At 41.0% G+C, this 57,671-nt stretch carries 46 protein-coding genes, 1 tRNA gene and 1 pseudogene (1 of these 48 only partly in view); 7 read left to right on the plus strand and 41 right to left on the minus strand.

What is annotated here, in order from left to right; all coding sequences use genetic code 11:
- Nucleotides 1-125: 125 nt before the first annotated feature.
- The 7 genes from argH to ACTQ1L_RS03170 all read right to left on the minus strand — a co-directional run bounded on the left by argH (nucleotide 126) and on the right by ACTQ1L_RS03170 (nucleotide 5,959).
- Nucleotides 126-1,520 carry an argininosuccinate lyase gene (gene argH, locus ACTQ1L_RS03140; RefSeq protein ID WP_441365408.1) on the minus strand — a complete coding sequence of 465 codons (1,395 nt, stop codon included), beginning with the start codon at nucleotides 1,518-1,520 and terminating at the stop codon, nucleotides 126-128.
- Nucleotides 1,521-1,671: 151 nt separating this feature from the next.
- Entirely contained in the window at nucleotides 1,672-2,316 is a 645-nt protein-coding gene (locus ACTQ1L_RS03145; protein ID WP_441365409.1) for an epoxyqueuosine reductase QueH, read from the minus strand.
- Nucleotides 2,317-2,477: 161 nt separating this feature from the next.
- Nucleotides 2,478-3,002 carry an HD domain-containing protein gene (locus tag ACTQ1L_RS03150; RefSeq protein WP_441365410.1) on the minus strand — a complete coding sequence of 175 codons (525 nt, stop codon included), beginning with the start codon at nucleotides 3,000-3,002 and terminating at the stop codon, nucleotides 2,478-2,480.
- A gap of 173 nt (nucleotides 3,003-3,175) precedes the next feature.
- The gene (locus tag ACTQ1L_RS03155; protein WP_441365411.1) at nucleotides 3,176-3,838 is read right to left on the minus strand and encodes a hypothetical protein; all 663 of its coding nucleotides are present in this window, start codon (nucleotides 3,836-3,838) and stop codon (nucleotides 3,176-3,178) included.
- 56 nt (nucleotides 3,839-3,894) lie between these two features.
- Nucleotides 3,895-4,632, minus strand: a complete 738-nt coding sequence (locus ACTQ1L_RS03160) for a hypothetical protein (RefSeq protein ID WP_441365412.1) — start codon at nucleotides 4,630-4,632, stop codon at nucleotides 3,895-3,897.
- Between the two features lie 16 nt (nucleotides 4,633-4,648).
- Nucleotides 4,649-5,557 (minus strand): ABC transporter ATP-binding protein, encoded by a 909-nt coding sequence (locus ACTQ1L_RS03165; protein ID WP_321110096.1) that lies wholly within the window; start codon nucleotides 5,555-5,557, stop codon nucleotides 4,649-4,651.
- Nucleotides 5,558-5,584: 27 nt separating this feature from the next.
- Nucleotides 5,585-5,959: a GntR family transcriptional regulator gene (locus ACTQ1L_RS03170; RefSeq protein WP_441365413.1), complete on the minus strand. Its 375-nt coding sequence runs from the start codon at nucleotides 5,957-5,959 to the stop codon at nucleotides 5,585-5,587.
- Between the two features lie 157 nt (nucleotides 5,960-6,116).
- Here ACTQ1L_RS03170 and ACTQ1L_RS03175 point away from each other — a divergent pair.
- The 6 genes from ACTQ1L_RS03175 (at nucleotide 6,117) to ACTQ1L_RS03200 (ending at nucleotide 11,943) form a co-directional block, all read left to right on the plus strand.
- Nucleotides 6,117-6,189, plus strand: a tRNA-Thr gene (locus tag ACTQ1L_RS03175).
- Nucleotides 6,190-6,444: 255 nt separating this feature from the next.
- Nucleotides 6,445-6,984 (plus strand): helix-turn-helix domain-containing protein, encoded by a 540-nt coding sequence (locus ACTQ1L_RS03180; RefSeq protein ID WP_321110097.1) that lies wholly within the window; start codon nucleotides 6,445-6,447, stop codon nucleotides 6,982-6,984.
- Nucleotides 6,985-7,111: 127 nt separating this feature from the next.
- Nucleotides 7,112-8,185 carry an ABC transporter ATP-binding protein gene (locus tag ACTQ1L_RS03185; RefSeq protein WP_441365414.1) on the plus strand — a complete coding sequence of 358 codons (1,074 nt, stop codon included), beginning with the start codon at nucleotides 7,112-7,114 and terminating at the stop codon, nucleotides 8,183-8,185.
- Nucleotides 8,178-9,002, plus strand: coding sequence for an ABC transporter permease (locus tag ACTQ1L_RS03190; protein WP_015569472.1), 825 nt, complete (start codon nucleotides 8,178-8,180; stop codon nucleotides 9,000-9,002). The genes ACTQ1L_RS03185 and ACTQ1L_RS03190 overlap by 8 nt, the downstream gene beginning before the upstream one ends.
- The gene (locus ACTQ1L_RS03195) at nucleotides 8,996-10,870 is read left to right on the plus strand and encodes an extracellular solute-binding protein (RefSeq protein ID WP_441365415.1); all 1,875 of its coding nucleotides are present in this window, start codon (nucleotides 8,996-8,998) and stop codon (nucleotides 10,868-10,870) included. Before ACTQ1L_RS03190 ends, ACTQ1L_RS03195 begins: the two co-directional genes overlap by 7 nt.
- A gap of 179 nt (nucleotides 10,871-11,049) precedes the next feature.
- A complete protein-coding gene (locus tag ACTQ1L_RS03200) occupies nucleotides 11,050-11,943 on the plus strand; it encodes a DUF5688 family protein (RefSeq protein WP_321110100.1) in 894 nt (297 codons plus the stop codon).
- Nucleotides 11,944-12,002: 59 nt separating this feature from the next.
- Here ACTQ1L_RS03200 and glgA read toward each other — a convergent pair whose 3' ends face one another.
- The 25 genes and pseudogenes from glgA to metF form a co-directional block, all read right to left on the minus strand.
- A complete protein-coding gene (gene glgA, locus ACTQ1L_RS03205; protein ID WP_441365416.1) occupies nucleotides 12,003-13,454 on the minus strand; it encodes a glycogen synthase GlgA in 1,452 nt (483 codons plus the stop codon).
- 192 nt (nucleotides 13,455-13,646) lie between these two features.
- A pseudogene (gene spo0A / locus ACTQ1L_RS03210) lies at nucleotides 13,647-13,994 on the minus strand (sporulation transcription factor Spo0A); the annotation flags it as partial.
- Between the two features lie 364 nt (nucleotides 13,995-14,358).
- Nucleotides 14,359-16,212: an ABC transporter ATP-binding protein gene (locus ACTQ1L_RS03215; RefSeq protein WP_441365417.1), complete on the minus strand. Its 1,854-nt coding sequence runs from the start codon at nucleotides 16,210-16,212 to the stop codon at nucleotides 14,359-14,361.
- Nucleotide 16,213: 1 nt separating this feature from the next.
- Complete coding sequence (locus tag ACTQ1L_RS03220) at nucleotides 16,214-18,499, minus strand: ABC transporter ATP-binding protein (RefSeq protein ID WP_441365418.1); 2,286 nt, start codon at nucleotides 18,497-18,499, stop codon at nucleotides 16,214-16,216.
- A 243-nt stretch (nucleotides 18,500-18,742) separates the two neighbouring features.
- The gene (locus ACTQ1L_RS03225; protein ID WP_321110104.1) at nucleotides 18,743-18,949 is read right to left on the minus strand and encodes a hypothetical protein; all 207 of its coding nucleotides are present in this window, start codon (nucleotides 18,947-18,949) and stop codon (nucleotides 18,743-18,745) included.
- Between the two features lie 197 nt (nucleotides 18,950-19,146).
- Nucleotides 19,147-20,307, minus strand: coding sequence for an RNA-guided endonuclease InsQ/TnpB family protein (locus ACTQ1L_RS03230; protein WP_441365419.1), 1,161 nt, complete (start codon nucleotides 20,305-20,307; stop codon nucleotides 19,147-19,149).
- Nucleotides 20,258-20,893: an IS607 family transposase gene (locus ACTQ1L_RS03235; protein ID WP_441365493.1), complete on the minus strand. Its 636-nt coding sequence runs from the start codon at nucleotides 20,891-20,893 to the stop codon at nucleotides 20,258-20,260. The genes ACTQ1L_RS03230 and ACTQ1L_RS03235 overlap by 50 nt, the downstream gene beginning before the upstream one ends.
- Before the next feature lie 333 nt (nucleotides 20,894-21,226).
- A complete protein-coding gene (locus ACTQ1L_RS03240; protein ID WP_441365420.1) occupies nucleotides 21,227-25,825 on the minus strand; it encodes a DUF5057 domain-containing protein in 4,599 nt (1,532 codons plus the stop codon).
- Between the two features lie 90 nt (nucleotides 25,826-25,915).
- The gene (locus ACTQ1L_RS03245; protein ID WP_441365421.1) at nucleotides 25,916-26,470 is read right to left on the minus strand and encodes a PulJ/GspJ family protein; all 555 of its coding nucleotides are present in this window, start codon (nucleotides 26,468-26,470) and stop codon (nucleotides 25,916-25,918) included.
- Nucleotides 26,471-26,505: 35 nt separating this feature from the next.
- On the minus strand, nucleotides 26,506-27,081 hold the full coding sequence (locus ACTQ1L_RS03250; RefSeq protein ID WP_441365422.1) for a pilus assembly FimT family protein: 576 nt from the start codon (nucleotides 27,079-27,081) through the stop codon (nucleotides 26,506-26,508).
- Between the two features lie 106 nt (nucleotides 27,082-27,187).
- Entirely contained in the window at nucleotides 27,188-29,509 is a 2,322-nt protein-coding gene (locus ACTQ1L_RS03255) for a hypothetical protein (RefSeq protein WP_441365423.1), read from the minus strand.
- 1 nt (nucleotide 29,510) lies between these two features.
- Complete coding sequence (locus ACTQ1L_RS03260) at nucleotides 29,511-30,920, minus strand: type IV pilus modification PilV family protein (protein ID WP_441365424.1); 1,410 nt, start codon at nucleotides 30,918-30,920, stop codon at nucleotides 29,511-29,513.
- 40 nt (nucleotides 30,921-30,960) lie between these two features.
- A complete protein-coding gene (gspM, locus tag ACTQ1L_RS03265; protein ID WP_441365425.1) occupies nucleotides 30,961-31,758 on the minus strand; it encodes a type II secretion system protein GspM in 798 nt (265 codons plus the stop codon).
- Between the two features lie 12 nt (nucleotides 31,759-31,770).
- Entirely contained in the window at nucleotides 31,771-33,639 is a 1,869-nt protein-coding gene (gene pilM, locus ACTQ1L_RS03270) for a pilus assembly protein PilM (RefSeq protein ID WP_441365426.1), read from the minus strand.
- A gap of 238 nt (nucleotides 33,640-33,877) precedes the next feature.
- The gene (locus ACTQ1L_RS03275; RefSeq protein WP_441365427.1) at nucleotides 33,878-34,639 is read right to left on the minus strand and encodes a prepilin peptidase; all 762 of its coding nucleotides are present in this window, start codon (nucleotides 34,637-34,639) and stop codon (nucleotides 33,878-33,880) included.
- A 22-nt stretch (nucleotides 34,640-34,661) separates the two neighbouring features.
- Nucleotides 34,662-35,087: a type II secretion system protein gene (locus tag ACTQ1L_RS03280; protein ID WP_441365428.1), complete on the minus strand. Its 426-nt coding sequence runs from the start codon at nucleotides 35,085-35,087 to the stop codon at nucleotides 34,662-34,664.
- A 190-nt stretch (nucleotides 35,088-35,277) separates the two neighbouring features.
- Complete coding sequence (locus tag ACTQ1L_RS03285; RefSeq protein ID WP_441365429.1) at nucleotides 35,278-36,270, minus strand: hypothetical protein; 993 nt, start codon at nucleotides 36,268-36,270, stop codon at nucleotides 35,278-35,280.
- Nucleotides 36,271-36,943: 673 nt separating this feature from the next.
- Nucleotides 36,944-37,894 carry an Rpn family recombination-promoting nuclease/putative transposase gene (locus ACTQ1L_RS03290; protein ID WP_441365430.1) on the minus strand — a complete coding sequence of 317 codons (951 nt, stop codon included), beginning with the start codon at nucleotides 37,892-37,894 and terminating at the stop codon, nucleotides 36,944-36,946.
- 272 nt (nucleotides 37,895-38,166) lie between these two features.
- Entirely contained in the window at nucleotides 38,167-38,451 is a 285-nt protein-coding gene (locus ACTQ1L_RS03295) for a hypothetical protein (protein ID WP_441365431.1), read from the minus strand.
- Nucleotides 38,452-38,764: 313 nt separating this feature from the next.
- Nucleotides 38,765-39,829, minus strand: coding sequence for a hypothetical protein (locus tag ACTQ1L_RS03300; protein WP_441365432.1), 1,065 nt, complete (start codon nucleotides 39,827-39,829; stop codon nucleotides 38,765-38,767).
- 477 nt (nucleotides 39,830-40,306) lie between these two features.
- On the minus strand, nucleotides 40,307-41,521 hold the full coding sequence (locus tag ACTQ1L_RS03305) for a type II secretion system F family protein (RefSeq protein WP_330023000.1): 1,215 nt from the start codon (nucleotides 41,519-41,521) through the stop codon (nucleotides 40,307-40,309).
- 74 nt (nucleotides 41,522-41,595) lie between these two features.
- Nucleotides 41,596-42,654 (minus strand): type IV pilus twitching motility protein PilT, encoded by a 1,059-nt coding sequence (locus tag ACTQ1L_RS03310; protein WP_441365433.1) that lies wholly within the window; start codon nucleotides 42,652-42,654, stop codon nucleotides 41,596-41,598.
- A 12-nt stretch (nucleotides 42,655-42,666) separates the two neighbouring features.
- Nucleotides 42,667-44,370 (minus strand): GspE/PulE family protein, encoded by a 1,704-nt coding sequence (locus ACTQ1L_RS03315; RefSeq protein WP_441365434.1) that lies wholly within the window; start codon nucleotides 44,368-44,370, stop codon nucleotides 42,667-42,669.
- A gap of 166 nt (nucleotides 44,371-44,536) precedes the next feature.
- On the minus strand, nucleotides 44,537-45,934 hold the full coding sequence (locus ACTQ1L_RS03320; protein WP_441365435.1) for a sodium-dependent transporter: 1,398 nt from the start codon (nucleotides 45,932-45,934) through the stop codon (nucleotides 44,537-44,539).
- Nucleotides 45,935-46,525: 591 nt separating this feature from the next.
- Nucleotides 46,526-47,392, minus strand: a complete 867-nt coding sequence (gene metF, locus ACTQ1L_RS03325) for a methylenetetrahydrofolate reductase [NAD(P)H] (RefSeq protein WP_012743035.1) — start codon at nucleotides 47,390-47,392, stop codon at nucleotides 46,526-46,528.
- Nucleotides 47,393-47,588: 196 nt separating this feature from the next.
- Between metF and ACTQ1L_RS03330 the strand changes: the two genes are divergently transcribed.
- Nucleotides 47,589-48,950 (plus strand): MATE family efflux transporter, encoded by a 1,362-nt coding sequence (locus ACTQ1L_RS03330; RefSeq protein ID WP_441365436.1) that lies wholly within the window; start codon nucleotides 47,589-47,591, stop codon nucleotides 48,948-48,950.
- On the opposite strand, the gene ACTQ1L_RS03335 is transcribed toward ACTQ1L_RS03330, so the two are convergent.
- The 9 genes from ACTQ1L_RS03335 to xseA form a co-directional block, all read right to left on the minus strand.
- Nucleotides 48,951-50,378: a SpoIVB peptidase S55 domain-containing protein gene (locus ACTQ1L_RS03335; protein WP_441365437.1), complete on the minus strand. Its 1,428-nt coding sequence runs from the start codon at nucleotides 50,376-50,378 to the stop codon at nucleotides 48,951-48,953.
- Between the two features lie 213 nt (nucleotides 50,379-50,591).
- Nucleotides 50,592-52,268, minus strand: a complete 1,677-nt coding sequence (gene recN / locus ACTQ1L_RS03340) for a DNA repair protein RecN (protein WP_441365438.1) — start codon at nucleotides 52,266-52,268, stop codon at nucleotides 50,592-50,594.
- Nucleotides 52,269-52,349: 81 nt separating this feature from the next.
- The gene (gene argR / locus ACTQ1L_RS03345) at nucleotides 52,350-52,799 is read right to left on the minus strand and encodes an arginine repressor (protein WP_321112367.1); all 450 of its coding nucleotides are present in this window, start codon (nucleotides 52,797-52,799) and stop codon (nucleotides 52,350-52,352) included.
- 58 nt (nucleotides 52,800-52,857) lie between these two features.
- Complete coding sequence (locus ACTQ1L_RS03350; RefSeq protein ID WP_441365439.1) at nucleotides 52,858-53,709, minus strand: NAD(+)/NADH kinase; 852 nt, start codon at nucleotides 53,707-53,709, stop codon at nucleotides 52,858-52,860.
- A 3-nt stretch (nucleotides 53,710-53,712) separates the two neighbouring features.
- Nucleotides 53,713-54,519, minus strand: a complete 807-nt coding sequence (locus ACTQ1L_RS03355; RefSeq protein ID WP_055061867.1) for a TlyA family RNA methyltransferase — start codon at nucleotides 54,517-54,519, stop codon at nucleotides 53,713-53,715.
- An 18-nt stretch (nucleotides 54,520-54,537) separates the two neighbouring features.
- Nucleotides 54,538-56,394: a 1-deoxy-D-xylulose-5-phosphate synthase gene (dxs, locus tag ACTQ1L_RS03360; RefSeq protein ID WP_441365440.1), complete on the minus strand. Its 1,857-nt coding sequence runs from the start codon at nucleotides 56,392-56,394 to the stop codon at nucleotides 54,538-54,540.
- A gap of 1 nt (nucleotide 56,395) precedes the next feature.
- Nucleotides 56,396-57,319 (minus strand): polyprenyl synthetase family protein, encoded by a 924-nt coding sequence (locus ACTQ1L_RS03365; protein ID WP_441365441.1) that lies wholly within the window; start codon nucleotides 57,317-57,319, stop codon nucleotides 56,396-56,398.
- Nucleotides 57,319-57,537 (minus strand): exodeoxyribonuclease VII small subunit, encoded by a 219-nt coding sequence (gene xseB / locus ACTQ1L_RS03370; RefSeq protein ID WP_012743046.1) that lies wholly within the window; start codon nucleotides 57,535-57,537, stop codon nucleotides 57,319-57,321. The genes ACTQ1L_RS03365 and xseB overlap by 1 nt, the downstream gene beginning before the upstream one ends.
- On the minus strand, nucleotides 57,521-57,671 hold the 3' portion of the coding sequence (gene xseA, locus ACTQ1L_RS03375; RefSeq protein ID WP_321112372.1) for an exodeoxyribonuclease VII large subunit. 1,070 nt of this gene lie beyond the right edge of the window; 151 of the gene's 1,221 nt are visible here — the last part of the coding sequence; its start codon lies beyond the right edge, outside the window — the gene reads right to left on this strand; it ends in the stop codon at nucleotides 57,521-57,523. Before xseA ends, xseB begins: the two co-directional genes overlap by 17 nt.

Here is a 57,671-nt window from a genome sequence, read left to right on the forward strand (position 1 = left end):
TCCGTCCGTCGCGTACAACTGTCTTTATAGGAAATATATTACTTGAAACTCTAATGAAAAACAAGGAAAAAACTATATTAAATTAATAATTTTTCTCCCTGTTTTTTATAAAATATGCACAAAAACTACACTTCATCCTGCCAATTTGACTTCATATACTCGTCGTAAACGGCAATTACCTTGTCCATTGATGTCTTTGATGGTGCTCCAACTGTACACCTTGTGCTGACACAGGTCTCCATTGAAATGGCATCAAATACATCCTCCTCAAATACCAGAGAGATAGCCTTGAGCTCGTCGATGCTCATATCGTCGATTGCAATGCCCTTGTCGATGCAGTAAAGCACTATTCTTCCTACAATGCCATGTGCATCCCTGAACGGTACACCCTTTTTAACGAGATAATCAGCTGCATCTGTGGCATTTGTAAAGCCATTGTTTGCACTCTTTCTCATCACGTCCTTGTTAAACTTCATTGTATCAATCATTCCTGTAAAAAGTGCGATACATCCCTTTGCAGTGTCGAATGCATCAAATGCCAGCTCCTTGTCCTCCTGCATATCCTTGTTGTACGCAAGCGGAATACCCTTCATGGTGGTGAGAAGCGACATGAGCGCACCGTATACACGGCCTGTCTTTCCTCTGACAAGCTCTGCTATATCAGGATTTTTCTTCTGTGGCATGATTGAGCTTCCTGTACTGTACGCATCGTCAATCTCAACAAACTGGTACTCATTTGAATTCCATATGATAATTTCCTCAGAAAAACGTGACAGATGCATCATGATAGTTGAAAGAGCCGATAAAAACTCAATCAGATAATCTCTGTCTGACACACCGTCCATACTGTTAAGTGTCGGTCCGTAAAAATCCAGAAGCTGTGCTGTATAGTCCCTATCAAGCGGATATGTAGTGCCTGCGAGTGCTCCTGAGCCAAGCGGACAATAGTTCATTCTCTTATATATATCGCACAGTCTTGATCTGTCTCTCTTAAACATCTCAAAATATGCGCCCATATGGTGAGCCAGAGTGATTGGCTGGGCCTTCTGCAGATGCGTAAAGCCCGGCATGATAGTCTGTGTGTTTTCCTTCATAATCTTAAGGATAACAGCTAAAAGCTCCTTAAGCTCATTATCAGTCTCCTTCACAGTCTTTCTGGTGAAAAGACGCATGTCGAGAGCTACCTGGTCGTTTCTGCTTCGGCCTGTGTGAAGCTTCTTTCCTGTGTCACCAAGCCTGTCTATGAGTGTAGCCTCAACGAAGCTGTGGATATCCTCATACTTTGAGCTGATTTCAAGCTCCCCTGACTCTACCTCCTTAAGTATCTGCTTTAGGCAAGCCACTATATCGTTGCTCTCTGCCTGTGAGATGATGCCCTGCTTTCCAAGCATCGTGACATGGGCGATGCTACCCTCTATATCCTCTTTATAAAACTTCTGATCAAATGAAATGGACGCATTGAAATTGTAAACGAGCTGATCTGTCTCCTTTGTGAAACGTCCTCCCCATAACTGTGCCATGAGATTCCTCCTTGATTGTTAAATGATGATTTATTTTCATGTATCACAATGTATTATATAAAAAATAAGATGTGATACCGCCGCCTGCTCTAAACAGCCGCTTTATTGTGCTAAATTATATAATAATTTTTGCTGTCACGCAACCACATTTTCACCCACGTGCTGCAATCTCTCTGTCACGCTGCTCCTTGGAAAATACACAGCCGCAGTAGTACTGCCTGTACATATCATACTGCTTTGATATCTCCGTTGACTTTTTATATCCCTCTTTCTTCTTAAAATCAGAGAAAAGATATCGCACTCCATATTGGCTCTCTAAGTCTTTTCCTATCTCATTGAGCTTTTCGACATTCTTCAACGGGCTGATGGAAAGTGTCGTAGTAAAAAAATCAAAGCCATGCTCCCTTGCATACTGTGCACTCTCCTCAAGACGCAGCCTGTAGCACTTAAAGCACCTCTCCCCGCCCTCAGGCACAGTCTCCATGCCGCGTGCCATATCGTAAAAGCGCTTGGTGTCGTACACACCCTCCACAAAATGAACCGGATTTTTCACCGGAAACTCATCTATAAATCGCTTCTGCTCCTGTGCTCTCATGTGATACTCCTCTGGCGGATAAATGTTTGGATTGTAATAAAATACCGTCACCTTAAAATACTCCGAGAGCGTCTGTATGCAGTATGTGCTGCACGGTCCACAGCAGCTATGAAGCAAAAGACGTGGAGTGCAGTTATTGTCCATGCAATTTTCTTTTATTAAATCTTCCATTAATTTTTGATAATTTATTTTGTTTGCCATATTATATTATTTCTTTCTCAAAATTCAAATTTTTTGACATATCCCAAAATATTATTTCAGGTAACTATTGTGCATATTTACTATTCTGATTAATTACTATTTCTGATATAAGCTGCATAATAAGAACAAGGGCCGGAAGTCTCCTCCCGGCCCGGCTCATACTAATCCTCTTCTTCATATCCGAACATTAGTCTAAAAATCTTTTTTCCTGTTTCAGTCTTGAATATGCGCTTGTATGCCTTGTTGATTGCACGGTTTCCCGCATCATCCTCATACAGATTTACGAGGAAATCAGCCTCAACGAGTATCTGATAATCAAGACCATCTATATTGTCATATGTGTGATGGTGACCTATGAGAAAACATATTCTTTCAACTATGTAATTCTCGAAGCCAAGCTGTGAAAGCATCTTCTGGGCGATTATCGGTCCCTCCTGCTCCTGAAGCTTCCCATCGCACCTGCCATACTTTTCCTCCGCCATACGTATGCCGATATCGTGTGTGTAAGCCGCTGCCTCAAGTATAAAAAGCGAGGCATCATCAAGCTCCTCTCCTATACCGATAAGCCTTGCATAGCTGTGCACCTTGGTGAAATGCTGGATTCTCTTTGGATCGCCATCATAGTAGGCAATCATATCCATAAACAAATCGTCTAACTGTTGTTTACTATAACTGTCACTATCCATTTAATATATTTTTCTCCTGATAATATGTTAATTAGTCTCATTGCCGGCTTTTGCACCGACAATGATAACATACTACAAAGCGATCATTTTTTCAATGTTTTTACACAAATATTTCTTATTTTTTGAAATCACTATGTTGCTGGTCACACTGTTATGTGGGAACAGTAACATCACTACTTTGCATCACGGAAAAATCCTCTGAATGCGAATTCTGACAAAGGCTTCTTGTAAAGCAGCTCTCCTATCAATATCTCAAACGCCCCACCTGCAAAAATAGCAATATAGCCTAGCAATGCCACCACCGGGAGTCCAAGCTTAAAAACAACATTAGAAACCGGCACAAACGCCACTCCTGAAAGCACAGTAAAAACGCCCATAAACAAAACCATGAATACGATAAAACCAAGTACAAAATACTTATAGCATATGCTTGTGTACAGATATACTGTCAACAGCACAACATCGATCGTAAAAAGTGTGAAGATAAGCTGTTTCTTATCTGCTACGGAATTCTGTATCAGAATGACTCTTTCTATTACCAAAAATGTAAAAACAACAAGATTGATTACCGTGCTTGACATCACCGGAATGTATATCTGCAGCTTCTTTTTCAGTGATGTGGACTGGATAAGCTCTGACACATCCATCGACATGATGAGCTGAAATGTGAACATCCCGCACATCATAAAGTATATACCACCTATGATGGAAGTTCCCTTGCTAATTATATCGGATGCAATTCCGATTATTGCAAAGAATACAAGCATGATCACATTCAACTTCAGTTTATAGCCATATCTCAATAATTTAAATCCTAATTTAATATCTTTCAGCATAATATTTCTCCTTTTCAAATATACTTTTTCAAATATACTTCCAATTTAAAGAGCCTCTACACATCAACATATGATCTGCGGATACGAACCACCATGTGATAGTATGTCGCTGCTATCACACAAACGAGTGCTACCGCAAGTAAAGGTGCAATAAACTTCAGTGTACCACCATAAATCAAAACAGCTATACTACCTGCAATTGCCGGTAAGATAACTATAAGCGCAAGCAGATAAATATACATTCCCATATCCATGTATCTGAATATATTTAACGAGCCAACCGACACAATTGAAGATATCATAATAATATCAAATATCGACCAGATATTAACTCCAAATTTAATAAATAGCATTGAAGCAATGAGTATTGTAATTCCAATACGAATCGGTCTCACAAGTATATCCACAAGAACTGCATTTTCAAAGTGCTTTACCCCATCAAACCCTGTCTTTAAAAAATGCATGCCAAATGCATTCTTCTTGCACATACAGCCGAAGCAGAAATAGTCCTGCACCACCTCGCACATCATATAAAAATCATAAACAATTACTATAACTCCTATCCATGCCCAGACTGTTTTTGAACGAGCAATTAGCATTGATGTAAAAATTGCTAAAAGAGGAATCAGTATATTTGTTATCAGACGATACTTGAGATTAGTCATAACACGGTAATCCCTGATGTATGTTAGAACTTCATTCTTTGCTTTGTTATCTTTTTTATTAATTGTTCTTTCAGTATCATGTTCCTGTGAAAACATTTTTTCATTCATACTTCCTGACTTTTTTTCCATAACACCTCACCTCGCACTAGCGCATCACAATCTTTGTGTTATTTTTCATGACCGCAACGCTTATCTGGTAAAGTGTCGGAATCTCCTTTGTCACATTAAGTCCTGCAAGCTTATCTATGTTTTCCGCCAAGCATATGCCCTCGAAGCCATACGGATTTTTGGTCATTGAATAAAGCACCTTACCGGCAGCCTCTGTATCTGCTGCATCTCCTTTAATCAGGATATATTTTTCCTTCAAATCCTCGACAAATCCCTGCTCCACAATCTGTCCGTTTTCCATTATAATGGCATAATCGGTGATATTTTCCATATCTGAGATATTGTGCGTAGAGAAAAATACGCTACGCTTACCGTTGCCCTCATGGATATACTCGCCAATCATCTGGCACAGCTTATCTCTCATCAGCGGATCAAGCGGCGATGCCGGCTCATCCAGCAAAAGAAGGTCTGTCTTTCGCGCCATGACTCCTGCCAGCATGAGCTTCATCTTCATACCATCCGAAAATGAACTGTTGGCTTTCTTCATATCAATGCTGCCATGTGAAAATATTGCAAGCTCCTCACAATATCTGTGAAAATCATCTGCGGAAAAATCATCAAACATCAGCTTGCTGATTTCCTCGATATCTTTAACTGTCCACTGTGGCAGATAATACTTGCCCGGACCTGTGTAGCCTATGCGGTTTTTAATATCTCCCGAGTTTTCCTTCTGTTTGTCGGAATACTGTCCAAAGTATGTGATTTCACCTTTATAGTCAAGCCTGATTCCTGCCAGGATATTTAAAAGTGTTGTCTTTCCTGCTCCGTTTTCTCCGATTAAGGCTGTCGCAAAGCCCTGTGGTATTGCGAAATTCTCCACATCCAGTGTGAAGTTTTTAAGCTTCTTTGTGATTTTTGCTGCCTCAATTACATTCTTTGTTGTCATTTTCATTTCTCCTTATTCATTTTCATATCATCGTTTAATAAGAACTAATAATGCCTCAAGCATTCCCTTAAGCTCGTCGTTAGAGATTCCTGCTACCTCAGCCGCGGCTATCGCGTCTGTCAGCGACTCCTCCACCTTGCGCAGGTGCTGTTCCTTTATCATCTCGCTGTCCTGTGCATTGACATAAAAGCCCTTGCCCTGCGCCGCTGTGATAAGCCCCTCATCTGCAAGCTGCTCATAAGCCTTCATCGTGGTTATCACACTGATTTTCAGATCCTTCGCCAGTCCTCTTATCGACGGAAGGAACTCCCCCTGCTCATACCTGCCGGCCAAAATATCTGTCTTGAAGCTGTCCGCTATCTGCTGATAGATGGGCACTCCTGAATTTTGCATCAGCTTCATATGCTACCTCCGTACTGTATTTATTAACTGTTTATGTGTTATATATACACTATATACATTTTAATGTCAATACCTTTCTATAATTATCTCTCTAAAAATTTCAACTCAAAATTTTGATTTGACATACACTCTTATATCTGATACTATAATATAGCTTGCCGATATGGCTCAGTAGGTAGAGCGACGCACTCGTAATGCGTAGGCCACCGGTTCGATCCCGGTTATCGGCTTCTCAAAAAAACACCTCATTCAAACTGAATGAGGTGTTTTTTTACGATTTTTATTTTTTTCCCATTTTTCTCAATTTATCTTTTGCTCTATCTATTGTCTTTGTATGATCCGCAATAGGTTTCTCTAAAAAATCCCTCTTGACATTTATAAAAAATATATTAGAATTATCTCGTTGGTTTATTTTTAGTAAACAAAAAATCTATTATTAACCCTACAGGAAATATGACATAAAGTATATTAGAAGGGAAGTAAACATGGATATCGGACATCGTATGAAGGAGCTTCGTATCCAGTACGGACTTACCCAGCAGGAGCTTGCTGACAGGGCTGAGCTGACGAAGGGATTTATCTCCCAGCTCGAGCGAAATCAGAATTCACCGTCAGTCGGCACCCTGCTTGATATCATCCAGTGCCTGGGTATGACACCGGCGGAGTTTTTTACCGATTCGGAACCTGAGCAGATTGTATACAAGGCAAACGACTACTTCGAGAAAATTGACGAGGAAAAAAACAGCAAGGTGGAATGGATCATTCCAAACGCACAGACCCGCTCCATGGAGCCTGTCAGGCTCACTCTTCATCCGGGTGGCAGTTCTGAAATATATCTGCCTCAGGAGTGTGAGGAGTTTGGATATGTGATAAAGGGCACAGTGAAGCTTTGCTATGGTGGCAAAGTGCACACCGTAAAGGCCGGTGAGTCCTTTTATTTTAAAGCTGGTAAGAAGCATTTTATTGAAAATAAATCTTCAAAGGATGCCATGCTCATATGGATCAGCAATCCTCCAAGCTTCTGACGTTCCCCTGCAGAAGCTCTTTTATAGGGCTGTAATTACTGCCGGCCACATTTTTAGTGTGTACAGCAGCAAATTATAAACATACAGGTCCTACCAGTACTATAATTACATGAGAAAGGTTTACACCATGGTAAAGAAATTAATTGATTTTATCGATATCACAAAGTCATACAACGGCAATGTTGTACTCGACGATTTAAATCTATACATCAGGGAGAATGAATTTCTGACGCTGCTTGGACCATCAGGCTGCGGAAAGACCACCACACTTCGCATGCTCGGTGGCTTTGAGACACCGGACAAGGGAAAAATCATGTTTGATTCAAAGGACATCACAAATGTGCCTGCAAACGAGAGAAATCTGAACACTGTTTTCCAGAAATACTCTCTTTTCCCTCATATGACAATAGCTGAAAACATCGCGTTTGGTCTTAAAATAAAGAAAAAAAGCAAGGCTTACATAGATGACAAAATAAAGTATGCATTAAAGCTCGTCAATCTCGACGGCTTTGAAAACCGCTCTGTGGATTCTCTTAGTGGAGGCCAGCAGCAGCGTATCGCTATTGCAAGAGCTATTGTAAACGAGCCTAAGGTACTGCTGTTAGACGAGCCGCTTGGCGCTCTCGACTTAAAGCTGCGCCAGAGCATGCAGTATGAGCTTATCCGCTTAAAAAATGAGCTCGGTATCACCTTCGTCTACGTCACACACGACCAGGAGGAGGCGCTTACCATGTCTGACACCATCGTGGTCATGAATCAGGGCTATATCCAGCAGATTGGCACACCAGAGGACATTTACAATGAGCCTGAAAATGCCTTTGTCGCTGACTTTATCGGGCACAGTAATATCATCGACGGTGTTATGATAAAGGATAAGCTTGTAGAGATACTCGGTGTAAAGATGCCTTGTGTGGACGAGGGCTTTGGTGAGAACACGCCTGTCGATATAGTCATCCGCCCGGAGGATGTGGAGCTGGTGCCTGCGGAGGACGGCTACATGCAGGGCGATGTCGTGTCAAATATCTTCAAGGGAGTGCACTATGAGCTTGAGGTAAAGGCAAACGGCTACGACTGGATGGTACACACCACCAAATATGTAGAGGTTGGCAGTCATGTGGGTATCAAGGTGATTCCATTTAATATCCAGGTAATGCACAAGCCTGAGTCCTCAGATGAAAAGGCGGTGGAGATAGATGTCTAAAATAAAGAAACAGCTGCTCGCAGGGCCGTACCTCATATGGATTATCGGATTTATCATACTTCCGCTTTTCATGATTGTGTACTATGCGTTTAAAGGCTCTGACGGAGGCTTCACATTTGAATATGTGGCTGCAATAGCACAGCACACCAATATCAAGGCACTGCTTTTATCCCTACGGCTTGGAATCATATGCACCATAATATGCCTGGTGCTGTCCTATCCGCTTGCGATGATTTTAAACGGTTTAAAGATTAAAAACCAAAGCTTTGTGGTATTTGTTTTCATGCTTCCTATGTGGATGAACTTTATGCTTCGAATACTCGCATGGAAGCAGCTTTTGTCCAAAAACGGTGTCATCAACTCGATACTCACCACTCTCGGACTGCCGGGCTTCAACATCATGAATACCTCCGGAGCAGTCGTGCTTGGCATGGTCTATGACTTTCTGCCATTCATGCTGCTGCCTATATACAACTCCATGACCAGAATCAAAAACGACTGGATTGAGGCGGCTCTTGACCTCGGTGCAAACAAAGTCACAATATTTTTCAAGATCATACTGCCACTTACAGTTTCCGGTGTCATAAGCGGAATCGTAATGGTTTTCGTGCCATCACTCACATCCTTTGCCATCTCACAGATACTCGGTGGCGGCAAGGTACTGCTCATCGGAAATATCATAGAACAGGATTTCGTCCATGGCTCGCAGTGGGGCGCAGGAAGCGGTCTCTCACTCGTGCTCATGGTATTCGTATTAATCAGCATGGCACTCGTCAATCTGTTTGATAAGGAAGGAGACCAGAGCGCATTATGGTAAAAAAAACAGCATCAAGGGTATATATGGGACTGATTTTTTTGTTTCTGTATCTACCTATCCTTGTATTAATAGTACTCTCCTTCAACAACTCCAAATCCAAGGTTAAATGGGGAGGCTTCACGCTCGACTGGTACATAAAGTGCTTTCAGAGTGAGCGGATTATGTCGGCATTTTCTACAACACTGCAGATTACGCTGCTTGCAGCTGTGATTTCTACAATAATAGGAACTCTCGCAGCCATGGGTATAAGCGCCATGAAGAAACGTAACCAGACAATCTATCTGGGCGCTACAAACATCCCGATGCTCAATGCAGATATCGTGACCGGTATCTCAATGATGCTTTTGTTTGTAAAATTCATGAATCTGGGCTTTGTGACAGTGCTTATCGCACACATCACGTTCAATATCCCTTATGTAATACTCAATGTGCTTCCAAAGCTCAAGCAGACCAACAAATACACCTATGAGGCCGCACTTGACCTGGGCGCATCACCTCTATATGCATTTTTCAAGGTCACCTGGCCTGAAATAAGCCCCGGAGTGTTCTCCGGCTTTATGATGGCGGTCACAATGTCACTCGATGACTTCTCCATCACCTACTTTACGAAGGGTGCCGGAGTAAACACACTCTCAACCATGCTCTACACAGAGCTAAAAAAGGGTGTAAAGCCGGAGCTGTATGCTCTGTCAACCATACTTTTCTTCACAGTGCTGCTGCTTTTGGTTGTGGTAAACATCAACTCAAACCAGATACCTGTCAGCGCCTCAAAGAAGCCTGCAAGGGCTAAAAAGCTGCGCATCGTAAAGCGTAGTGTGAGCATCGCAATTGTTGCAGTACTCGTAATCGGCTGCTTTTCGGTATTTACCATAAGCGCCGGAAGCACGAACAATGACAATACCATAACAGTGCTAAACTACGGTAAATACATCGATGAATCAGTAATCGACAGCTTCGAGCAGGAAACCGGAATCACCATTAAATACGAGGAATACGAAGAGCCTGAGGAGATGTACACAAAGTACAAGTCTGGTGCCATCGATTACGATGTCATCTGCACCTCTGACTACATCATCGAGAAGCTCATAAGTGAGGGTGAAGTCAACAAGATAGACTACAGCTCAATGCCAAACTATCAAAATGTAAATCAGGATATAATCGACATGTCCGCATCCTTTGACCCGACACATGAATACACTGTGCCTTATTTCTACGGCACACTCGGCATACTATACAATAAAAAGATGGCTGATGCATCAGACCTAAATACCTGGGACTGCCTGTGGAACGGCAAATACAAGGACAACATGATTATGATTAATTCTGTCCGTGATGCCTTTACTCCCGCCCTTCGCACACTTGGCTACTCGATAAACGAGACAGACACAGCAAAGCTCGATGAAGCATTTGATATACTGAACAAACAAAGCAGTGACGTGCTCGCCTACTACGTGGATGAAACCTGTGATGAGATGGTGGCGGAAAATGCTGCAATCGCAGTGTGCTACTCCGGTGAGGCTGCTGCAGCCATGGCTGAAAACGATAACCTGGACTATATCGTACCAAAAGAGGGCTCAAACCTCTGGATTGACTCATGGTTTATTCCAAAGACATGCAAGAATAAAGAGGGTGCACAGGAATTTTTAAACTATATCTGCGGTGATGAGCCGGCACAGCTCAACTTTGAATATGTATACTATGCATCACCTATCCAGTCTGTCATCGACAACCAGGATGAGGAAACAAAGGAAAATGAAGCGATTAATCCTCCTTCCGATATGCTCAAAAACTGTGAAGTATACAGAGCTTTAAATGATGATGACGCAACTCTTTACAACACACTGTGGCAGAGGCTCAAATCGGATTAAAAATGAATTGCGCAGCTATATTTTGTATGATGTCACAAAAATGAAGTCTAAAAATTGTACAAAAATACATATTGCAAACTTCACCAAACAATGATACAGTAAAACCCACGAAGCGCCATGCTTCGTGGGTTTTATTTTTCCACGAGATCCGATAGCTTATGCTCTTCATAAGGAGAGACATGAAATATACGGAGTTTTTACAAACTATTGAAACTGAAATAACTTCCAGGCTTGATGACAATTTCAAGCTCAGCATCCATCCTGTTGAGAAAAACAACGGGAATGTTTATGATGGATTGATGATAATCAATCCAAAGTTCAACATAGCACCGACCATTTATCTCAATCCATACTATCACTGGTATCTTGATGGTGTATCGATTGATTCTATTCTCGATGCAATTTTATCCACCTACAATCAATACAAACCAACTGAAGATTTTGACATAGGCTTCTGTAAAGATTTTTCAAAAGCTAAGGACAAGATTATTATCCACCTTATCAACTACGAAAAAAACAAAAAAATGTTGCAGCATGTGCCGCACATAAAATATCTGGACTTTGCAATTGTTTTCCAGCTTTATGTCGGTCCAGATCTGCCCGAATACGGCACCATAACTATCACTGACGCACTGTTTAACAGTTGGGGAGCAGACATGGAAGAGCTCATACGTGTTGCGCTGAAAAACACCCCGGAGATACTGCCCTTCTCACTTATCAATATGGCTGAATTCATCTCTGACAAATGTCCCGAATATGCCCAGACGCTTAAGGAAATGGGTGATTTTGAAGATCTGCCGATATATATACTGACTAATAAAAGGCGCTCCAACGGAGCCTCTGCCATACTATATCCCGGCATTCTTCACTCTCTCTCCAAAAAGCTTGGCGGAAACCTGCTGCTCATTCCGAGCAGCATACACGAGTTTCTTGTGATGCCCCTGGACGACAGAATTGATATTCACAATCTGAGTGAATTTATCTGCGAGGTAAATGCCTCAGAAATACGTGATGACGAGATACTCGGTGAACGATACTATATATACGACTGCAAAACCGACACTGTATACTAACCCAAAAGTACCGGATAGCATATATTGAATATGCATCCGGTACTTTGATAATTACTGTTTTAATTGCCGGCAAGCATGTCATAAAGCTTCTCATACTCTGCCGCAGATGAATTCCATGAGAAGTCCTGCCTCATGGCGCGTTCTATCATCTCATGCCATCTGTCCTTGTGATTCGTGAAAACATCAAAAGCATATTGGATGACATGCAGCATATCATGTGCATTAAAATTCGAAAATGAGAATCCGGTTCCCACATCCTCATATTCATTATAAGGCTGCACTGTATCCTTTAGTCCTCCTGTCTCCCTGACAATCGGTAGTGTTCCATATCTCATTGACATAAGCTGGCTCAGTCCACACGGCTCAAAAAGTGAAGGCATCAAAAAGGCATCACAGCCTGCATAAATCTCATGCGCCTTTTCCTCCGAATATCCAATAAATACACTGAGCTTATCAGGATATTTGTCATGGAAGTAATTGAACATATCCACATACTGCTCTTCGCCTGTTCCAAGCACTGCAAACTGCACATTCATTGTGGAAAGCATTTCCTCCATCATATATGCTACAAGATCAAAGCCCTTTTGGTTTGTTATACGCGATACAATACCGATGAGCATTGCATCCTTGTCAACCTTAAGACCCTCTTTCTCCTGTAAGTTTCTCTTGTCTGCAATCTTTCCACTTGTATTTCTGACTGAGAAATTTTTATAAATATATTTGTCCTTCATAGGATTATAAACTTCATAATCTATGCCGTTTACAATTCCCCTCAGATGTCTTCGTCTCTCAAGCATCAGGCCGTCTAAGCCCTCGCCACCCTCAGGTGTACATATCTCATCGGCATATGTAGGGCTGACTGTAGTCACTTCATCCGCATATACAATACCGCCCTTCAGATAATTAGCCTCCCCGTAAAACTCGAGCTCTCCTGAATTGAAAATATGCTCCGGAAGTCCAGTAACATCAGCAACCTCTTTGATTTTCCAGCGCCCCTGAAACTTCATATTGTGAATGGTAAAGACAGTTTTGATTCCTGCATAAAAGTTGTCAGAGCCATATACAGTCTTTAGAAATACAGGCAACAGTCCTGTCTGCCAGTCGTTACAATGTATCACATCCGGTGCAAAATCTATTACAGGCAAAGCCTCAAGTACAGCCTTTGAAAAAAATGCAAATTTTTCAACATCCTCATATATATTGTTGTATGGCTTATCTCCTGCAAAGTAAAACTCATTGTCCACAAAATAATAAGTCACTCCATCATACTGTGACATAAAAATCCCTGCATACTGCCTGCGCCAGTTGAGATTCACATAAAAATGACAGATAAACTTAAGCTGCTGCAGTAAATCCTCACTCATGCATTTGTACTTCGGCAGAATAACCCTCACGTCATATCTGTCCCTGTCAAAATACTTTGGTAAAGACCCCACTACATCTGCAAGTCCACCTGTCTTCATATAAGGTATTGCCTCTGATGCGGCCATTAGTATTTTAGTTTTTTCCATGCTGATACCTCCCCGCCAGATTACTATATTTCAACTAATCTGATAAAAATATAATATACATCCTATACACTATACAAATAGAATGTATACTATATTATATCACGTGAAAGTACATTTTGCCTAGTTAATTTTGTTAAAACATGGTTTTATTTGTCTATAATGACGATTTTTGTGCTGTTTTAAGCTGCAAATCTACATTCCCAGACGTATTCTGTCTGTAATAAGAGCGATAAACTCTGAATTGGTAGGCTTTCCCTTGCCATAATTGACCGTGTATCCAAACATGGAGTCAATTGTATCCATCCTTCCTCTGCTCCACGCCACCTCTATAGCATGTCTTATGGCTCTCTCCACCCTGCTTGAGGTAGTCTTATATTTCTTTGCAATCGTCGGATACAAAAGCTTAGTGATAGAGCTAAGCATCTCCATATCCTCCACGCACATCACAATCGCAGTCCTCAGATACTGATAGCCCTTGATATGAGCGGGAACTCCTATCTCATGAATGATATCCGTAACCTGCGTTTCAAGTGATTTTTTCTCCAAATATGTATCGTCAAGCGGCTCCTTGTCACCGGATGCCCTCTTTACATACACAAGTACCACATCAGAACCGGCATTACCATTTATCATGCTGTATGCTTCATCACTACTCTTTGCTGTTCCTAAAAATTCCATGCCCTTCAATAAACTTAGCATGTTTTTCTTTTCGTCTGCTTCTGCGACATTTAAAGTGTCCATTAAACTCTCCTATGCCACCAATTACTGTCATGTCAAAACAAATTGTATTCTTTTATGATAACACATTTTGTCGAATTTTGTCGAGAGCGTATTTTTTTTTAAATTTTATGTAACCATTCAGCCCCACGCATATTCGCAAAACCGCACGATACCCGTGCTTTCTCTATTCTTCAAACTGAGAGTTATACAGCTCTGCGTAAAATCCGTTCTTTGCAAGAAGCTCATCATGTGTACCCTGCTCGATAATGTCTCCGTCCTTCATGACAAGAATCATATCGGCATTCTTGATAGTAGACAGCCTGTGGGCGATGACAAAGCTTGTTCTGCCCTTCATCAGATTGTCGAGTGCCTTCTGGATACGGATTTCTGTACGTGTATCGACAGAGGATGTAGCCTCATCAAGGATAAGGATTGGATTATCTGCAAGGATAGCTCTTGCGATAGTCAAAAGCTGCTTTTGTCCCTGTGACACATTGGATGCATCCTCGTTGAGCTCCATATCGTAGCCACCCGGCAGTGTCTGGATAAAGTGATGGGCATGTGCTGCCTTTGCTGCCGCGATGACCTCCTCATCTGTGGCATCAAGACGGCCGTAGCGGATATTTTCCATAATGGTGCCCTTAAAGAGCCATGTGTCCTGCAATACCATGCCAAATGCATCTCGCAGATCTGTTCTGTTGTAATCCCTGATGTCATGTCCATCTACGAGGATGGCACCTGAGCTTACATCATAAAATCTCATAAGGAGCTTGACCATGGTGGTCTTTCCTGCTCCTGTCGGTCCAACAATAGCTACCTGCTGCCCCGGCTTAACCTTTGCGGAAAAATCCTTAACGATAATCTGGTCAGGATTGTATCCAAAGTGTACATGCGAAAACTCCACGCTTCCCTCGATATGGTCAAGCTTTACAGGATTTTCCACTGTAATATCCTCTTCCTCTTCCTCCAGGAACTCAAATACACGCTCAGATGCAGCCGCCATCGACTGAAGCTGGTTTGCCACCTGCGCTATCTGCTGGATTGGCTGTGTGAAATTCTTCACATACTGTATAAATGCCTGGATATCACCGATTGTGATGACATTCTTTATGGCAAGTATACCACCTGAGATGGCTACTCCCGCATATCCTAAGTTTCCTACAAACTGCATGATAGGCATCATAAGTCCTGAGAGGAACTGTGATTTCCATGCGGATTTGTAGAGCACATTGTTGGCCTCCTTGAAGGTCTTTACAGTCTCAGCCTCTTTATTATATGCCTTTATGACGAGGTGGCCTCCGTACACCTCCTCGACCTGTCCGTTGATGTGTCCCAGATACTCCTGCTGCTGTCTGAAGTATTTCTGTGAATGCTTTATGACAAACGAAATAAGTATCATCGAAACTGGCAGGATAACGAGTGAAATCAGAGTCATGAGCGGTGAAATAGACAGCATCATGACCAGTGTACCGACCAAAGTGGCAACAGATGTAATAATCTGTGTGATACTCTGGTTCAAGCTCTGTCCGAGTGTGTCCACATCGTTTGTGATACGCGAAAGTACCTCACCATATGTCCTTGATTCGAAATACTTCATCGGCATACGGTTGATTTTACTCGTGATGTCCTTACGCATCCTGTAGCAGGTCTTCTGCGTGATGCCTGTCATGATAAGCCCCTGGACAAACATAAAGATGGCACTCACCACATATAAAGCCAGCGTAAACAAAAGAACCTTTGCAATATAATCAAAATCTATGCCGCCTGTTCCCGCAATCTTGTTCATGAGTCCATCGGCAAGCGCAGTGGTGGCTTTACCCATGACCTTCGGTCCTGCAACGGAAAAAACAGTCGAAACTGCTGCAAATATCATAACTGCAATGATGGCAGCCCAGTATCTGCCGAGATACTTTATGAGCTTCTTTGTAGAGCCCTTAAAATCCCTGGCCTTTTCTGTGACCATTCCGGGGCCATGTCCCATTGGCCCTCTTGGCCTCTTAGGAGGCATCTTGAACTGTTCGTTATTATTCTCACTCATCTTACATGCCCTCCTTTTCATTATCTAAGCCTGATACAGCCGAAGTATCTGTTGCTGTTTTTGTTGCAGTTTCTGCCGCTTTATCTGTTGCAGTTTCTACCGCTTTGTCTGTTGCAGTTTCTGACGCCTTATCATCAAGTCCAAGTTCCCTGGCTGAAAGCTGTGACTGTGCAATCTGCATATATACATCGCAATTTTTAAGAAGCTCCTCGTGGGTGCCTTTTCCTACGATTTTACCGTCATCGAGCACGAGAATCTGGTCAGCATGAATAATCGTGCTGATACGCTGTGCCACGATAATGACGGAAGCACTCTCTGTAACCTCTGCTAAAGCTGCACGCAGACGCGCATCAGTCTTCATATCGAGTGCTGAAAAGCTGTCATCAAACACATAGATATGAGGGTCCTTTGCGATAGCTCTTGCTATGGCAAGCCTCTGCTTCTGACCTCCTGACACGTTTGAGCCGCCCTGTGCGATTGAGCTTTCATACCTGTCATTCTTTGTCTCGATAAACTCAGAAGCCTGTGCGATATCCGCAGCCTTTTTTATCTGCTCATCACTCGCGTCTGCTTTACCAAAGCGCAGGTTTGAGGCGATGGTTCCCGAGAAAAGAATACCCTTCTGCGGAACAAAGCCTATTGACTCGCGAAGCTCGCTTAGTGTGTAGTCTCTGATATCGTGTCCATCAAGCTCTATTGAGCCTCCCGTCACGTCATAGAAACGCGGAATCAGGTTTACAAGTGTAGACTTTCCACAGCCGGTACTTCCGATGATAGCTGTGATTTTGCCCGGCTCCGCCACAAAATCAATGTCTGAAAGCACATCCTCCTTTGCTCCCGGATATCTGAAATCCACATGGTTGAAACGGATAACACCTCTGTGATCAGCCTCAGTAACAGGCTCCTTTGGATCATTTACAGTGCTGTTTGTCCTTATAACCTCATCAATACGCTCTGCCGCAACACCTGCTCTAGGAAGCATGATGGACATGGCTGAAAGCATGAGGAATGACATAACAATCATCATGGCATATGTAATAAACGCAGTCATGGTACCTACCTGCATAGAACCCTTGTCTATTCTGCCTGCTGCAACCCACACGATGCCAAGTGTGATGCAGTACATGATCATGGACATACCCGGCATCATAAAGGTCATGACACGGTTTGTAAACAGCTGTGTACGTGTAAGCTCACGGTTAGCCTCATCAAACCTCTTTTCCTCCTCCTTCTCACGGCCGAAAGCCCTGATAACGGAAAGACCTGTAAGAATCTCACGAGAAACAAGGTTTACCTTGTCTACAAGACTCTGCATAATCTTGAACTTTGGCATCGCAATGCCAACCAGTGTGAAAATAAAAACCATGATGGCAGCAACCGCAATGGCAATCACCCACTCCATGCCGGATTTGGTCTGTGCCACCTTGATGATACCACCGATACCAACGATTGGCGCGTAAAGCACCATACGAAGCATCATAGTAGTAACCATCTGAATCTGCTGTATATCGTTCGTGCTTCTCGTAATAAGTGATGCCGTAGAGAATTTGTTAATCTCGGCATTTGAAAAACCTACAACCTTTGAAAATGTCTTCTCCCTCAAATCCCTGCCGACAGCGGCACCGACCTTTGAAGCCGCAAAGCCTACAACACATGCTGCTATAAGCATAATAGCTGCAAAGGCTGCCATCTTGGCGCCTGCCCTCCACAGATAAGCAACCTGATTGGCATCCACGTCGATTCCTGCATTCTCATCACACTTTGTCGCAAAAGCTACACCCATGGACTTTAAGGTAGATGAACCCACCGCATCGATTTTGTCCTGCACCTTGCTTCTTATCTGTTTTATCATGTTATCATCGAGCGCTGCTCCCTGCGGGATAGCCGATGCATCCACATCCATCTGCTCCCCCGACTGAAAAGCCTGATATGCCATGACAAGAGGAACCAAAAGATCCTCATCCAGCTTATCAAGTGTGTCCGAATCAGCTGTCAGCTTGTATTTTGCCACACTGTCATCAGATTTTGAAGCATCCTGCGCCTCGTAACAGTCTGTAAATTTTTCTTTCTCGTCAGACAGCATAAATGTCTGTGCCATCTGATAATCCTCCGAGGTAATCTCCTCTGGCAGGATATGCTCAATGCCATGATCCTGTATACCCACATCGATGATATCAGATGTGTACGCAGGCAAAGCCAGATCACAGTAAGCCTGAGCAATGAGAAAAACAAAAATTAATATGATCCATCGCCAGTATGGAATCAGATTCTTGAAAATTTTACTCATAAATTTTTCCTTTCTTTCCGGTTAATTTATCCCCCATCCACGAATGCAAAAATATCCGCAATCGTGCGCATACTTTTTATTTTATCAATAAGCGTGGATAATTCAATAAAGAAAGTATAAAGAAACAGTTAAAAAACAGAGACCATATACATGATTGGTAATCTATGTATTGATCTCTGTTTTAAATTATCTTATTTTTCATTTCATCGAGATCCTTAAGTGCCTCGTAAGTCCAGCGCACTTTCATGCAAGCACCTCATTTTTCTTATACTTCTTGGAAAAATAGGCTCTAACCTCATCTGATGATAATGTTCCATTATTAATTACAGATTTTCTGCTTTTTTCTAATTTTATCGATTTATATAATCCCTCTAATACTTCAAACTCATCCTGCACATCATCTGATATATTCAGTAAATCATTCATGACTATCTGTTTTGCTGTACTCATATCGCATGTCCTGCCACTCAAAATGTGTTCAAATATACTCAAACACATCGAGAAATTAAAGTCCTTGCGGATACTTCTTACTGCTTCGATGTGTATGCTTTGGCGATTGTAAACAATACGCTACTCACAAGTTCGTGTACACTCCACAGTCGTAAATTCCTGCGATAGCCCGCAGTACATACTTACGTTTGCGTTTATTATGCAACTTCGTAAGTTAAAGCATCTCTTAGATTAAGAGCAGCATTGAAATCCCTATCCTCGAAATAGCCACAATCACAACGATATATTCTATCTGAAAGCTTCAAATCTTTCTTGATAGCACCACAGCAGTGACATATTTTGGATGACGGATACCATCTGTCTACGACTCTTAATTCAATACCATTTTCATCACACTTGGCTTTAAGCGCAGTTCTAAATTTATAGAACTTTTGTGATGCAACGGCTTTTGATAGATGTCTGTTCTTCATCATTCCTGATACATTCAAGTCTTCAATAGTGATATAAGATGGCTTGGTTTTCACTATCTCGGCTATTGATTTATTGATATAGTCAGTACGGATATTATCTATTTTATGATGAAGTCTTTGCACTTTGAGCTTTTGTTTTTGTATATTCTTTTGAGTGGACTCTCCTTTCTTTAAGTTCTCATATTTTCGTGAGAGACATCTTTGTTCTCTACGCAGTTTCTTTTCCAATTTTTTAATTCTTGTTGACTTATTGATATTTTTATAAGTTTTACCATTGGAAACAATCGCCAAGTCTTTTAAACCCAAGTCAATTCCTATACCACCATTGCTATTATTAGCAATCTTAACGTCGGGAATTTCTACAAGAACTGACACATAGTATCTGTCTGCTTTGACGGATACTGTACCGCTTTTGATTTTCCATCCGTCTTTAGTTGTTGGTATATAACCTTTTTCTTTAATGCGTACCCAACCTAAAGTGGGTATGTTCAACCTATGTCTCTCACATCTACAGTCTTTAGTATTGTTCTTTACGAAATACATTTTTACATCAGATTTACCTTTCTTTTTGAAATTAGGAAAAGCGCTTTGATGTTTAAAAAATCTTGTAAATGCAGTACATCCATCTTCAATAGACTTTTTTACAGCTTTTGAATATGCTTCTTTAATCCATATTTTATCAGGATTATTAGGAATGTACTCATTATTGAGCCATACGCTGAAACTCTTGCCAGTCATAAACTTTTCACCTTTATCGTGTAAAGTTTTGTTGTAACTGAGATAAAAATTGTAGACGTATCTACAAGTGCCGATAGTCTTGTTAATCTTGATTTTTTGCTCAATCGTCGGATTTATTTCCGTCTTGAAGCTCTTTAGCAATTTCCTCATCCCTTTCTATTTGTTTTTTATACTTACGAAGTCCATACAACCTGCAAGAGAATACATGAAGTATAGAAACAATATCCCGTACGAGTTCTTCCTGTGATGATAGTTCTTCGTTGTTCACTACCACAATGCTTGTATTAAACTTCATACAGAATTTTTCAAACCAATCGTAACCAAATCTGATAAATCTATCTTTATGAGTTACTATTATGGTTTTTATTTTCTGTTCCATTACTTCATTTAATAATTCATTCCACTTTTTACGATTGTAATTAAGACCACTTCCATAATCCTCAATACACTGGTCTATAATAATACCTTTAGCATTACAAAACTGTCGCAAAAATGCAACTTGATTCTGTAAATCATCTTTTTGATTTCTTGTAGACACTCTAGCATAAATAACTACCTGACGTTTATCATTTTCAATATTTATGCCTTTGAATTGAAGGTACTGGTCATAGGTATAATAACGCCTATCAGTTGGAGTTCGATTTGCCTTTAAAGTTCCTTCTCTGTCCCAGCGTTGCAATGTCTTAACAGACACACCTAACAGTTCAGCAAAATCTTTTGGCTTATAATTTGTGATATTTGATGTATTCATAATAATTTACTCCTTTGAGTATATTTAAACACATTTAATCACATTTGACAATATATTTAATTACTTATTTTCTCCTCCTTTATTCTGTTATTCAATCAGTAACTGTAACTATTCAGAACCAGTAACTTAAAAAATATTATGCTACCCTAATCTCATTTTTTAAAGGAAATTGATGTCGTATTTATTATACTATTGATTCCATGTATATTGCAATAAAATGTTAATTGATGCTACTACAAATTTCTTATAGATTAAAACAGAGACCATATACATGATTGGTAATCTATGTATTGATCTCTGTTTTGTTTTGGTTTGTTGTTAGTCAAGGTCTGCAAGACCTAAACGTCTAATGTCAAACGACTTATAAGTTTTGGATGTATTAATAGTAGTAGGATTATCACCTTTCATTTTGCAAATTTCTGAATATGCAACAGCATATACTTTTATGGAATTACGACCATTAGACAAAATATTAACTGGAATTGACAGCTTGTATGTCTTACCATTATCAAAAAAATCCCTTATGAATCCACCATCATCAGGACTTATCGGTTTTTCTTCGCTAGAACCATCCTGATTTACATTAAATATCTCGTAATCAAATGTTTTAAGGTATATTATCCCATTATCAGAAACTATCTTTTCATAATCAGAATTTCCCTCTTTATAGTCTTTTTGGTTACACTCAATATAAAATTTTGTATGGATTTTTGTGCTTACTTGATAGGCTAATCTATTAGTATCATTAACTGTAAAATAAACATCTTTTTTGAAATCTGATTTACCCTCAGAATTCTCTACATCAGCCAAATCATTGCTCTGACTATCTTGTGCAATAGCATCATCCAAAGTTAAATTAATTGTATTAACTTCTGCTGAGTTAGGATCATAACCCTCTCTAATTGATATTTCCGGTGCATGTGGTGAAGCATCATATGCTGCAACTATCGAATTAATCAATACTTGCAAATCATTAATTGACTGATATCCCATAACTTTCTTATTTAATACACCATTGCCACAATAAGTAATGTTGCCCATAGTATATATATAATAATTATTTCTTACATCATTTCTGGATTTTTCATATACAGCTTGTGTACTTCTCCCATTGGGACTTAAAGTATACCATACCACTAAATCTGTCTCTCCATCGCCGTTAGCATCGCTATTTAAGTCTAACTGATAATCTCCTCCATCAATATCAATTACTCTTATAGAATCCAAATAATCATCTTTTTGAAGGTTATCATACGATAATGAAAAAGGATACATGGTAATCTGTCCAACATTAACTCTCTCTGCCCTATTTGTTGTATTTTTTCCCCAAGAATCGCCATAATACAATCTATAATGTCCGTTTGTCCAATTGCATTCCTGAAATTCATTTAAATCAGCATATGTAAACCCTTGTTTTTGAATAGCCTGTACACCTGCCCCATTATCTGCGCTTTTCGGTAAATACGGAATATCCGCTGAATCTCCACTATAATTTTCCGTCACACCATACCTATCCATTCCAATTTCCGAACGAAGAACCTTATTTAAATCGCAGCCCCATGCATTATTATCCGGGTAATTGTAGTACGATGTTGTATCATGTGTAACTACAACAGCCTTTCCTTTATCAATGTAATTTTTTATAGCTGTTACTATTCCACCATCTGAATTGTCCAAATTATAATGTTCTCCATATCCTAAGAGAATAATATCATAATTTTCAAGACCTTTTCCATCATTACTACATAAATTTTTCAATTCGGCATACTGATTCGGATCTTCATATGCAAGTGTTTTAAATTTTAGTGTATAGTCATCAACTTCCTTTAATAAATTTAAAAAGAAATATGATGTATTCTCTCCATAATTGTCTTCATTTTTACCGCTCTGCACTTCTTCAAAACTAATATAATTATCATTATTACAGTTAATTTGTAAAATATTTATTGTGGTTTTCTTACTTGCTTTTTTATGAACAAATCCAACTTCATAGTCATATCTGTCCAAATTATTACTATCAGATACTGTTATTTTCCACTCCTTTAATCCACTGAATTTTTCCGGTAACGAATACTCTAATGTATATTGACTACTATCTGCCAAAATATAATATCCTTCATTGTTTTCTTTTGCAAACCATGTTCCATCTTTATACATAGACATTCTATTATCTATTATTTCCTCACTGTCTGAAAATTTACCATCTAAATTTGAATCAATGTAGAATCTTACTTTATATTTTTTATCATTATTTACATTATCACCCACACTATTCAAATTAAACTTCAAAGTAATATTATTACTCTCTAGTTCAACATATTTCTTCGTATCACTAACAACATTCTGCTTCTGTAGTTCAATCTGTGGTTTTTGCAAAGCCAACATATCATACAATCCACCTTGATTACCGGTGCTATCAACTTTAACAATATTATCATTATTATACACAGACGAAACAAACTTATACATTTTAGAACAATTATCAATATACGTAGTATTAACTTTAGACTCATTTGTATCATCAAAAAAGCCATAATCAAACACTATTGGATGATTTCCACTCAAATACTTATTTAATTTTTTAATTTTTTCATCCGTTATATCATTTCCAGAACCTCTGTATGTATTTGACGAAACATTATAATTTGAATCATTGACATTAGGCAGTTTATAATTTAAACTTCCATCCTTATTATAATCTGTAGGTAACAATCCTGCATGTCCGTTTTTGGGACTTACCACAACAATATCTCCAACATTTGAATAAATAAGTCCATTCATTGATGAATCGTTGTATACGGTCTTTCCATTTTCAACATTCAGTGTTCCCATATACATTCCATCTGTCGTTACTGGATACAATCCCATGTATATCATATCATATTTACTTAGATCTTCACATCGACCTATAAATTCAGACATTGATACAACCTTCAAATCTATATTATCACTATCAGGACAACTACCACCTAGCCATTTTTTTAGCTTTGAAATAATAAATTGCGAATATACATTGTTATTTTTACCTTGACCATTGAGCACAGTTCCATTTATCGTACAAGGTTCAACATCTAACACACTTAAATGCTCTAGTTTATTTGTTTTTTTCGTAACAAAAGATATTATATAACTAAAATTAGTTGCTAATGTTATATCTGTATTGAATAATTCTTCACCATTTGATTTTTTTTTCTTATTTAGTGATTTAATATAAGCTGCAACCTCAGAACAGCCATCTTTTTCTGTTGCTTTGCTTGAATCTGTAATCACAGATATAAAATTATTCAGCAAATATGCCTGACTATTTTGTTCTGATGGTGGAATAGTATAAATGTTATTCCTCAAATATCCATTTTTATAATCAGTAAATAATTTAAATTGTACCTGATTTTTATCTACACTATCTAAATTTTCAGCCAGCTTACCTTCACCATCATTTTGTTCTGTACAAGACAAAAGTATTGCTAATTTATATATATTAGGACACCAATTTATATGATAATTATTTATATTATTTCTAATATCCTCATCTATTTTTCCATCTATTACTATTGGAAGTTTTTTATTTTCGCTAATCGCCAGTTTATAAATTTCTTTTGCAGTATTTTCATTTATATCAATACTAGCTGAGTTCCATGTTCCAAACTTAAATTTACTTGTATCTTTTCCATCCAGACTACTTTCGGAAATAAAAAGCATATCTATAGAATCCGTTGAGATATTATCAAATTCAGTTGGTGTAACCGTCTGAACTCTTATCTTAACATTCTTATCTTCACCTAAAACCTTATTTCTAAACCAATCATTACTCTTTATTCCACCCTTATAATATATTTTATTCGTTGAAACTTTTTTATCCAGCTTAGCATTCTTATCCGATTTAAGAGTATAAGTTCCTTTATTTTCACCAACATAGCTATATGTATCACTGCTTTCAATTTGCACAAAATTATAAATGCTTTGTATTGATGCACCAGAGTTTTCATCTGCTCTGACATATGGCTCTTTTTCGTTCAAAACTGCACCATACTTTCCTAAACCATCTGCACAAAAAACAACCGAATCATCCCCAACTTCATAATATGACTCGTCATTTACTATCTCGTCATAAGGTACATATACATACTTATCTACTTGTTTATTATTTTTATCAGTAAATTTTACAAGCTTATATGCTTTATTTATATATGTGCCATTCTCTCCTTGAACACCAAAATAATCACTATTTGTCTGTCCTGCCGGAAGTGTCACCTGTTTAAATTCTATATTATAATATCCCTTAGTATTGGTATTATCTTTGTCCAGATATACATAATAATCCACATTTTGATTACACATTTTACCTGAATCAGATGCTTCACCTGATCCTACTGGCACATACTTTACTAAATCATAATCTCCATTTCCGGAGCCAACATTCTGCATTGAATAGCCTTGTGTATTAGCAGATATTACTTCATCGCCTGCCAATGTCAGCTCCGTCCAGCTTTCATCTCCCTGAACATAGCTTTCCTCATAATTTTCATAATATAAAGGTTTAGAATCATCATTCTGCTCTGATGTAATAGATGCAAGTTTATTCTTAAGCGCACTTATATATTTAACTCTGTCATCAGTTCCGATAGCACCATACCTTACAATAGCTGAAAGCGCACTATCACTTATATCATCCGGCTCCTGACCACTGACCAAATATCCGATTGTTCCCATATTTTTTTGTGGAACAAGCTCCAAAATATTGAAGGTACTGCCTGTATCGTTCTTATTTTTAACAATATTAGTGACGCCATCAAACGTCGCATCCGCACTTACACTAGTAAGATTATTATACACCACAAGTGATGTGGTAAGCAGTGCTCCTGTCAGTACCAATATAATCGGTAATATTATTTTCTTCTTGCTTCCAACTCTCTTCATAGTATGCTCCTAACCCATTGCATCTCTAACGTTTTACATTTAGTAATTGTATCTTTACTGTTTGTATCTTTATCGTTTATATCTTATATTTTACATCTTATTTCGCATTGTGAAATTCTGTGTCACATTGTAAGTTTTATTGTCATTTTTGAAATCGACATCAAAGTTTACTGAATTTTTGTCTTTGTCGATTGTGGCCTTAAATCCGGATACATATTCTGCCATAAGCTCCTTTGATCCACTGTCTTTTTGCATATAGACTTTGTTTTTATCAAGATTAAGTGTCAGCTTATATACATGAGTTTCTGTAATTGTATTACCGGAAGCTTCCGGGTCTTCTTTTTCAATCGTCTTTGTTACCTCAAATACCTCTACATCACCTGCTGTTGCGCTGTATGTGAATGCAGTGACCTTTGATGCGCTCTGTACCATATCACCGAGCTGATTCATGAATATCTGCGCTTCATACTGCAAATCCACTTCTTTTGTCGCTGATTTATACTGCGAGCTGCTTGTCCCGATAAACCCGGCAACTGCAAGACCGACAAGCCCCATGATTGCCATTACTATTATAAGTTCAACTAGTGTAAAGCCTTTATTATTTAATTTCTTTACGCTATTTTTTCTTCGAAATAATGTAACCACGTAGCCTGCCTCCTTTCGTAAATACGCCGGATTTTTTAATTTAAGCTCACCTTACCGGTCTCAGGGTAAAATGAAATTATCTTTTCTGTTGAGTTTTTTTTCACTTTAATCTGCATACAGTAATAGTCACCACCACTGCTGCCGTCACTTTTCATACAAGGTGCCATTGCACCGGTTCCTCTGTTGAATTTGATTGTCAAAGAATGTGTATCATCAAGTGTGATATCTGAGGTCTTATTGCCCTTTGAATCACTAAGCACATATGTGATACCCAGGTTACTTTTTCCAATCTTTTCTTCGTTTTCTATTGTCTTACCAAGGCCATCCTTTGTCACTATAGTGCAGTAATATGCTTCACTGGATTTTGCTTTATTGCCTTTAGTGATTGTCATGATGACTTCATCCTTGCCCAGCGTAGACACCCGTGTCTGATTTGCCGCCGACTGGATATCTCTCGCGCACTGCTTTACGGAAACACCCATAACCGATGCAAGAGACATAGAAGCTATTCCTGTGAGTACAGCCATAATAGCAATGACCACTATGAGCTCTACGAGAGAGAATCCGCCATTTTTATTATTGTTTTTTTTGTCATAAGCTGTCTTTTTCATAATATGCGTTTTCCCCCTTCCGCTCGATTTCTAAATTATTCTAATTACAAATCAAAGGTTAAATATCTTTTACCCCTTATATCATCATATGATATCCAAAAATGCTTTAATTCTTGGTCCAGTTCTGATATGTGATAAGCTTTGTGTAATCCAAATCATCTATATCTTTTGCATCATCGCCGAGTAAAGCTTTTCCGTCAACAAAAATATTGTAAAGATACATTGCATCATCAGACGTGCCATTCTTCTGCATGAGAAGTGCACGGAATACATCCTGCGAATTATTATTTATTTTAGAAGCTCCATTTTGCAATGTAATTTTACCTTTTGCAATGATTGTTCCCATAAAATCGCCAGACACTTCCACATCACCTGTTGCAATGATAAGAGATACATTATCCCCTTCACTGCTATCATACTTATATGCACTTTTCTTTTCATTGTCCACAACCACAGCTTTGTAATATTTATCAATGACCTTAGCAGTAATTTCCTTTTTGTCATTTCCGATTCCAAGGAACTTTGATATCTTTGTCATGCCTGTAGCTGTATCTTTTGATGTATCAATCAGATTATCAAACAAACAATAGTTATTTGTCCTGCCCGGATTGATATCTCTCACCCCCTGGAGCCGGTCTGCCTCAGTCACCAGCTTTTTGTTAAGCGCATCATAGGTTTTGCTTAAAGAGGCCGACTGCGCATAGATTCCCTCCTTGTTTACGGTGTGAAGCGAAAGCTCCTTTGCATCATCAGTGCCATCAAAGATTGAATAATTGCCTGCGGTAAAAATATTTGCTGGATTGTTTCCAACTTTAATCTTTTTTGTATAGAAATTGGTGTATTTTGTAAGCTTGTTCTCACCTAGCTTATCGGTATTATAATAATCCTCATAATACTTGGCTGCCTTATCGGCCGGAAGATTTACATAGTAGTAGACAAGACCATCATCATTTGAGCCTGTCTGTGACTGCACAAAAACATTTCTGATACACGAATTAACATCACTGTCATCCATATATTTTGATAGCGGCCATCCAAGCTTTGAGCCTACCACATTAAGGTTTATCTCAGTATATTTTTTTTCATTACTATTGCTCTCATCCTTTTCTTTTGCAATCTTCTTATATTCTGCATAGGTCAGAGGATTTTTGTTGTATAAGGATTTGGCATCTGGGCCGTTCCCATCTGTTCCGATACATTCAGCCGGCACGAGATATGCTATCTGATTACCCTTTACAGAAATAGACTCACCTGTTGTAATGTTCTGATTATTCTCTCCTGATATTGGCTGAAGCGATGAAGTCTTCACATACGCATATCCTGCAACCATCAGCGAATCAAGATTACTCATATCGAGAGATGAACCTTTACCATTTATTATAATGGCACTGCTGTCCTTGGCATCTGTATCGCCATATCCGAAGCCTACATACCTGGTATCCTTTTTGTCATTGCCAAGTGTGACATCTGAGTTGACACATTTTAGTGTCAGGTCGTCTTTCACATATGTGTTGCCCTGCAATGTGGCATTTGCACCCTTTACATAAATATTTCCTGCCCAGAGCTGACACTGCTTTGAAACATCAAATTTTGAATTGCTGCTTGCATTTGCCTTTGCATCACCGATATTTAAATCTCCGCTTGCAATAAATGTACTGCTTTTATCGACTTTAAGTTTTTTATTTGCGGGAATAGTCACGCTTGTCTCATCATCATCACTTAATCCTGTCAGATAAGGATTTCCTGCAAAAACACTTCCATTTATTTCTGTATTTGTATCAACTTCAAGACCTGTATTTCCTATGAGCGAATATGCAAAAAGATCCGGCACTGCTCCGGAAGCTGAAAACTTCATGGTTGGGACATTTAAAGAGATGTCTGTCTTTATAACTGAATCATATCCCTTATCATCTGTATATTTAACATATATACCCTTCAATATAAGATTGTTTTCATTCACAAGAAGTTCTCCATGGTTTTCATTATCATCAACGTGGGATGTAGTCTTTATCTCTGCATATGGTCCTTTTTCACCTTTCGGCTCTTGGGTCAACTTTTTGTCTACATAACTTATTAACGTTTCGACCTTATAATATTTTGGATCTCCGCTAAGGCTTTTCTGGATTGAATTCTTAAATGTGGTATTAAATTTAACCTGTCGCCTTGATTCTGAAAGCGTTGAATAATTTTGCATAACATCTGAATACCCTGCCTTGTATGCCTTTGACACCTCACCCTGCAGTCCGGCACATATCTGATCCAGCACCCCCTCAGCCGAATAGAAATTATCTGTATTCTTTTTATTTGTCACCTTCATTTGTCTGTTAATGAGAGCCATCCAAAGCACTGTCACCGCAAGTACAGCCACTATTGCCATCGCGATAACAACCATTATGAGTGATGCTCCACGGTTATCTTTTCGTGTCATATTAATCCACCATGCTTCCTGTGATTGATACCTCAGGCTTTGCGGTACCAATCTCGTCCAATTTGGTTTTGCTGTCAAATATGTCTACAGTAACATCATATATCCTGTCAGCAGTTACATCGTTTGTGAGATTACGCTTTGTAATCTTGTTTTTTGCTTCCTCTGTTGCTTCATTGTTATACTTATACAATGCCTGCTTGTGAGACATTGCCGTGTCCGGATTACCAAGATTTATATCCAGATTTGTCGCTATTGTAACACTTGCCGGGTTTGAGCTGTGGGCATTGTTTTTTTCCAAAACATTCACACAAACTGTATACTCATTCTCTTTACCTGTAAGTGCAGATGAATCTGTACTCTTAGGCATCTGCTTTACAAGGTTTACATTACACTTTACACTATCATCATTTTCAATGACTATCTGTTCGTTAGGATTTGGTCCCTTTGACGAATACCACGGTGTATAAAAAATATAAATATTTCTCAAATCATGATCTAATGTATTCGATGAATTATCAAATACAATACTTTTAAACTCATCTGCCTTTTTGGAATTTGGGTCAGGATACGTCTTTCCATTTACATCATAGGAGGTAGACACTTCTACCTTTGTACTCGTTGTATTTGTTATCTTTACAGTGATTGTTCTGTTTACCTGACTCTCCTCTAAACCGGAATTTTTATTTATTACATTATCGTTTTCCAACTCAGTTTTTAAATCAGAAAATGCTCTCTGATCTGTCCAGATTGCATCATGGTCAAAATTCATTGACGAAATATCTGCCAGACTATCTGTGTTGTAATTTGTCACCTTTCCACTGTTAGCCTTGTCTGTTTTACCTGAGGCATCTTTAACCTCATCAGCCCTGGCATCAAGTGTCACAAGTGCATTGTACTTTTTTGAACCTGACTGCACATCTGACATATAAAAATAGTATTTGTGAGAGCTGCTCTCCACAAACTTCCATTTTGTTGCATCGTTTATAGTCTGTGACTTATCGGTCTTGTGAATTGAACTTGTAATCTTATTTTCTTTTTCTGATGCTGATAATCCGGAATCCACATCATCAAATCTGACTGCCGGAGCATATGAGGTACTTCCGGATCCCAATGCCGACGCAATCAGTTCCTGTGCACCACTGCTTCCGATTGCAAATCCATCCGCTATATCAAATCCCTCAGATGGATAGTTAAACTGATAGGCTAGCGTCTTCATGGAATTTTTCTCCACACCCTCCATGATATTCTCCGCAAGGTGTGTAGCATTCAGCTCATTTTTCGACTTGGCATTGGTCTTTGCCGCCATCACAAAGCTATTCAAAAAAGGAAGCACGATTATTGCAAGAATGGCTATAGACACAATAAGCTCAACAAGTGTAATTCCTCGATCATCGTCCCTTAACTTTCTCAAACCGGCTTCCTCCTTTGTAAATAGAGTTTTTATTTTAAATTTAATTCAGTGTACCAAACAGATTGTCTGTACCATGCGGTATCTCCGGTATTACCGGCGCCTGATATGGCTTATCAAGTCCATACAGGAAATATGAATCTGTGTTGAGCTCCCCTGACAGCTCACCTGTAGAATCATCAAAATTGACATTAAGACTGCTGATTGTCTTTTTGTCTGTAGAACCAATTACCTGCTCAAGCATGGATTTCAGTCCATGATACTCTGTGGTAAATGCCATTACTGAGTTGACATCATAAAGCTGATATCCTGCCACTGTGGATTTTGCATTGTTCTGTGCTGTGGCATCACTTCCTGAACCATTATCAGTGGCAGTTGTATCTGCTGACGTGCTCTCGGAAGATGATGTACTGCTATCCGCGGTGCTGCTTTCTGACGAGCTGCTATCTGATGACCCTGAGCTTTGCTCTGTGCCATCACCCGAATTGTCCGCGGTCACATCAATGGCAACAGGATCATTTACGGTTAGCTCTGTGAACTTTGTGTTAGTTGATTTCTCGATTGCAACAGCATCCATAATGCCATTTTCTATCTGTAAATAAGATGGAAAATTGTCATACACCTTCTGCATTTCATCAGACATCTTCTGCGTCTTTTTTGTATAATCATCTGCCTTTGCAGCAAGTGTAGAAAGCTGATTGTACTGTGACTTAAGCTGCATATTCTCAGTTTTCAGAGTTTCTCTCTTATTTGCCTGAGGTGCAAAGACAAAAAAGTATGTAAGTGCTAAAACGGCAATTCCGGCTAATATAATAAGTAGTTTTTTATCTCTTGCTGACATTTTAACACCTCCTTATTGTGCTGCATTATCCGATGTATTCTGTGATGCATTATCCTGCGATGTATTATCCTGCGATGTATTATCATTTGAGCCGTCAGCCTGTTTATCCGTTGTCTCAGATGTGTCTGAATCGTCCGACTGCTTAACATACACACAGTCAACTGTAAACTGTACCTTTGATGCTCCGGTCTCGTCAACCTCATCTGTGATTGTGGAAACATTCGAAACCATAATGCTGTCAAAGGTTCGAAGCTGTGCAATTACATCTGCCGCAATATCTTTGCTTCCCTGTGAAACTGTTAGTGACACTCCGTCTGTTGTGACATTCATGGAAACAAGCTTAGCCTCCGATGGAAGCTTTTTCTCAAGCTCATCTATAAAGCTGACTATCTCATCATTTTTATTGGATGATGCGTCCTGAAGCAGCTTTGTCCACTCATAATCGCTCTTTGTCTGATTGTATACATCATATATGTTCTGTGCATATGACAAGTCAGAAACCCGTCCCTTGAGAGCCATATTGTCAGATGTTAAAACAAGATTTGCAAAAATACTGTAAGCAATCAGTCCAACTGACGCTACCACACACACTCCGAGTATTATAAGAGGTATGCCAAGCGACGCTCCTTTTTGTTCTTCCATTCCATCAGGCATCGGAAGTGGCTGTCCATCCGGTCCAAGCGGGGGCTGGGCTCCCTGTTCCATCGGTACATTATTCATTCCACCGATAGGTGTGGTAAAAATATTGCCCTTTGCCTTTTTCTCATCCGTTATCGGAAGTGGCTTTAATGTGGCACCCACACAGTTGAAAAACTCTGCTATCTTTGTCTCTGCAAGATTTATATTTTTTGCAACACTTATTCCGTCAAACTGCTGTAGTGGAATAACCTTATAGTTCAGTTCATTTGTGAGAAGCTTGCTGAGTCCGCTGAAATCTGCTCCCAGGCCCACAAGGAAAATCCTGTCAATCGGTCTGTCAACGTTTCTGGACTGGTAATAGTCAATAACTCTTCCAAGACTGCTCACCAGATTGGCAAGTGTGTAGTTGACATTTGCACGGAGCTTTTTAAATCTTTCCGAATCAATCTCGTGTCCCATGTCATCGCGCTCTGCATTTTCTATCTCCGGCTGTATGACATCTGATTTGAGCTCAAGACAGGTCTTTCTCCTTGCCACATCAACAGCATCTGTAAATGAAAGATACTCTCCAAACAGCTCGCTGTCCTGAATCTCCTCGATGGCGTCTGCCAGTCCGTAATTCACATTTCGCTGAAGCTTTATGATATCTCCATCCATGACCGTGATGGTTGAAATGGTCTCATCTATCTTGATGGTGGCCTTTATGTCACCTGGAATCTCCCTTAGCATCAACTGCTTGACTGCATTTCCGCTGTAATCAAGTGCGACTATCTGAAGCCTGCAGTCCTCTGCGAGCTCCTCATATGATGATATAATCTCATTAGGTATGGCAATAACCGAAAGACGCATTTTCTTTTCTTCCGGTTTATCAATCTTTTCTATAACCTCATGAACGAGTTTGTACTGACTTAAATCCACCGGAAAATAATCCGATGCATTCATCTGCAAAAGATCCTTTATCTGCTTTTCCTTTACAAGTGGAAGCTCCATCTCTCTCGATGCGATTCGTGTGGAGTTTAAGACGAAAACAGCCTTGTTGGTGTTTATCTTCTTTTCCTTAATCTTGCTGTAAAGCATGGATCTGAACATGCTGTCCGCATGAACCACACCATCCTCTATCATTTCAGGTGGTGTTGGAAAGCTGAACATGCTGTGTACTTTTGGATTTTTTGTTTTATAATCAATTTCTACGACTCTGGTAAGGTTTTGTCCTATTTCAATTCCAAGTACTCTGTTTGCCATAACCAAGTCCTCCATATTATCTATGTTTTACACTGCGCCCGGGTTGTGTGCTAAGCTTTGTATGCTAAACACTTTACACGATGTGCGTTTGTAAAATATTATATATTTTCGGTATATCTGTGCTTTATTGAGATTTGCTGAGCTTTACTCTGCTTTTACTCTGCTTTGCTCTACTTTTTGCTCGCAAGATTTCTCAGTATCTGTTTTTCTAACAAATATGATACATTATAGCATCTTTTTAAAAGCCCGCGAGTACCAGATATGCCGATATCATTTTCTCGCCCCATAGCATCGAAATAAAAATTCCGGCTGCCAAATATGGTCCCATTGCAAGCGTGCTGCCTGCTTTTGTTATTTTCATACGGATCAGATGTATCACGGAACCGATGATGCATCCCAGGAAAAATGCTAATGTTATATTCTGCCAGCCTATTGCAAGGCCTGCGCATGCCATGAGCTTGACGTCGCCGCCGCCTATGGCTCTTCCTCCGCTCAACAGGAGGAGGATTTCAAGGAATACACTGACACAAAAGAATCCTATCACATATTCAGACCAGTTGCCATGGTCTATAAACACATGTAGGATTCCAAGCACCAGTATAAATATATTGATTCCGAATGGAATTTCATATGTTCTCCAATCTATCACACTGAGTACTATCAGTGCTGATGTAAGAAGGCAGTATATGATGCTTGATAATTCAAGTCCATTTACTGCAAATACTATAACGTACAATAAACCATTCAACGCCTCAATTATAGGGTATTGAGGTGAAATTGGTTCTTTACACTTGCGGCATCTGCCGCGTAAAAACAGCCAGCTAAACACCGGCACCATATCATACCAAGCTAACTGATACCCGCATTTCATACAGTGGGACCTCTCGGTCACCACTGTCTCATGCATTGGTATACGGTAGATACAGACGTTTAGGAAACTGCCTATAACAATTCCGAATGCAAATATTAAAATGTAGATGGGTATCAGTTCTGGTATCATTTGTTAGTGTCCTCTTTATGTATTATTCAAATACAGATTTCATATCCTTATCACCATTTGTTGTTGTACCAGATGCTGCCCAAGTACCACTTGAAGGTGTTAATGTAAAAGTCATTTCTTGCCATTTTGATGACTTCATTTTCACTTCTTTGCTTGTAGATGATAAATCAATAGACGATGTTGCTTTACCACCTTTAATTGTTATTGTTACAGTAGTTGCTGCCGCTGTTTCATTATCTGCAACTTCTGCTTCAACAGCACTCTTCATTTGCTGAACATTCTGCATATCAGTTGATACTCTTGATTTCTCAACATATTTAATAAACTGTGGAGCAAGTACACCAACAAGTACTGCCATGATGGCAATTACAACGATAAGCTCTACGAGAGAGAAACCTTTGTTGTTCTTTCTTCTCTTTTCATTCTTTTTAAGTACATTCTTTACCATAGTCTTTTCTCCTTTTCATGTAACTTGGTTTTTTATTGTCCGCAAAGAGCTGATGCCCTACTCACAACTCTTTGTTTCTTCATAGGAAAATTGTACCACTATTTTTCAAAAAATGCAAGAGGAAAATAGGACATTAGTCGCATGTTTTTCTATTATTTTCGATTGAAGCATTTTTCTCAGCATTTCCGTGTTAGCTCACAAGCCATTTTCTTACAGTTTCAACATCAAAATCTACGCACTCTGCAATGTCTTCTAACGAATGGCCTTTTTTCTTAAGCTTTAAGGCAGTCTCCATTGCTTGTTTTTTCCGTCCTTCTTCTCTGCCTTCTTTACGTCCTTCTTCTCTGCCTTCCTTTCTGCCTGTCTGAAGTGCAACCTCTTCCCAATAATCACTCACATTACACATCTCGTTCATCCTCCCTTCAAGCTCCACGCTCATTTTAAGTCCATAATCTTCTTCCAGTATCTTCTTTTTCTCCAGAAATTCCGATTTTGAAAACAGCTCTTCAAGCATTGCGATGAGTCTGTTCTTCGACAGCTCTCTGTTTTTTGCTGTTCTCGTACGGACATTTATCAATGCTCCGTTTATCTTGCTAATCTTTGGTATTTTCTTTATTTTACCATATATCAGATTGGATTTCATCCCAAATTCGATTATCGAATCATCGGTTTTCTTTGTATCCATGCATATCCAGATGCTGTATATGGATTTTATGTCATCATAGCTTGAGCCTGAAAACTCTGTTCCCTTCTGCTCTGATATCATACGCCCCATGTAGTATGTTATCCTATTTTCAAGCTTATACCCAAGCTTTGATTTTTTACTGCTCTTTTGTGCCTCAATGTTGATGATAAATTCTTTTTTCTTTCCCTTATAATACACCGGAAACTTGATGTCGTAAATGATTTTTCCATCCTCCTCATCAACGGACTCGTTTCCTGTGTTCTGGACTTTCACACCAAGCCTCTCCGGAAACTTAAGTGTTACTGTTGGCTCGCCCATGCATGGAATAATCTCATCTATTTCCATGTCTTTAAACTCCTCCACCACTGCCTGCACTATGTATGCCGCAATCTGCGGATCCGCAAGTATACACTTCACATAGTCATCACTGGTTGCCTTGTCCTGCTCTATCGCACTTAGCGTACGGGACAGGTTTGTCCTTACTTTTCTGTAAATCATTCACTTCTCCTTCTGATTTTCTCATAAAAATCTTCGTAACTTCGTAATTATTCAATACTTCTTTGAAAATAGCTGCCCTCAAAGATTCCTTAAATTTAAAAAGCTCTTAAAAGCAGGAAACCATTAAGAAGCTACTAAAAAACGCACATATTCAATAATTACTGAATAATCACTCCTTAAAACCCTTAAAATTCCAATTAAACATTTGCCACGTATAGATACGATCAGACATTTCCTGGCAATATTTAGTTTTTATACACAATGGGATTTGTGGCTGACACAGCCTGATAAATCATTGAGCCTCTGAAACAGCTCGAATTGTGTGTTTAAATTATATCATTGGTTATATACCTTTGCAAGACTTTTATTTTTTTGTTCTTCCCACGCCTTACACATGGTTACTGTTCACACCTAACAGTGTGAGCAGTAATGGGCAAGGAGAACCGCGCCACGGACGGCGCGTTTCGACGTTTTCGTCATGTATAATCAACCTATAAGGCATAATTCCTACAGTATCTTAGCTGTGCAGCGTAGCTCACGCGAGAGAGTGTACACCAGTCCGGGCTCAGGGGATGAAACCCCGCCCAACTGTCAGTACCCTCAGACAAAAAGGAAGCAGCCTCAGTGCTTTCGCTCAAAGACTCCTTCCTATAATTTACATTTCACTACAATATTAGCTCACAAGCCATTTTTTTACTGTTTCCTCGTCAAAATCCACGCATTCAGCTATATCTTCTATTGAGTATCCTTTTTTCTGAAGTTTTAAAGCCGTTACTTTTGCCTGACGAATTCTGCCTTCTTCTAGGCCTTCTTCTCTGCCTAATTCTCTGCCTTCATTTTTCTGTTCTTCCCATGCCTTACACATATCAATCACCTCTTCTTTCTCATCTATGTCTATATCCGTTCCTGCAAACAGGTTGATTGCCTCGACTGTCTCTCTGTCCATCTTGCTAAATTTTTCATCGTTCTGCAGCACTTCCTGCATCTTTTCCTTATCATACGCATTCTGCAGTACCTCGAAAAGCTGTCTGATGGATGTCCTGAATCCTGTAAAGTCTGTTATCTCCCTCGGTGCCAGCAGATTAATCCTGTAATCCGGTATGAATGGCAGAAGTTCTTCATCCACATCACCAAACATATCTGACAGCTTTCTTGGACCATCCCATTCCTTTATTCCGAGATATACTGTAATCGTAATCACCGGTATCAGCTTATCAGTTTTTGTAAATCCAGAGAGAAATTCATCCGACGTTGCCGTATCCTTTTCCTTGCGGTGCTTTTTGGCTGTTTCCTTTACCTGATTTCCATATGCCATGACATCATAAAACATGTTTTTTACCGGAATGGAATAGTGTATATCAGACTGATTCTCTACTCCTATCAGTACGACATATGATTTGCCGGTATATTTGATGCTGGCATTTTTGAAGATATCCCTCAACTTCTGCACCGCTATGGTCTTTTTGTCAAGCCCCAGTGCAGTCAGCACCTCTGTCGTGTCCCTTTCCTTAAGATTTTCCGGCAGGATGACCTCTCTTCCTCCATACAGCATATTGTTGCACAGGTCAGCAAACCTGGCATTGTCAGCAAAGTATTCCTTTGCCATTGAGTCCTTTGCGCTCAATCCTTCTCCTCCTGTTCTCTTGTGTGAGCAGGAAAATTTGGTGCCAATGAGGGTACAGTTTACAAGCTATACATGTGCTGTCCTTCTTTATGTTTACACACTGTATACAGTTCATCCGCCTTTTTACTACATTTTCTGTATTCTGTCTACATACGGCATTTCAATTTTCCTGCTGTTAATGGGTAATTAAAGCATTGAAAACTTCCATGTCCTTTGTAGAATGATGCGAAGTGGTCTGCCCTCTTCAAAGTGGTGTGCACCTGTAAAAATTGTTATGTGGTGCCGCTTACAGGAATATAATGCTTTGAGTTGATTGTAGCATAGCTACAGTTCTTTGTTATAATAATTTTTCTTTTTTGATACTTATATTTTTTCATACTGTTTCTGCACTGCACGCCTATCAGCCTGCATTCCGCCACAGTGTGAGGGGCTTCATCACATGTGACCGGCTGTGGCACGCTCTCTCTCATGAGCGCATAGCGAAACTGCTTAGATACTGTTGAATTATGCACACGATAAACAGAAATGAGCTGCCACCGAGATGTAATATATATCATTGCTGTTCAAACGCAAGCTTGACACCACGCTGTCAAGCTATGCGCCAATGCGTCAACTATTGGCAGATTACAGCCCCTGCCTCGTAGAGGCAGGGGCTGTAATCGTTACTGGTCACACTGATGGTGTGAGCAGTAACGGGCAAGGAGAACCGCGCCACGGACGGCGCGTTTCGACGGTTTCGTCATGTATAATCAACCTATAAGGCATAATTCCTACAGTATCTTAGCTGTGCAGCGTAGCTCACGCGAGAGAGTGTACACCAGTCCGGGCTCAGGGGATGAAGCCCCGCCCTACTGTCAGCAGCTACAGTTGCTATGCCAATTTTTTATTTTTCTCAAGCAGCTCATATATCTTCTCGACATCATAATCCGGCTTCATTGATAAAGCAGCTTCGTAAATCGGAGCGATAACTTCCTCTTTTTCTTCCAGATCATCCGCTATCTCTGCCACTGTTTTATTTTTCTTGATTTTCTTGACGATCAGTGAAACCTGTTCTTTTTTCCGTCCTTCTTCTCTTCCTTCTTTACGTCCTTCTTCTCTGCCTTCCTTTCTGCCTGTCTGAAGTGCAACCTCTTCCCAGTAATCACTCACATTACACATCTCGTTCATCCTCCCTTCAAGCTCCACGCTCATTTTAAGTCCATAGTCTTCTTCCAGTATCTTCTTTTTCTCCAGAAATTCCGATTTTGAGAACAGCTCCTCGAGCATCGCTATAAGTCTGTTCTTCGACAGCTCTCTGTTTTTTGCTGTTCTCGTACGGACATTTATCAATGCTCCGTTTATCTTGCTAAGCTTTGGTATTTTCTTTATTTTACCATATATCAGATTGGATTTCATCCCAAATTCGATTATCGAATCATCTGTTTTCTTTGTATCCATGCATATCCAGATGCTGTATATGGATTTTATGTCATCATAGCTTGAGCCTGAAAACTCTGTTCCCTTCTGCTCTGATATCATACGCCCCATGTAGTATGTTATCCTATTTTCAAGCTTATACCCAAGCTTTGATTTTTTACTGCTCTTTTGTGCCTCAATGTTGATGATAAATTCTTTTTTCTTTCCCTTATAATACACCGGAAACTTGATGTCGTAAATGATTTTTCCATCTTCCTCATCAACTGACTCGTTTCCTGTGTTTTGGACTTTCACACCAAGCCTCTCCGGAAACTTAAGTGTTACTGTTGGCTCACCCATGCATGGAATAATCTCATCTATTTCCATGTCTTTAAACTCCTCCACCACTGCCTGCACTATGTATGCCGCAATCTGCGGATCCGCAAGTATACACTTCACATAGTCATCACTGGTTGCCTTGTCCTGCTCTATCGCACTTAGCGTACGGGACAGGTTTGTCCTTACTTTTCTGTAAATCATTCACTTCTCCTTCTGATTTTCTCATAAAAATCTTCGTAACTTCGTAATTATTCAATACTTCTTTGAAAATAGCTGCCCTCAAAGATTCCTTAAATTTAAAAAGCTCTTAAAAGCAGGAAACTATTAAGAAGCTACTAAAAAAACGCACATATTCAATAATTACTGAATAATCACTCCTTAAAACCCTTAAAATTCCAATTAAACATTTGCCACGTATAGATACGATCAGACATTTCCTGGCAATATTTAGTTTTTATACACAATGGGATTTGTGGCTGACACAGCCTGATAAATCATTGAGCCTCTGAAACGGCTCGAATTGTGTGTTTAAATTATATCATTGGTTATATACCTTTGCAAGACTTTTATTTTTTTGTTCTTCCCACGCCTTACTGTCAGTCCCTGCAGTTGTTATGCCATTTTTTCAACACTAAAAAAGCAGCCCCGGGTTCACACTCAAGGTCTGCTTTTTTCATTTTATAGAGTGTCCATAGCCTGATACATGGTGAGCATTGGTGCCATAACTGCTGCCACAAGCACACCGACAATTGCGGCCAGTACAAGAATAATCATAGGCTCGATTGCAGCCATAACTGTCTGGGTAGCCATCTCTACTTCCTCATCATAGTAGTCTGCAAGACGCGTGAGCATACCCTCGAGATCTCCTGTTTCCTCTCCGATTCTGGTCATATGTGATACCATAGGTGGAAACAGTCCACACGCTGTGATTGGCTCTGAGAGAGGAACACCCTTGCTGACCTCCTCTCTTGCCTTGTTCAATGCATTTCTGTAGAGAGCGTTTTTCATGGTATTTGCAGTAATACCAAGTGCCTCTATCATTGGAAGTCCTGAATATACCAGTGTTGAAAGTGTACGAGCATAATTGCTGGCCGCGGTTTTTATGTTTAGCTTTCCAAAAACCGGAAGCTTTCTGGCCAGTGTACCAAAAAATATCTGTCCACTGTTGGTCTTCTTATACGCCTTTATCGCAATAACCGCTATCGCGACTACTGCTACAATTATATACCAGTAACCGGTGACAAAATTACTCATTGCCAAAACCGCTTTTGTGATTCCAGGAAGTTCTGTACCGAGATCATTAAACATATCTGAATAGCTAGGAATTACCTTAACAAGCATGACAATTACAACTGCTATCGCAACTATTACGACAATTATAGGATAAACGGCAGCTTTTTTTATCATACCGTTTAGCTTTGCTGATTTCTCAAAATGTGCTGACATTCTTTCAAACGCAACATCTATTTTACCTGATGCCTCTCCTGCCGCAACCATGCTGACCATGATATCAGGAAAAACGTTGGGATACTTTTTCAGACTGTCTGAGAGTGTCTCACCTTTCTGGATTTCCGCATGCACACCCTTTATGGCCTTTGCCATCGTCTTGTTCTCTGTCTGGTCAGAAAGCATATCGAGTGTGTCAAGAATTGTGACACCTGCATTTATCATACTTGTGAACTGACGACAGAACACTGACAAGTCTCGCGGTTTCACCTTTCCGCCTATGCTAAAGGATATTTCCTTTGTGAGTGCAGTTGCTTTTGTAAGACTTATGACCATATTTCCTTCAAGCTTTAGCTTATTTTTTGCCTCAAGTTCTGTCTCTGCAACTATATTTCCTTTTTTTTCTTTTCCGTTTGGATCTATGACCTGATATGTCCAATCAGCCACTTTCGTATCCTCCTTTACGGTAATTCAACAATTTTATATAAATTAATTCTTAATTTAATGTACATCTGATAATACTAATAGCGAAGATGAATGCGGTTAGACATGGCAGCCGGATCGTGGGCATACGATAATGCTGTTTCCGGTGCAATGAGCCCCTGACTGTAATACTGTGTGATGCAGTCATCCATAGTCTGCATGCCTTCCCTCTTTGATGTCTGTATAATTGACGGAATCTGAAAAGCCTTTGCCTCACGGATCAGGTTTCTGATAGCATTGTTGGCAAGAAGCACCTCAAATGCTGCTATTCGTCCACCGTTTACCATTGGAAGCAGATGCTGGGCTATGATGCCCTCGAGTACACCTGAAAGCTGCACTCTTATCTGCTGCTGCTGATGTGGCGGGAACACATCTATGATACGGTCTATTGCATCAGCCGCACTGTTTGTATGAAGCGTGGAGAAAACAAGATGTCCTGTTTCTGCTGCTGTGATAGCTGTAGAAATAGTCTCAAGATCACGCATCTCTCCTACAAGTATTACATCCGGATCCTGTCTGAGTGCAGCACGAAGCGCAGCCGCATATGACAGTGTATCTTTTCCAACCTCTCTCTGTGTCACTATAGAACGCTTTCTTGAATGGAGGTACTCTATAGGATCTTCCAGCGTGATTATATTTTTTGAATCTCTTGTTGCTATTACGTCAATAAGACTGGCAAGTGTGGTTGATTTTCCACTTCCTGTGGCTCCTGTTACCAGAACCAGCCCTCTCATCTTTGTGGTAAGATTCACTACCGCCTGCGGTATTCCAAGCTGCTGTGGTGAAGGTACATCATATGAAAGGATTCGAAGAGCTGCCGCATATGAACCTCTCTGTCTGAACACATTCGCCCTGACTCGTGAAAAGCCCTCTACTGAAAAAGCAAAGTCAAGCTCTCCCTTTTCCTTAAGCTCCCCAAGAAGCTCTCTTGGAACTATCGGACTAAGCAGATTATCTGTCTCCTTGTCGGTCAATACCATATTTCCCTGTGGCACAAGAGTTCCGTCTATACGAAGCATTACCGGATTTCCCGGCGCGATATGTATATCTGATGAATTCTGCTGCTGTGCCGCTCTAAGTACGTCTGTTATCTGCATTTTTCTCCCCCCTTAGTTCTCAAATGTTGTCTTTAACATCTCATGATATGAGGTCACTCCCTGAAGGACCAGTCTTATTGCACTCTGTCTTAAGGTATGCATGCCCTCAGTACAGGCTGTCTCATTGATTTCATCAGGCGAAGCGCCTTTTCCTATTAGCGTTTTAAGCTTTGGTGTAACTGTCATTATCTCATATATTCCTATTCGACCTTTATAGCCGGTATGGTCGCAGCGTTCACAGCCACATGGCTCATATACTTTCACCGGTTTAAATGCCGGAATACCCATAAATTCCTTTTCCTCTTCTGTGAGCAGATGCTCCTTCTTGCAATCCGGACAAAGTCTTCTGACAAGTCTCTGCGCGATAATTCCCTTTACAGAATCTGCCAGCAGATAGCTCTCCACTCCCATATCCTCAAGTCGTGAAAGCGTACTCGCAGAACTGTTTGTATGCAGTGTGCTTACCACAAGGTGTCCTGTGATGGATGCCTGCACCGCAATCTCCGCTGTCTCGCGGTCTCGAATCTCACCGATCATGATGATATCAGGGTCCTGTCGCAGAATAGAACGAAGTGCTGACGCAAATGTCAGATCTGCCTTATTATTTACCTGAACCTGGTTGATTCCGTCTATATTGGCCTCCACAGGATCCTCAACCGTGATAATATTTACGTCCTCACTGTTCAGCTCTGAAAGCGCTGTGTAAAGTGTCGTTGACTTACCACTTCCTGTAGGTCCTGTTACCAGTATGATACCATTGGTATTCATCAGTATATGATCAAAGGCCTTAAGCTCTTCGTCTGAAAATCCCAGCTCCTTTTTATCTCTTGTAAGTGCCTTTTTCTGCGCAAGTCGCATAACGCATTTCTCACCGAATACTGTTGGAAGGATTGATACTCGGATATCATACTCTGTCTTGTCTATCTCCATAGTGATACGGCCGTCCTGCGGCTTTCGCTTCTCTGAAATATCCATGCCTCCGATAATTTTCAGTCGGGTAATGATAGCTGAGAGAAGATGTATGCTGTAGGATGCCTTCTCATAAAGTGCACCATCAATTCTGTAGCGCACTCTGACCTTATTTTCAAGTGCCTCTATATGTATATCTGAAGCCCTGAGTCTGGCTGCCTGCTCAATTATAGAGTTGACAAGCAAAACAACCGGTGAATTGTTGACGTCCTTGCTGGTAGCTTCCTCTGCCTCGGCATTTTTCTGCTCACGCTCTTTTCTCTCTCTTGCATACTCCTGCGCTGCCTTCATAGCCTCGGTATCACCATAGTACTTGTCAAGTGTCAGAAGAATATCTCTGGCTGTCGCAACCGCCGGCTCAGCCTGCAGATTTGTGATGATGGAAAAATCATCCAGTGCGACCATATCCATCGGATCTGCCATTGCTACATGTACGATATTGGCATTCTTTGGATCAAATGCAATTGGTATCATGACATGCTTTCTGAGCACTGTCTCATTGACAAGCGCCTGCACCTCTTCCGGAATGTTCATGGCACTGACATTCACAAACGGAAGCTCAAGCTGCTGCGAAAGTGCCTTTGCAATCTGAAGCTCATTGGTAAATCCAAGCTCTACAAGAGTCTCACCTATCTTTTTGTGAGTCTCCTTTGATTTTTTCAGAGCCTGCTCAAGTTGCTCCTGAGTTATTACATTTTCATTTATAAGCATATCTCCGATACGCTTTTTCTCTCGTCTTAAAGCCATTTCGGCTCCCCCTTCGTTTTATATAGGAAAATTGTACCATTATAATTATCTTATTTCAAGTGCTTTATTAAGAAAATTTTGACGTATAACCCGACATGATAATGTAAGGCTATACGTCTTAAAATAACTCTGTATTTAAGTCCTGCCGAAGCATAGACTCTCATTGTTAAAAACTAACGATTCCGAGCGCCTGCAGCAACAGTATAAGCAGGAATGCCGGTGCAATAAATTTAACCATGATTATATAAAGTCCTTTTCTGGTGAATTTGCTGCCTCCGCGTGTAACCTCATCTATTATTACCTTTGGACTTGCTATCCATCCGATAAGGATACATGTGGCAAGTGCCACGATTGGCATGAGCACATTGTTGCTGACATAGTCCATTATATCAAGTATCTGTCCGACTGTGCCGTTTGGAAGCTTAACCTCCATATAGAGCTTATTGTAGCCAAGGCAGACTATTATCTCTGCAATCAGACCATATACCGTGACTAAAATTGCGCTTTTTCTGCGGCTCCAGTGAAATCTGTCTATAAGACTCGATACAATAGCCTCCATAATTGATACAGACGATGTGACTGCTGCAAATGCAACTATCATGAAGAATATAAGTCCCACAATATCTCCTGCTATTCCCATTGCATCAAATACCTTTGGCAGTGATATAAACATAAGACCCGGTCCTGCTGACATGCCGTCACGGCCCATGAATACATATACTGCCGGAATGATCATAAGGCCTGCAAGGAATGCAACAAGTGTATCAAATATCTCTATCTGGTTGATTGAACCCATGAGCTTTGATTCCTTCTTGACATACGAACCATATGCAACCATGATTCCCATAGCCACACTGATTGAGTAGAACAGCTGACCGAGCGCATCAACAAATACTGTGACAAGCTTTTTCATTGTAAGCCCCTTGAAGTCAGGAACCACATATATCTTAAGACCCTCAAGACCATTTCTTACTGCGCCTGATGCATCCTTATAATTGAGCGTCAGCGAGAAAATACCGATTGCAAAAATAAGCACAACAAGGATAGGCATTAGCACCTTGCTGAACCGCTCGATACCTTTATTGACTCCGCCAATGACAACTGCTGCTGTTAAAAGCAGATAAACCACTCCAAATATGATTGGTGCCCACTGGCCTGTGATAAAGCCTGTAAAATATCCATCCGCAACCGCATTTTTACCGCTTCCTGTAATGAAAAGTGTAAAGTATTTTAAAACCCATCCACCTATAGTACAGTAGTAAGGCAGAATAATAGCCGGTACTATACATGCAAGCACACCGATAAACTTACCCTTTGGATTGATAAGACCATACGCGGTGAGCGGTCCCTGTCCGGTCTTACGTCCTATTGCAATCTCAGTGGTAAGCAATGTAAAACCAAAGGTCAGAACAAGTATCAGATACACCAGCAGAAAAAGTCCTCCTCCGTCCTTTGCTGCCAGATACGGAAACCTCCATATATTTCCAAGTCCTACCGCACTGCCGGCTGCCGCAAGAACGAACCCAATGTTGCCGGAAAAAGTGCTTCTTGATTTTTCTTTCATTTTCTACTGTCTCCTTAATAAATTATATAGTTTAATTTCGATTTAATATGGACATTGTTTCCATTTATAAATCTAATATACCTATTATAATCATCTAGAGTACATTTTGCAACGGTTGATATTTTTTATTCGCATTTGCAGTACGTGTGGTGGCACATGGCAGGTGTCGTGAGTGCTACGCTATACTGTCAAGATACTGTACGAATTATGCCTCAAAAACTTTCTTAACTTGACGAAACCGTCGCTATTCGCTCTAACGACACCTGCCATGTGCCACCACACGTAACGCAAATTCACCACAACATAAGGAACGTAAGCCCCGGGTACCGCTGGCGCACACGTACTCCCGCCGGAGCGCATAGCGAAGTGGCTTAGATACTGTAGAAATTATGCCCACAAAACGCAGAAACGCCCCTGCATGGACGCAGGGGCGAGGAGAACCGCGCCACGGACGGCGCGTTTCGACGGTTTCGTCAAGCATAGAAAACCTATCAAGCATAATTTCGTACAGTATCTTAGCCACGTAGCGTAGCGACGGCAGGAGTACGTGTGCGCCCGTGGTACCCGGGGCTTGCGTTCCGTACTATTATCCTAAATAAGGTTTTTAATGCCCTCTGTTAAACGCTTTGCAACTCTCACATTGTTCATAGTGTAAAGATGAATCCCCTCCACATCATTAGCTAAAAGCTCAATTATCTGACTCTCGCAGTAAGACATTCCGGCATCAAAAAGTGCAGCCTTGTTGTCTCCGTATCTGTGGACAATCTTCTGGAACTTCTCAGGGAACTTTGCTCCGCACATTGTGACCATTCTCTGAATCTGAGCCGCATTGATACAAGGCATGATGCCCGGGATAACAGGCACATTGATACCTGCAAGCCTGCAGTCCTCAGCAAAATTGAAGAAGGTATCATTGTCAAAGAAGAGCTGCGATAAAAGAAGCTCTGCTCCTGCATCAACCTTTTTCTTAAGATTCTTAATATCATCTACCTTATCAGCTGCCTCCGGATGGATGTCCGGGTAGCACGCACCTGCGATACAGAACTGATCACCTGTGGTGTCCTTTATGTACTTAATAAGGTCGCTTGCATGGAGAAAATCCTCCTTTGCAGGCACGTTCGGATTTCTGTCTCCTCTTAAAGCGAGGATATTCTCAATGCCCTCATATGAAAGCTGTCTGGTGAACTCATCTATCTCTGCCTTGTTATAGCACAGACATGTAAGGTGTACGACCGGCTCCACATTGTACTGGTTCTTGATTTTCTTCGCAATCTCGATAGTCTTGTTATTGTTTGAGCTGCCGCCTGCGCCAAATGTCACGCTGATGTACTCAGGATGACAATCACAGAGTATTTCAAGCATCTCATCTATATTTTTGAAGTCTTCCTCCTTCTTTGGTGGAAATATCTCAAAGGAGAGCGACTGTGGTTTGTTTGTATGTATCTGTGTAATCTTCATGTTATCCTCCGGTATATATGGTTATTCAATAATTTGTAATTTTTATAGTCCATATATTACTGTAGTTTTTTGTCATTGTAAAATATATTTTTCTTTTAGTTTGTCATAAATAAAATCTATATCAAAACTTGCTGAGTCTTTGATTTTTTTTAATGTGGTGATATAATGAACAAAGCAAATCCAAAAGGGGTAACTAATGAAAAAAATAGATTTTGATAACGATTCGATAAAGAAAAATATATTGCAGGCTGCTCTGCCCATGCTGGCAGCTCAGATTCTAAGCCTGTTGTACAATATAGTAGACCGCATATACATTGCCCGCATACCGGATATGGGAACCACTGCACTCGGTGCTGTGGGGCTTTGCTTTCCTATTATAATGCTGACAATCGCTTTCTCCAATCTCTTTGGAAGTGGTGGCGCTCCGCTTTTTTCAATAAAAAGAGGCATGAGTGATGACAGAGCCGCCAATACTATAATGAATACGAGCTTTACAATGGTCTGCACATTCGCAGTCGTTTTTACAGCTTTGTGCATGATTTTTGCAAAGCCTCTTTTAATCGTGTTTGGCGCATCTGAAAATGCTCTCAAATATGCTCTGCCATACCTGCTCATTTATTTGATAGGAACACTCCCATCCATGATTTCAACCGGCATGAATCCCTTTATCAACGCTCAGGGCTACTCCACTACCGGCATGCTGTCTGTGGCAATCGGATCCGTTGCCAATCTGGTTTTAGACCCGCTTTTTATATTTGGATTTAATTTTGGCATCAAAGGAGCAGCTATTGCTACGGTCATCTCACAAATACTGTCTGCTCTCTATGTGCTTCACTTTCTTAGGAAAAAGGCTGAGCTTAAGGTGCGCCTTATGACACTCTCTGAATTCAGTGAAAACACACGCTATGCAAAGGACATCATAAGCCTTGGAACCTCCGGCTGTGTCATGCAGCTCACCAACAGCCTGGTATCTATATGCTGCAACAATGTGCTTTCAGTGACCGGTGGCGATTTGTACGTATCGGTAATGACCATCGTATCAAGCATCAGGCAGATGGTCGAGACTCCAATTTATGCAATAGTGGAGGGTTCATCTCCTGTTTTAAGCTACAACTATGGCGCCAAAAGGCCGGCCCGGGTGAGAAAATCTATTTTCACTATGGGACTGCTCGTGCTTCTATATACAGCTGTCATGTGGAGTGTAATCATACTTGCTCCTCATGCCCTGATTGCTATTTTCAGTTCCGATGCCACCCTTATGGATGATGCGGTGAAGGCTTTAAATATCTACTTTGCGGCATTCATATTTATGGATCTGCAGTACATCGGACAGACTACCTTTAAATCACTTAACAAAAAGAAGCGGGCTATATTTTTCTCCCTGCTTCGCAAGGTGTTCATCGTTGTACCGCTGACATATATTCTGCCATACTCCTTTGGTATGGGAACCGACGGTGTATTTATGGCAGAGCCTGTATCAAACGTGATTGGCGGAAGCATCTGCTTTGTAACCATGCTTAGCACAGTACTGCCGGAGCTTCGCAGGATGGATCAGTAATTACAGCATCTCATCAATGCAGATGCCGTAGCCTCCGGTCGGATCATCGACAAACACATGGGTGACTGCTCCTATTATTTTACCATCCTGTATGATAGGGCTTCCGGATGTGCCCTGCACTATGCCACCGGAGAGCTCTATCAGCCTTTCATCTGTCACCTTAAGCTCCATTCCCTTGTTTGTATCTGTCGCTTTTTTGTCTATATTTGTTATTTCCAGATTATATTTTTCCAGTTTTCCTGATATTTCCGATATCATCTGCGCACTGCCTGTGTGTATCTCATCCTTGCCGGCAACCGGATAATACGTATCCTCTGCGGCATATTCCGACAATTCATCGCTGTCAAGCTGTCCGTAAATTCCCAGATTACTATTGCAGTCAAGTGTGCCTATATGGCTTTTTTTGCCAAAATATACCACTCCGCCTATCTCGCCCGGCACGCCGGCTTTTCCCTTTTTGATTTTGGTAAGCTTCATGCTGTACAAATCACCACTGTTTGCATACAAGAGATTGCCGCTTTGCGTTCCGTCTCCTATTCCATGCCCCAGTGCTCCAAAACGGCCGTCCTTTGTATAATAAGTGATAGTACCGATTCCTGCCAGATCGTCCTTCACCCATATTCCCATGTAGTATCTGCCATCATCCATCCTCACAGGCGTGATATCCGCTGACATTGCTTCACCACCTCTAAGAAATTTAATTTTCACCGTTCTTTTATTAATTTCTGTTTTAATTTTACTGCTATCACTCTTATTTTCATTTATTATCTCTTTCTGACTTTCTACTGTACTACTTTTATCTTCATTACTTTTATCTTCATTACTTTCATCTTCATTACTTTCATCTTCATGACTTTCATCATACTGCTTCATAATATCATTCACAGCTTCAGAAAGCTCCTCCTTGTCTGCCACAGTGCGCCCATTGACAGATAGGATGTAATCACCGCACTGCACCTTTTTATCTGCCGGATTGACTTTTTTGCCCTCCTCGTCTGTCACCTCCGTCGTATTCACTACAAGCACTCCCTCTGTCTGCTCATATATACCGGTCAGCCTGCCACAGGCATATACGCCCTCAACACTTATTCCATCACTTATTTTATCTGTCTCTTCATAATCTCTGTCAGTAGCTCTGTGAGTTGATGCTGTATCTGCTGTCTGTCCTATGTCTTGTTCGGTTCCGCTGTTTTCACCGTTTCCGCCATTCTTGCCCGAATCAGCCAATACACTGGCCGCCTGTCCTGGAAGCCCTGTCGCATATCTTCCATATCCGGCCTTTGATTCATTTAAAAAGCTTCCTAATGCACTTTCATCAAATGCCTTATCTACCCTGCTGCACCACTTATCATCACTGCTTAGTGCAAACATAGCTATCACTGCTGCAGCCAGCGTGACACTCACAAATTTTCCAAAAAACTTCCGCATACTATTACCTCCATTTGGATTAGTATGCTCCTGTAATTTTTCTTTTATTCTTTTAATATCTTATTATCTTATTATCTCATTCTAACTATTCCAAATTATTTTGAGCAAAAACCGGTAAAATTTGACAGTTTAGGTGTTTTCCTATATAAACAGAAACGTACGGCTGACCACCGGTGATATACTGGTAATCAACCGCACCGTAAACTGATAATGTCAGATTTTTTTCTCCATGGCAAGCGCTTTCATCTCGCGTGCGCTCTCCATCACGGTATCTGTGATTTTTGCACCGCCGAGCATTCTGGCAAGCTCAGCCACGCTGTCATTGTCAGTTAGTCTTCGAATCCTTGAAACCGTGGATTTGTTCTCGACAGCTTTTTCAATAAGGAAATGTGCATCTGCCATAGCTGCTATCTGTGGCAGATGTGTGATACATATAATCTGATGGTTGCGGCCAAGCTCATTCATCTTCTCAGAGACCATCTGAGCTGTACGTCCACTGATTCCAGAATCAATCTCATCGAAAATAAGCGACTCAATGTGATCATTTTCTGCCATGATTGTCTTGATGCCAAGCATGATACGCGACAGCTCTCCTCCCGATGCTACCTTGCCGAGCGGTTTAAGCGGCTCTCCGGGGTTAGTTGATATGAGAAACTCCGGCGCATCGATGCCGTTTGCCGTATAGTCAGACAATCTGTCAAACTGCATATCAAACTGTACATCAAGAAAATTCAAATCATTAAGTGCTGATTTAATTTCTGACACAAGCTTTACAGCACTCCTTTGTCTGATTTCTGATACCTCATCCGATATCTGTGCCAGCTCCTTTTCCTTTTTCGCAAGCTGCTGCTCTAATTTCTGTAAATAAGAATCATAATCATTCAGGACACTGATACGCTCCCTCTTTTCATTGAGTGCTATCAGTATATTATCAATTGAGTTGCCGTATTTGCTCTTTAGATGATTTATCTCATCCAGACGCTTTTGTGTCTCATAGAAGGTCTCCTCGTCAAACTCAGCCTGTGATATATATCCTGATATCTCGTGATTAAAATCAGAAAGCAGACTGTCTATCTCTGACAGCTGACTCTCCAGAGCTTCCACATCCGTATCATAGCCTGATACCTGTGACAGCTCTCTTACCGCCCTGCCAATAAGCTCTGAGGCACTCTCCATCTCGCCTCCTGTGGCAGAATATGCAGCATTAACGCCCTCCATGATTTTCTTTCCGTTTGAAAACTTCCTAAACTGTGCCTCAAGCTCCTCATCCTCACCCGGCACAAGGGAAGCTTCTTCTATCTCCTTCACCTCGTACTCCAGGAATGACAGCTCACGGCTTCTTTCTTCATTGTCGATATTTGACTTTTCATACTCATCCTTAAGCGCCCTATATGCTTTGTATGTGACTGAAAGCTGCTGCTTTTTATCTCCAAGCGACTGCTTTGCGTACTCGTCAAGTATATCAAGGTGTTTTTTCTTTGATAAAAGCGACTGGTGCTCATGCTGACCGTGGATATCTATGAGATATGAGGCTATTTCCTTCATTCGCGAAACAGACACGGCTTCACCGTTTACCCTGCCGACTGCGCGCGACTGTGTGATTTTACGGCTTAAAATCACGCATCCGTCCTCGACCTCCACATCAAGCTCCCTTAAAGCCTCTATAATCTTTGGGTCCTCAACTGAAAAAATAAGCTCCACAAAAGCAGGCTTTTCATTGTCTCTTAGCATCTCCTTTTGCACTTTTTCACCAAGTGCCAGATTGATAGAGCCTATGATGATTGATTTTCCGGCTCCGGTCTCTCCCGACAGTATATTTAGTCCGTCCGAAAACTCAACCTCACACTCATCTATGAGTGCCAGATTCTTTACATGTAGATTTTGTAACATATTTTCTCCTTCCTCTCCCAGGCATGACGATATATGTTATTTTCTGTTACAGTTCAGCTATAATCTGATATTCATGTAACATCATTCCACAATTCTGCGGATTTTTTTCATCACCGCATACGTATCATCAACAGTCCGGATTGCACACATGATCGTATCATCTCCGGCAATCGAACCGACGATTTCTCTCATCTTCATGGCATCTATTGCAGCACAGACTGCGCTTGCCATTCCCGACACTGTCTTTATAATGAGGATATTCTGTGCCATATCCATTGACAAAAAGCCCTCTCTGAGCACTCTTTCGTATTTCTTTGAGAGATTCTCAGGTGCATCCGTTATCACGGCGTACTTCTGTCTGCCGCCTGCGGTAGGAATCTTTGTGAGCTTAAGCTCCCTGATATCCCTGGATACTGTGGCCTGAGTCACGCGAAAACCATCTTTTTCAAGAAGCGCAGAGAGCTCATCCTGCGTCTCTACCTCATTCTTTTGGATTATCTCAATTATCTTGGATTGTCTGTTTGTTTTCATGTCCTGTCACCTCATAAATATTATTTGTAACTATTCATTATAACAATCCTTATCTGTGTTATGAATAATTTCCCATCTTTTTGCGGAGTATCTCCAAAAAGCTTCTCTTGTGAAGCTTGCAAATCTTTGTATGATTGGCTGCCTTTGAAATAACAAACCGATCTCCCACAGCCAGCTCTGCCGTGGTGTCGCCATCATAGCTGACACACGCCAGCTCATCGTTTTGCTCCCTGCGGCTTAGAATCTCTATCTCTATCTCATCATCGCCTGAAAGCACAATGCTCTTTGACGTAAGATTGTGAGCATTGTTCGGTGTGAGCAGTATCATATCGCCCTTCGGATCCACAATCGGACCTCCCGCCGACATACTGTAGCCTGTAGAGCCTGTTGGAGTCGCAACAATGATGCCGTCGGCATGGTAATTGTTTAAAAACTCACCGTTTACATACACATTGAGGCTTAATATCTGCAAATTGTCCTTTCTATGGATGACTATATCATTTAATGCAACTCTCGAGGTCTCACTGCCCCTTTTATGTCCTGTGAGCATAATACGATCCTCTGTCATGTATTTATCAGCCATGAGCGAATCAATAGCGTCAAATACCGTAGCTTCCTCCACCTCACACAGATAGCCGAGTGTACCGAGATTCACTCCCATAAGCGGAATCTCAAGTGTCTCAACCCTTGTGGCTGCACGAATCAGTGTACCATCTCCGCCGAGCACAAGAATACACTGCGTATCCTGTGGTATATCCTCCAGCTCAAACTCGTTATCGGATATAGCCTCGACATTGCTCATAAGACCCTTTGCCGTGCCGCCCTTTTGCTCTATGTATGCCACTATTTTATTTGTATGTGCAAAATCCCTGTCCTTATAGGCATTTGCTATCACAACAAAATGTTTCATAGTCTATTTCCTGTCCAGCTCTCCATGCGCGGCCTCAACCACACTATGAATATCCACTGATTCCTCCTTTATAGGATCATCTGTCTTTTTGATATGTACGAGGTACTCTATATTGCCCTCCGGCCCCTTGATTGGCGAATACTCAAGGTCTAACACGCTAAATCCATTTGAAAGTGCAAAGGATATGATATTGTTCACTACCTCCTCATGCACGCTCTTGTCACGGACCACGCCCTTTTTACCTACCTTTTCCCTGCCTGCCTCAAACTGTGGCTTGATAAGACAAACCATCTCGCCACCGTCCTTTAACAGTGCTCTTGCAGGACCTAACACCTTGGTAAGTGATATGAATGACACATCAACCGATGCAAAATCCAGCTCATCATCTATGTCCTTGGGCGTCACATACCTGATATTGGTCTTTTCCATACACACCACGCGCTCGTCCTGACGCAGCTTCCATGCAAACTGGCCATATCCGACATCCACGGCATACACCTTTTTAGCACCATTTTGAAGCATACAGTCTGTAAAACCGCCTGTTGAAGCACCTATATCCATGCACACCTTGCCATCCATCGTGATATCAAAGTGCTTCATAGCCTTTTCAAGCTTTAGCCCTCCACGGCTCACATACTGCAGTGTCTTTCCATGAATCTCAATATTGCAGTCATCAGGAAATGTGCTTCCCGCCTTATCCTCACGGTTGTTATTTACAAAAACATTGCCCTCCATAATCATGGTCTTTGCTTTTTCCCGTGATGGTGCAAGGCCTCTGTTTACAAGTAATACGTCTAATCTTTCTTTCATACTGTATGTTACCTCTATCTATAATGCTGCTATTATACGCTTAGCCACCGATTCGGCATCCACATGCAGCTCCTTTTTGAGCACCTCGACATTGCCATGCTCCACATAGCAGTCAGGAAGTGCAACTGTCAACACCTCAAGAGCTATGCCGTTAGTCTTGACATACTCCGTCACATGCTCACCAAAACCGCCGCTTTGCACGTTTTCCTCCATAGTCACAAGCAGGCTGTGTTCAGCCGGCAGTTCCTTAATTGCTTCCTTGTCAAAAGGCATTGCAAAACGCGCATTGATAAGTGTAGCAGAGATTCCCTCTGCCTCAAGCAGCTTTACTACATCAACGGCAGTCTTTACCATACTGCCGAGTGCCATGATAGCCACCGCGCTTCCTTTTCTGATTAGCTCACTCTTTGCAAGCTCTATCGGCTGTCTGATTTCCTTAAGGCCGTCATAGGCTTCACCTCTTGGATATCTGAGTGCAATCGGACCGTCATATGCCACTGCAAATTTCATCATATCAGACAGCTCCCACTTATTCTTCGGAGCCATGATTGTCATATTCGGGATGACCGACAGATATGATATGTCAAATATTCCCTGATGTGTCTCTCCGTCGCTGCCTACAAGCCCTGCCCTGTCGATTGCAAAGATGACATGCAGATTCTGTATGCACACATCGTGAAGTATCTGGTCAAACGCCCTTTGTAAAAATGACGAGTACACCGCAAATACCGGGATAAGTCCTGACTTTGCAAGACCTGCCGCAAAGGTCGTGGCATGTGCCTCGGCTATTCCCACATCAAAAAACCTATCCGGGAAATTTCGGTGAAATCTGCGAAGCCCTGTTCCTTCTGCCATGGCAGCTGTTATCGCAACTACCTTTGGATTTCTCTCGCCCAGCTTCTTCATGACTGTTGAGAAAACATCTGTGTAATTGGCCTTCGTGCGCTTATTCTTTGGAAGCCCTGTCTCTATAACAAACGGCTCTGCCCCGTGAAATCTGGAAGGATAACGCTCAGCCGGGGCATAGCCAGCTCCCTTTTTCGTGAGCACATGCACAAGCACCGGGCCATCCACACGCTTTGCCTCATCAAACACACGGCACATTTCCTTTATATCACTGCCATCCACAGGTCCCAAATAGATGATGCCCATCTCCTCAAAGAACATACCCGGAATAAAAAGCTGCTTTATGCTGCTCTTTGTATTCCTGATATGCTTTACCATACGCTCTCCGTAGATTGGTATATGGTTTAGGGAATTCATGACATTATTCTTAAAATCCCTGTATGCATCCGCTGTGCGAAAGCCTGAAAGATACTGACTGATGCCCCCGACGTTCTCTGAAATCGACATATTGTTGTCGTTTAGCACTATAATAAAATTGCCCTTCACGCTTGAAGCGTTGTTGAGCGCCTCATATGCCATGCCTCCGGTCAGCGCACCGTCTCCGATGACTGAAACCACGTGGTAGTCCTCTCCTGTCACCTGTCTGGCTGTCGCAAGCCCAAGTCCCGCTGAGATAGATGTGGAGCTGTGTCCTGTATTAAAGCAGTCACAGTCGCTCTCATCCGCCTTTGGGAAACCGCTCATGCCTCCATACTGTCTGAGCGATGAAAATCCATCCTTTCTGCCGGTGAGTATCTTGTGTGTGTACGACTGATGCCCTACATCCCACACTATCTTATCCTTCGGCAGATCAAAGCACAGATGCAGCGCCATGGTAAGCTCCACAACTCCGAGGTTTGATGCCAGATGACCTCCTGTCACCGATATGCTCTCTATAAGAAACTGCCTGATTTCATCCTTTAACAGCTCAAGCTCCTCAGGTGTCAGTTTTTTTATATCATTTTCCTTTTGTATCTTTTCTAAAACCATCCTATTTCTCCCGATGGATCAGATATTCAAATAACTCCTTAAGAAATGCATCGTCGTATCCCAAATCATCAAGCAGCTCCTCTGCCTCCTTGGAGATGCGCTCCACATCAGAAACCGCCTTATCCAATCCCTCAAATGTGACATATGTCGCTTTATTATTTTTCTCGTCACTGCCTACCGGCTTTCCAAGCACCTCAAGTGTACTTGTGACATCAAGCACATCATCCTGTATCTGAAACGCCAGCCCCAGCTTTGCCGCTATCTGCTCCACGCGTGATACCTCATCAGACGATGCCCCTGCCAGAATTGCGCCTATCATCATCGAGCTCTCTATAAGTGCGCCTGTCTTAAGCCTGTAGATAAAGTCAAGCTTTTCCCTTGTGACAGGACAGTCATCGGATTTCTCGCTTTCTACATCAACCACCTGTCCTCCGACCATGCCATACACGCCTGCCTTTTTTGCAAGCACCGCAAATGCCCTTGCCACACGCGCATCAGCCACCTCCATGCCAAAAGCCTTTGCTGCGGTCTCATATGCCAGGTTTAAAAGTGCATCCCCAGCAAGAATGCCCATAGCCTCACCGTACACAGCATGTGTGGTCTTCTTTCCACGCCTGTACTCATCATTGTCCATGGCAGGCAGGTCATCATGCACCAGCGAGTAGGTGTGTATCATCTCGATTGCTGCCATAAATGGCTCAATCACTGCACTGCTTCCGCCAAACATATGGTAAGTCTCTTCCATGAGGATAGGGCGAAGCCTCTTTCCACCGGCTCTCACACTATAGTTCATGGCCTCAAAAATAATCCTCTGCTGTCCCTCCTCAGCGGGAAGAAACTTCTCAAGCAAGTTATTTATATGCTCTACCTTTCGCTGCAGCTCTTCCATGAATTGAGACTTATTTAAATTCCCATTTAAGCTCATCAGAATTCCTCCAGTTGTCCGTCGCTGTTTAGCACAAGCATGGCCTTTTCCATGCCCTGTACCATATCATTGGCACTTTTTACCTCATCAAGCCCCTTCTTATATAGCTCAAAGGCCTCATCCAGGGATACATCCGCATCCTCCATCCTCGCCACTATCTGCTCCAAGTGTGCAAATCGCTCCTCGAGTGTCAGTGTTTTTTCATTTTCTTTGCTCATCGTTAATAACCTCCGAAACTACGGCCCTTGCATGACCGTCTATCAGATATATATCTATGTCATCGCCTGCATTGATATCGGATACACTGTGCAGTGCACCTTTCTTTTCCACCTCAACATACGCATAGCCCTGC

Source organism: Agathobacter sp. LCP21S3_B2, from assembly GCF_052118705.1.
In the GTDB taxonomy this organism is placed as follows: Bacteria; Bacillota; Clostridia; order Lachnospirales; family Lachnospiraceae; genus Roseburia.

Bases quoted from the DNA above. Each gene is read 5' to 3' on its own strand.
- ACTQ1L_RS03315 (WP_441365434.1), bottom strand. From the start codon at position 44,370: ATGGCTTTAAGACGAGAGAAAAAGCGTATCGGAGATATGCTTATAAAT.
- ACTQ1L_RS03180 (WP_321110097.1), top strand. From the start codon at position 6,445: ATGGATATCGGACATCGTATGAAGGAGCTTCGTATCCAGTACGGACTT.
- gspM (WP_441365425.1), bottom strand. From the start codon at position 31,758: ATGTCAGCAAGAGATAAAAAACTACTTATTATATTAGCCGGAATTGCC.
- ACTQ1L_RS03330 (WP_441365436.1), top strand. From the start codon at position 47,589: ATGAAAAAAATAGATTTTGATAACGATTCGATAAAGAAAAATATATTG.
- ACTQ1L_RS03165 (WP_321110096.1), bottom strand. From the start codon at position 5,557: ATGACAACAAAGAATGTAATTGAGGCAGCAAAAATCACAAAGAAGCTT.
- ACTQ1L_RS03350 (WP_441365439.1), bottom strand. From the start codon at position 53,709: ATGAAACATTTTGTTGTGATAGCAAATGCCTATAAGGACAGGGATTTT.
- ACTQ1L_RS03300 (WP_441365432.1), bottom strand. From the start codon at position 39,829: ATGATTTACAGAAAAGTAAGGACAAACCTGTCCCGTACGCTAAGTGCG.
- ACTQ1L_RS03275 (WP_441365427.1), bottom strand. From the start codon at position 34,639: ATGATACCAGAACTGATACCCATCTACATTTTAATATTTGCATTCGGA.
- argR (WP_321112367.1), bottom strand. From the start codon at position 52,799: ATGAAAACAAACAGACAATCCAAGATAATTGAGATAATCCAAAAGAAT.
- ACTQ1L_RS03145 (WP_441365409.1), bottom strand. From the start codon at position 2,316: ATGGCAAACAAAATAAATTATCAAAAATTAATGGAAGATTTAATAAAA.
- dxs (WP_441365440.1), bottom strand. From the start codon at position 56,394: ATGGTTTTAGAAAAGATACAAAAGGAAAATGATATAAAAAAACTGACA.
- ACTQ1L_RS03320 (WP_441365435.1), bottom strand. From the start codon at position 45,934: ATGAAAGAAAAATCAAGAAGCACTTTTTCCGGCAACATTGGGTTCGTT.
- ACTQ1L_RS03150 (WP_441365410.1), bottom strand. From the start codon at position 3,002: ATGGATAGTGACAGTTATAGTAAACAACAGTTAGACGATTTGTTTATG.
- ACTQ1L_RS03195 (WP_441365415.1), top strand. From the start codon at position 8,996: ATGGTAAAAAAAACAGCATCAAGGGTATATATGGGACTGATTTTTTTG.
- argH (WP_441365408.1), bottom strand. From the start codon at position 1,520: ATGGCACAGTTATGGGGAGGACGTTTCACAAAGGAGACAGATCAGCTC.
- glgA (WP_441365416.1), bottom strand. From the start codon at position 13,454: ATGGAAAAAACTAAAATACTAATGGCCGCATCAGAGGCAATACCTTAT.
- recN (WP_441365438.1), bottom strand. From the start codon at position 52,268: ATGTTACAAAATCTACATGTAAAGAATCTGGCACTCATAGATGAGTGT.
- ACTQ1L_RS03160 (WP_441365412.1), bottom strand. From the start codon at position 4,632: ATGGAAAAAAAGTCAGGAAGTATGAATGAAAAAATGTTTTCACAGGAA.
- ACTQ1L_RS03200 (WP_321110100.1), top strand. From the start codon at position 11,050: ATGAAATATACGGAGTTTTTACAAACTATTGAAACTGAAATAACTTCC.
- xseB (WP_012743046.1), bottom strand. From the start codon at position 57,537: ATGAGCAAAGAAAATGAAAAAACACTGACACTCGAGGAGCGATTTGCA.
- ACTQ1L_RS03185 (WP_441365414.1), top strand. From the start codon at position 7,112: ATGGTAAAGAAATTAATTGATTTTATCGATATCACAAAGTCATACAAC.
- ACTQ1L_RS03310 (WP_441365433.1), bottom strand. From the start codon at position 42,654: ATGCAGATAACAGACGTACTTAGAGCGGCACAGCAGCAGAATTCATCA.
- pilM (WP_441365426.1), bottom strand. From the start codon at position 33,639: ATGGCAAACAGAGTACTTGGAATTGAAATAGGACAAAACCTTACCAGA.
- ACTQ1L_RS03335 (WP_441365437.1), bottom strand. From the start codon at position 50,378: ATGCGGAAGTTTTTTGGAAAATTTGTGAGTGTCACGCTGGCTGCAGCA.
- ACTQ1L_RS03250 (WP_441365422.1), bottom strand. From the start codon at position 27,081: ATGAAAAAGACAGCTTATGACAAAAAAAACAATAATAAAAATGGCGGA.
- metF (WP_012743035.1), bottom strand. From the start codon at position 47,392: ATGAAGATTACACAGATACATACAAACAAACCACAGTCGCTCTCCTTT.
- ACTQ1L_RS03215 (WP_441365417.1), bottom strand. From the start codon at position 16,212: ATGAGTGAGAATAATAACGAACAGTTCAAGATGCCTCCTAAGAGGCCA.
- ACTQ1L_RS03295 (WP_441365431.1), bottom strand. From the start codon at position 38,451: ATGATATATATTACATCTCGGTGGCAGCTCATTTCTGTTTATCGTGTG.
- ACTQ1L_RS03190 (WP_015569472.1), top strand. From the start codon at position 8,178: ATGTCTAAAATAAAGAAACAGCTGCTCGCAGGGCCGTACCTCATATGG.
- ACTQ1L_RS03220 (WP_441365418.1), bottom strand. From the start codon at position 18,499: ATGAGTAAAATTTTCAAGAATCTGATTCCATACTGGCGATGGATCATA.
- ACTQ1L_RS03355 (WP_055061867.1), bottom strand. From the start codon at position 54,519: ATGAAAGAAAGATTAGACGTATTACTTGTAAACAGAGGCCTTGCACCA.
- ACTQ1L_RS03225 (WP_321110104.1), bottom strand. From the start codon at position 18,949: ATGAGTACAGCAAAACAGATAGTCATGAATGATTTACTGAATATATCA.
- ACTQ1L_RS03285 (WP_441365429.1), bottom strand. From the start codon at position 36,270: ATGATTTACAGAAAAGTAAGGACAAACCTGTCCCGTACGCTAAGTGCG.
- ACTQ1L_RS03255 (WP_441365423.1), bottom strand. From the start codon at position 29,509: ATGACACGAAAAGATAACCGTGGAGCATCACTCATAATGGTTGTTATC.
- ACTQ1L_RS03240 (WP_441365420.1), bottom strand. From the start codon at position 25,825: ATGAAGAGAGTTGGAAGCAAGAAGAAAATAATATTACCGATTATATTG.
- ACTQ1L_RS03280 (WP_441365428.1), bottom strand. From the start codon at position 35,087: ATGGTAAAGAATGTACTTAAAAAGAATGAAAAGAGAAGAAAGAACAAC.
- ACTQ1L_RS03170 (WP_441365413.1), bottom strand. From the start codon at position 5,959: ATGAAGCTGATGCAAAATTCAGGAGTGCCCATCTATCAGCAGATAGCG.
- ACTQ1L_RS03365 (WP_441365441.1), bottom strand. From the start codon at position 57,319: ATGAGCTTAAATGGGAATTTAAATAAGTCTCAATTCATGGAAGAGCTG.
- ACTQ1L_RS03230 (WP_441365419.1), bottom strand. From the start codon at position 20,307: ATGAGGAAATTGCTAAAGAGCTTCAAGACGGAAATAAATCCGACGATT.
- ACTQ1L_RS03155 (WP_441365411.1), bottom strand. From the start codon at position 3,838: ATGCTGAAAGATATTAAATTAGGATTTAAATTATTGAGATATGGCTAT.